The organism is Micromonospora sp. NPDC048907 (genome assembly GCF_055586885.1).
Window position 1 is genome coordinate 54,060 of sequence record NZ_JBVJHI010000001.1, and the last position, 53,681, is coordinate 107,740.

58 protein-coding genes, 2 tRNA genes, 1 pseudogene and 1 riboswitch (2 of these 62 cut by a window edge) are annotated in these 53,681 nt (G+C 72.7%); of the genes and pseudogenes, 31 read left to right on the forward strand and 30 right to left on the reverse strand.

Going from position 1 to position 53,681, the window contains the following annotated elements; all coding sequences use genetic code 11:
* A protein-coding gene (locus ACZ6PY_RS00280) for a hypothetical protein (RefSeq protein WP_466067906.1) crosses the window boundary here: on the reverse strand, positions 1-1,465 show its 5' portion. 50 nt of this gene lie to the left of the window's left edge; only the first 1,465 of its 1,515 coding nucleotides appear in the window; the start codon lies at positions 1,463-1,465; its stop codon lies off the left edge, out of view.
* Between the two features lie 94 nt (positions 1,466-1,559).
* On the opposite strand from ACZ6PY_RS00280, the gene ACZ6PY_RS00285 reads away from it, so the two are divergent.
* Both ACZ6PY_RS00285 and ACZ6PY_RS00290 read left to right on the forward strand, forming a co-directional pair.
* The gene (locus tag ACZ6PY_RS00285; RefSeq protein ID WP_466067908.1) at positions 1,560-2,270 is read left to right on the forward strand and encodes a PASTA domain-containing protein; all 711 of its coding nucleotides are present in this window, start codon (positions 1,560-1,562) and stop codon (positions 2,268-2,270) included.
* Positions 2,271-2,371: 101 nt separating this feature from the next.
* Entirely contained in the window at positions 2,372-3,394 is a 1,023-nt protein-coding gene (locus ACZ6PY_RS00290; protein ID WP_466067910.1) for a PASTA domain-containing protein, read from the forward strand.
* 17 nt (positions 3,395-3,411) lie between these two features.
* On the opposite strand, the gene ACZ6PY_RS00295 is transcribed toward ACZ6PY_RS00290, so the two are convergent.
* Together ACZ6PY_RS00295 and ACZ6PY_RS00300 are read right to left on the reverse strand one after the other, a co-directional pair.
* Positions 3,412-3,855, reverse strand: a complete 444-nt coding sequence (locus ACZ6PY_RS00295; RefSeq protein ID WP_466067911.1) for a hypothetical protein — start codon at positions 3,853-3,855, stop codon at positions 3,412-3,414.
* Between the two features lie 99 nt (positions 3,856-3,954).
* Positions 3,955-4,242 carry a hypothetical protein gene (locus ACZ6PY_RS00300; RefSeq protein ID WP_313723764.1) on the reverse strand — a complete coding sequence of 96 codons (288 nt, stop codon included), beginning with the start codon at positions 4,240-4,242 and terminating at the stop codon, positions 3,955-3,957.
* A 631-nt stretch (positions 4,243-4,873) separates the two neighbouring features.
* Here ACZ6PY_RS00300 and ACZ6PY_RS00305 point away from each other — a divergent pair.
* The 3 genes from ACZ6PY_RS00305 to ACZ6PY_RS00315 all read left to right on the forward strand — a co-directional run bounded on the left by ACZ6PY_RS00305 (position 4,874) and on the right by ACZ6PY_RS00315 (position 6,501).
* Positions 4,874-5,755, forward strand: coding sequence for a helix-turn-helix domain-containing protein (locus ACZ6PY_RS00305; RefSeq protein ID WP_189197556.1), 882 nt, complete (start codon positions 4,874-4,876; stop codon positions 5,753-5,755).
* A complete protein-coding gene (locus ACZ6PY_RS00310; protein ID WP_313723763.1) occupies positions 5,725-5,946 on the forward strand; it encodes a DUF397 domain-containing protein in 222 nt (73 codons plus the stop codon). The genes ACZ6PY_RS00305 and ACZ6PY_RS00310 overlap by 31 nt, the downstream gene beginning before the upstream one ends.
* A gap of 156 nt (positions 5,947-6,102) precedes the next feature.
* Positions 6,103-6,501: a hypothetical protein gene (locus tag ACZ6PY_RS00315; RefSeq protein ID WP_466067914.1), complete on the forward strand. Its 399-nt coding sequence runs from the start codon at positions 6,103-6,105 to the stop codon at positions 6,499-6,501.
* Here ACZ6PY_RS00315 and ACZ6PY_RS00320 read toward each other — a convergent pair.
* From ACZ6PY_RS00320 to ACZ6PY_RS00335, 4 genes are all read right to left on the reverse strand, one after another.
* Positions 6,469-7,071: a hypothetical protein gene (locus tag ACZ6PY_RS00320; protein WP_466067915.1), complete on the reverse strand. Its 603-nt coding sequence runs from the start codon at positions 7,069-7,071 to the stop codon at positions 6,469-6,471. The genes ACZ6PY_RS00315 and ACZ6PY_RS00320 overlap by 33 nt on opposite strands.
* 285 nt (positions 7,072-7,356) lie before the next feature.
* Positions 7,357-8,163 (reverse strand): WecB/TagA/CpsF family glycosyltransferase, encoded by an 807-nt coding sequence (locus tag ACZ6PY_RS00325; RefSeq protein WP_466067917.1) that lies wholly within the window; start codon positions 8,161-8,163, stop codon positions 7,357-7,359.
* On the reverse strand, positions 8,160-9,269 hold the full coding sequence (locus ACZ6PY_RS00330) for an NAD-dependent epimerase/dehydratase family protein (RefSeq protein ID WP_466067918.1): 1,110 nt from the start codon (positions 9,267-9,269) through the stop codon (positions 8,160-8,162). The genes ACZ6PY_RS00325 and ACZ6PY_RS00330 overlap by 4 nt, the downstream gene beginning before the upstream one ends.
* Positions 9,270-9,340: 71 nt before the next feature.
* Positions 9,341-9,426 (reverse strand) — tRNA-Leu (locus ACZ6PY_RS00335).
* A gap of 209 nt (positions 9,427-9,635) precedes the next feature.
* On the opposite strand from ACZ6PY_RS00335, the gene ACZ6PY_RS00340 reads away from it, so the two are divergent.
* From ACZ6PY_RS00340 to pknB, 7 genes are all read left to right on the forward strand, one after another.
* Positions 9,636-10,424 carry an FhaA domain-containing protein gene (locus ACZ6PY_RS00340; RefSeq protein ID WP_026267912.1) on the forward strand — a complete coding sequence of 263 codons (789 nt, stop codon included), beginning with the start codon at positions 9,636-9,638 and terminating at the stop codon, positions 10,422-10,424.
* Positions 10,425-10,430: 6 nt separating this feature from the next.
* Positions 10,431-10,916, forward strand: a complete 486-nt coding sequence (locus ACZ6PY_RS00345; protein ID WP_074315675.1) for an FHA domain-containing protein FhaB/FipA — start codon at positions 10,431-10,433, stop codon at positions 10,914-10,916.
* Entirely contained in the window at positions 10,913-12,346 is a 1,434-nt protein-coding gene (locus ACZ6PY_RS00350) for a PP2C family protein-serine/threonine phosphatase (RefSeq protein ID WP_466067920.1), read from the forward strand. The genes ACZ6PY_RS00345 and ACZ6PY_RS00350 overlap by 4 nt, the downstream gene beginning before the upstream one ends.
* A gap of 85 nt (positions 12,347-12,431) precedes the next feature.
* On the forward strand, positions 12,432-13,868 hold the full coding sequence (locus ACZ6PY_RS00355) for an FtsW/RodA/SpoVE family cell cycle protein (RefSeq protein WP_466069341.1): 1,437 nt from the start codon (positions 12,432-12,434) through the stop codon (positions 13,866-13,868).
* Positions 13,865-15,367, forward strand: coding sequence for a peptidoglycan D,D-transpeptidase FtsI family protein (locus tag ACZ6PY_RS00360; RefSeq protein ID WP_466067922.1), 1,503 nt, complete (start codon positions 13,865-13,867; stop codon positions 15,365-15,367). Before ACZ6PY_RS00355 ends, ACZ6PY_RS00360 begins: the two co-directional genes overlap by 4 nt.
* 1 nt (position 15,368) lies before the next feature.
* On the forward strand, positions 15,369-16,715 hold the full coding sequence (locus ACZ6PY_RS00365; protein WP_466067924.1) for a protein kinase domain-containing protein: 1,347 nt from the start codon (positions 15,369-15,371) through the stop codon (positions 16,713-16,715).
* Positions 16,712-18,532, forward strand: coding sequence for a Stk1 family PASTA domain-containing Ser/Thr kinase (pknB, locus tag ACZ6PY_RS00370; protein WP_466067926.1), 1,821 nt, complete (start codon positions 16,712-16,714; stop codon positions 18,530-18,532). The genes ACZ6PY_RS00365 and pknB overlap by 4 nt, the downstream gene beginning before the upstream one ends.
* Positions 18,533-18,614: 82 nt before the next feature.
* Here the strand turns inward: pknB and ACZ6PY_RS00375 are convergent, their stop codons facing one another.
* From ACZ6PY_RS00375 to ACZ6PY_RS00390, 4 genes are read right to left on the reverse strand one after another with little or no spacing between them, the layout of a single operon-like run.
* Complete coding sequence (locus tag ACZ6PY_RS00375; RefSeq protein ID WP_466067928.1) at positions 18,615-19,265, reverse strand: aminodeoxychorismate/anthranilate synthase component II; 651 nt, start codon at positions 19,263-19,265, stop codon at positions 18,615-18,617.
* A gap of 4 nt (positions 19,266-19,269) precedes the next feature.
* Positions 19,270-19,548 (reverse strand): hypothetical protein, encoded by a 279-nt coding sequence (locus tag ACZ6PY_RS00380; RefSeq protein WP_466067930.1) that lies wholly within the window; start codon positions 19,546-19,548, stop codon positions 19,270-19,272.
* Between the two features lie 2 nt (positions 19,549-19,550).
* Positions 19,551-20,975: a class E sortase gene (locus ACZ6PY_RS00385; protein WP_466067932.1), complete on the reverse strand. Its 1,425-nt coding sequence runs from the start codon at positions 20,973-20,975 to the stop codon at positions 19,551-19,553.
* Positions 20,972-21,778, reverse strand: coding sequence for a DUF881 domain-containing protein (locus ACZ6PY_RS00390; RefSeq protein ID WP_466067934.1), 807 nt, complete (start codon positions 21,776-21,778; stop codon positions 20,972-20,974). Before ACZ6PY_RS00390 ends, ACZ6PY_RS00385 begins: the two co-directional genes overlap by 4 nt.
* Positions 21,779-22,009: 231 nt before the next feature.
* Here ACZ6PY_RS00390 and ACZ6PY_RS00395 point away from each other — a divergent pair, with 231 nt between their 5' ends.
* Positions 22,010-22,273, forward strand: a complete 264-nt coding sequence (locus ACZ6PY_RS00395) for a cell division protein CrgA (RefSeq protein WP_091316105.1) — start codon at positions 22,010-22,012, stop codon at positions 22,271-22,273.
* 190 nt (positions 22,274-22,463) lie between these two features.
* Positions 22,464-24,662: a (Fe-S)-binding protein gene (locus ACZ6PY_RS00400; RefSeq protein ID WP_466067936.1), complete on the forward strand. Its 2,199-nt coding sequence runs from the start codon at positions 22,464-22,466 to the stop codon at positions 24,660-24,662.
* A 68-nt stretch (positions 24,663-24,730) separates the two neighbouring features.
* Here ACZ6PY_RS00400 and ACZ6PY_RS00405 read toward each other — a convergent pair whose 3' ends face one another.
* The gene (locus ACZ6PY_RS00405; RefSeq protein ID WP_466067938.1) at positions 24,731-25,411 is read right to left on the reverse strand and encodes a GOLPH3/VPS74 family protein; all 681 of its coding nucleotides are present in this window, start codon (positions 25,409-25,411) and stop codon (positions 24,731-24,733) included.
* Between the two features lie 108 nt (positions 25,412-25,519).
* On the opposite strand from ACZ6PY_RS00405, the gene ACZ6PY_RS00410 reads away from it, so the two are divergent.
* From ACZ6PY_RS00410 to ACZ6PY_RS00420, 3 genes are all read left to right on the forward strand, one after another.
* A complete protein-coding gene (locus ACZ6PY_RS00410) occupies positions 25,520-26,827 on the forward strand; it encodes a hemolysin family protein (RefSeq protein ID WP_466067939.1) in 1,308 nt (435 codons plus the stop codon).
* Positions 26,820-27,824: a hemolysin family protein gene (locus ACZ6PY_RS00415; protein WP_313723748.1), complete on the forward strand. Its 1,005-nt coding sequence runs from the start codon at positions 26,820-26,822 to the stop codon at positions 27,822-27,824. The genes ACZ6PY_RS00410 and ACZ6PY_RS00415 overlap by 8 nt, the downstream gene beginning before the upstream one ends.
* 170 nt (positions 27,825-27,994) lie before the next feature.
* Positions 27,995-29,005, forward strand: coding sequence for a C40 family peptidase (locus ACZ6PY_RS00420; protein WP_466067942.1), 1,011 nt, complete (start codon positions 27,995-27,997; stop codon positions 29,003-29,005).
* Between the two features lie 73 nt (positions 29,006-29,078).
* Here the strand turns inward: ACZ6PY_RS00420 and ACZ6PY_RS00425 are convergent, their stop codons facing one another.
* A complete protein-coding gene (locus ACZ6PY_RS00425) occupies positions 29,079-31,076 on the reverse strand; it encodes an N-acetylmuramoyl-L-alanine amidase (protein ID WP_466067944.1) in 1,998 nt (665 codons plus the stop codon).
* Between the two features lie 241 nt (positions 31,077-31,317).
* A riboswitch (cyclic di-AMP (ydaO/yuaA leader) is annotated at positions 31,318-31,453 on the forward strand.
* A 13-nt stretch (positions 31,454-31,466) separates the two neighbouring features.
* On the opposite strand from ACZ6PY_RS00425, the gene ACZ6PY_RS00430 reads away from it, so the two are divergent.
* Positions 31,467-32,504 (forward strand): C40 family peptidase, encoded by a 1,038-nt coding sequence (locus ACZ6PY_RS00430; RefSeq protein ID WP_466067945.1) that lies wholly within the window; start codon positions 31,467-31,469, stop codon positions 32,502-32,504.
* Positions 32,505-32,564: 60 nt separating this feature from the next.
* On the opposite strand, the gene dcd is transcribed toward ACZ6PY_RS00430, so the two are convergent.
* Positions 32,565-33,143, reverse strand: coding sequence for a dCTP deaminase (dcd, locus tag ACZ6PY_RS00435; protein WP_073826900.1), 579 nt, complete (start codon positions 33,141-33,143; stop codon positions 32,565-32,567).
* Between the two features lie 78 nt (positions 33,144-33,221).
* Here dcd and ACZ6PY_RS00440 point away from each other — a divergent pair, with 78 nt between their 5' ends.
* Positions 33,222-33,767, forward strand: coding sequence for a pyridoxamine 5'-phosphate oxidase family protein (locus tag ACZ6PY_RS00440; protein ID WP_466067947.1), 546 nt, complete (start codon positions 33,222-33,224; stop codon positions 33,765-33,767).
* Positions 33,768-33,855: 88 nt separating this feature from the next.
* On the opposite strand, the gene ACZ6PY_RS00445 is transcribed toward ACZ6PY_RS00440, so the two are convergent.
* Positions 33,856-34,839, reverse strand: a complete 984-nt coding sequence (locus ACZ6PY_RS00445; protein WP_466067949.1) for a zinc metalloprotease — start codon at positions 34,837-34,839, stop codon at positions 33,856-33,858.
* 224 nt (positions 34,840-35,063) lie between these two features.
* Here ACZ6PY_RS00445 and ACZ6PY_RS00450 point away from each other — a divergent pair.
* Positions 35,064-35,137: transfer RNA gene (locus ACZ6PY_RS00450), tRNA-Gly, on the forward strand.
* Positions 35,138-35,226: 89 nt separating this feature from the next.
* On the opposite strand, the gene ACZ6PY_RS00455 is transcribed toward ACZ6PY_RS00450, so the two are convergent.
* From ACZ6PY_RS00455 to ACZ6PY_RS00470, 4 genes and pseudogenes are all read right to left on the reverse strand, one after another.
* A complete protein-coding gene (locus ACZ6PY_RS00455) occupies positions 35,227-35,412 on the reverse strand; it encodes a hypothetical protein (RefSeq protein ID WP_466069423.1) in 186 nt (61 codons plus the stop codon).
* Between the two features lie 9 nt (positions 35,413-35,421).
* Positions 35,422-35,535, reverse strand: a pseudogene (locus tag ACZ6PY_RS00460) (site-specific integrase); the annotation flags it as partial.
* On the reverse strand, positions 35,480-36,133 hold the full coding sequence (locus ACZ6PY_RS00465) for a site-specific integrase (protein WP_466067951.1): 654 nt from the start codon (positions 36,131-36,133) through the stop codon (positions 35,480-35,482). The pseudogene ACZ6PY_RS00460 and the gene ACZ6PY_RS00465, both read right to left, overlap by 56 nt.
* A 150-nt stretch (positions 36,134-36,283) precedes the next feature.
* Positions 36,284-36,466: a hypothetical protein gene (locus ACZ6PY_RS00470; protein WP_466067953.1), complete on the reverse strand. Its 183-nt coding sequence runs from the start codon at positions 36,464-36,466 to the stop codon at positions 36,284-36,286.
* A gap of 361 nt (positions 36,467-36,827) precedes the next feature.
* Here ACZ6PY_RS00470 and ACZ6PY_RS00475 point away from each other — a divergent pair, with 361 nt between their 5' ends.
* Entirely contained in the window at positions 36,828-37,322 is a 495-nt protein-coding gene (locus ACZ6PY_RS00475) for an NUDIX hydrolase (protein ID WP_466067954.1), read from the forward strand.
* 506 nt (positions 37,323-37,828) lie between these two features.
* Here the strand turns inward: ACZ6PY_RS00475 and ACZ6PY_RS00480 are convergent.
* The gene (locus ACZ6PY_RS00480) at positions 37,829-38,032 is read right to left on the reverse strand and encodes a hypothetical protein (RefSeq protein ID WP_466067956.1); all 204 of its coding nucleotides are present in this window, start codon (positions 38,030-38,032) and stop codon (positions 37,829-37,831) included.
* Between ACZ6PY_RS00480 and ACZ6PY_RS00485 the strand changes: the two genes are divergently transcribed.
* The gene (locus ACZ6PY_RS00485) at positions 38,019-38,429 is read left to right on the forward strand and encodes a VOC family protein (RefSeq protein ID WP_466067958.1); all 411 of its coding nucleotides are present in this window, start codon (positions 38,019-38,021) and stop codon (positions 38,427-38,429) included. The genes ACZ6PY_RS00480 and ACZ6PY_RS00485 overlap by 14 nt on opposite strands.
* 119 nt (positions 38,430-38,548) lie before the next feature.
* Here ACZ6PY_RS00485 and ACZ6PY_RS00490 read toward each other — a convergent pair whose 3' ends face one another.
* Complete coding sequence (locus tag ACZ6PY_RS00490) at positions 38,549-39,781, reverse strand: glycosyltransferase (protein ID WP_466067960.1); 1,233 nt, start codon at positions 39,779-39,781, stop codon at positions 38,549-38,551.
* 107 nt (positions 39,782-39,888) lie between these two features.
* Between ACZ6PY_RS00490 and ACZ6PY_RS00495 the strand changes: the two genes are divergently transcribed.
* Positions 39,889-40,494, forward strand: coding sequence for a hypothetical protein (locus ACZ6PY_RS00495; RefSeq protein WP_466067962.1), 606 nt, complete (start codon positions 39,889-39,891; stop codon positions 40,492-40,494).
* A gap of 11 nt (positions 40,495-40,505) precedes the next feature.
* Here the strand turns inward: ACZ6PY_RS00495 and ACZ6PY_RS00500 are convergent, their stop codons facing one another.
* The 4 genes from ACZ6PY_RS00500 to ACZ6PY_RS00515 all read right to left on the reverse strand — a co-directional run bounded on the left by ACZ6PY_RS00500 (position 40,506) and on the right by ACZ6PY_RS00515 (position 42,796).
* Positions 40,506-40,991, reverse strand: coding sequence for a GNAT family N-acetyltransferase (locus ACZ6PY_RS00500; RefSeq protein WP_466067964.1), 486 nt, complete (start codon positions 40,989-40,991; stop codon positions 40,506-40,508).
* A complete protein-coding gene (locus ACZ6PY_RS00505; protein ID WP_466067965.1) occupies positions 40,991-41,989 on the reverse strand; it encodes an aldo/keto reductase in 999 nt (332 codons plus the stop codon). The genes ACZ6PY_RS00500 and ACZ6PY_RS00505 overlap by 1 nt, the downstream gene beginning before the upstream one ends.
* A gap of 67 nt (positions 41,990-42,056) precedes the next feature.
* Positions 42,057-42,443, reverse strand: coding sequence for a VOC family protein (locus ACZ6PY_RS00510; RefSeq protein WP_466067967.1), 387 nt, complete (start codon positions 42,441-42,443; stop codon positions 42,057-42,059).
* Positions 42,440-42,796, reverse strand: coding sequence for a DUF1801 domain-containing protein (locus ACZ6PY_RS00515; RefSeq protein ID WP_466067969.1), 357 nt, complete (start codon positions 42,794-42,796; stop codon positions 42,440-42,442). The genes ACZ6PY_RS00510 and ACZ6PY_RS00515 overlap by 4 nt, the downstream gene beginning before the upstream one ends.
* Before the next feature lie 113 nt (positions 42,797-42,909).
* Between ACZ6PY_RS00515 and ACZ6PY_RS00520 the strand changes: the two genes are divergently transcribed.
* Positions 42,910-43,803, forward strand: a complete 894-nt coding sequence (locus tag ACZ6PY_RS00520; RefSeq protein ID WP_466067971.1) for a LysR family transcriptional regulator — start codon at positions 42,910-42,912, stop codon at positions 43,801-43,803.
* A gap of 31 nt (positions 43,804-43,834) precedes the next feature.
* On the forward strand, positions 43,835-44,386 hold the full coding sequence (locus ACZ6PY_RS00525; protein ID WP_466067973.1) for an NUDIX hydrolase: 552 nt from the start codon (positions 43,835-43,837) through the stop codon (positions 44,384-44,386).
* Here the strand turns inward: ACZ6PY_RS00525 and ACZ6PY_RS00530 are convergent.
* Entirely contained in the window at positions 44,383-44,508 is a 126-nt protein-coding gene (locus ACZ6PY_RS00530; RefSeq protein WP_466067974.1) for a hypothetical protein, read from the reverse strand. The genes ACZ6PY_RS00525 and ACZ6PY_RS00530 overlap by 4 nt on opposite strands.
* A gap of 226 nt (positions 44,509-44,734) precedes the next feature.
* On the opposite strand from ACZ6PY_RS00530, the gene ACZ6PY_RS00535 reads away from it, so the two are divergent.
* Both ACZ6PY_RS00535 and ACZ6PY_RS00540 read left to right on the forward strand, forming a co-directional pair.
* On the forward strand, positions 44,735-45,787 hold the full coding sequence (locus ACZ6PY_RS00535) for a MerR family transcriptional regulator (RefSeq protein ID WP_466067976.1): 1,053 nt from the start codon (positions 44,735-44,737) through the stop codon (positions 45,785-45,787).
* 49 nt (positions 45,788-45,836) lie between these two features.
* Positions 45,837-46,715 (forward strand): LLM class flavin-dependent oxidoreductase, encoded by an 879-nt coding sequence (locus tag ACZ6PY_RS00540; RefSeq protein WP_466067977.1) that lies wholly within the window; start codon positions 45,837-45,839, stop codon positions 46,713-46,715.
* A 4-nt stretch (positions 46,716-46,719) separates the two neighbouring features.
* Here ACZ6PY_RS00540 and ACZ6PY_RS00545 read toward each other — a convergent pair whose 3' ends face one another.
* The 3 genes from ACZ6PY_RS00545 to ACZ6PY_RS00555 form a co-directional block, all read right to left on the reverse strand.
* Positions 46,720-47,154: an ASCH domain-containing protein gene (locus ACZ6PY_RS00545; RefSeq protein WP_466067979.1), complete on the reverse strand. Its 435-nt coding sequence runs from the start codon at positions 47,152-47,154 to the stop codon at positions 46,720-46,722.
* An 89-nt stretch (positions 47,155-47,243) separates the two neighbouring features.
* Positions 47,244-48,263: a questin oxidase family protein gene (locus ACZ6PY_RS00550; protein ID WP_466067980.1), complete on the reverse strand. Its 1,020-nt coding sequence runs from the start codon at positions 48,261-48,263 to the stop codon at positions 47,244-47,246.
* 40 nt (positions 48,264-48,303) lie between these two features.
* Positions 48,304-48,843: a phosphoribosyltransferase gene (locus tag ACZ6PY_RS00555; RefSeq protein ID WP_466067982.1), complete on the reverse strand. Its 540-nt coding sequence runs from the start codon at positions 48,841-48,843 to the stop codon at positions 48,304-48,306.
* 205 nt (positions 48,844-49,048) lie between these two features.
* Between ACZ6PY_RS00555 and ACZ6PY_RS00560 the strand changes: the two genes are divergently transcribed.
* The 4 genes from ACZ6PY_RS00560 (at position 49,049) to ACZ6PY_RS00575 (ending at position 53,517) form a co-directional block, all read left to right on the forward strand.
* Positions 49,049-49,678, forward strand: a complete 630-nt coding sequence (locus ACZ6PY_RS00560; protein ID WP_466067984.1) for a septal ring lytic transglycosylase RlpA family protein — start codon at positions 49,049-49,051, stop codon at positions 49,676-49,678.
* A gap of 100 nt (positions 49,679-49,778) precedes the next feature.
* Entirely contained in the window at positions 49,779-50,906 is a 1,128-nt protein-coding gene (locus tag ACZ6PY_RS00565) for a PP2C family protein-serine/threonine phosphatase (RefSeq protein WP_262284906.1), read from the forward strand.
* A gap of 138 nt (positions 50,907-51,044) precedes the next feature.
* A complete protein-coding gene (locus ACZ6PY_RS00570) occupies positions 51,045-52,901 on the forward strand; it encodes an acyl-CoA dehydrogenase (RefSeq protein WP_466067985.1) in 1,857 nt (618 codons plus the stop codon).
* Positions 52,902-53,247: 346 nt separating this feature from the next.
* Entirely contained in the window at positions 53,248-53,517 is a 270-nt protein-coding gene (locus ACZ6PY_RS00575) for a DUF6458 family protein (RefSeq protein ID WP_013283345.1), read from the forward strand.
* Between the two features lie 27 nt (positions 53,518-53,544).
* Here ACZ6PY_RS00575 and ACZ6PY_RS00580 read toward each other — a convergent pair whose 3' ends face one another.
* A protein-coding gene (locus ACZ6PY_RS00580) for a SixA phosphatase family protein (RefSeq protein ID WP_466067987.1) crosses the window boundary here: on the reverse strand, positions 53,545-53,681 show its final stretch. 400 nt of this gene lie beyond the right edge of the window; 137 of the gene's 537 nt are visible here — the last part of the coding sequence; its start codon lies off the right edge, out of view — the gene reads right to left on this strand; its stop codon occupies positions 53,545-53,547.

Here is a 53,681-nt window from a genome sequence, read left to right on the forward strand (position 1 = left end):
CGCTCTCCGGCGCGGCCGCCGGCTCGCTCCCGCCCGGCGTCTCCGGGTCCGCCGCCACCGGATCGGCGCCGCTCCGGGCCGGCCCGGTGCGGACCGCCGAGCCGGACTCCGGTCGCCGCTGGGGCGGCACGGCCCGGCCACGCCGGCCATCCGCCACCGTCCGCGCGGTGTCGTCCGGTGTACCGGCGGATGCCGTCGCGTCCCGCCGGTCCGCCCACGCCGGCTCGCCGCCCGTGCGCGCGGACGGGACCGGCTCACCGAGCCCGCCCCCGGAGGTGACCGGCCGGCCCGGCTCGCCGGCAGGCGTGGCGGGCCCGCTGGTCGGGTCTGTCCCGCCGGCCGGGCTGTCGGCACCCGCCGAGGCCGGCCCGGGACCGGCCGGGCTGTCGACACCCGCCGAGGCCGGCCCGGGAACGGCCGGGCGGCGCCCGAGGAACCGGCGTGCCGGCTTGTCCCCGATCGGCTTGTCGTCGCTCGACCTGCCCTCGGCGGATTCGCCGGCCGGCGGGTCGTCGTCGGGGGCCGTCAGCTCGTCCGCCTCCCCGGCGCGCTGGCGGGGCACGGTCACGGCGGCCGCCTCGGGGGCGCGGCGCCCGGCCCGCTGGGCCAGCGCGGCCATCAGGACCGAGCCGCCGATCCCGGCGATCACTGCGTACGGGGCGATCAGGTGTGCCGACACCTGCTCGGCGGCGATCCCGGCGAGCCTCGGCACGGCGAGCAGGTAGGCCAGCGCGACCAGCAGCGGACCGGCCGCCCCGGAGGCCGCCGCCCCGACCCGCCGCTCCGGCATGCGGACCGCCCGCCGGGCGGCCAGCACCCCGATCAGCAGGGCGGAACCGAGCGAGAGCAGTGCCCCCGGCCAGTAGAAGTAGTCGCGGATCCAGAACCGGCCGCTGTCCGCGCTGATCTGCCAGATGCCGAGCTGGGCGGTGGTCAGGCCACGGCCGGAGAGCACCCCGTCGACCACCGACACCACGGCGAGCAGCCAGAGCCAGCCGGTGGTGGCGATGAGATTGGTGGCGGCGGCCCGGGTGTGCAGCGCCCACGTCGCGAGCAGCACGCCGAGCACCAGCCCGGCCGCCGCGTACCCGGCGGCCACGGCCTGTGGCGAGGACGTGTCCGGCACCCGGGCGGCCCGGGCCGGCACGGCCACCAGCAGGACGGTGATCATCGCGCCCACCCCGGCGGCGAGCGCCAGGCCGAGCCGCGGCAGGATGCCCGCCGGCTCGTCGTCGTCGGCGCCGCGCAGCCGCTGGGCGCAGACCGCGCCGGCGATCACGGAGGTCGCGGAGATCCAGGTGGCCCAGGCGAGGCTGGCCACCCAGGCCGCCTCGACGCGGGCGGCGCCGGACGGCGCCCAGTTGATGATGCCGAGCCCGTAGCCGAAGCCGAGCTGTGCGGCGCCCGTACCGGCGGCGACGCCGAGCGCGGCGGCGGTCGATCCTCCCCAGCCCCGTCTGGCCATGCCGGGGAGCGTAGCGTCCCAAGGTCGGCGCGGCGAGTGGTGGCGGAGGCCGGATCGGCCGCGAGGGGATTGGTGGCGCCGGATACGGTCGCCGGTGACTGAGGCGAGGGACGTGATGACGGACGAGGGGTACCCGGACGGGCAGCCGGGTGTACGCGCCGAACCCAGGCGGGACCGGACCCGGCTGATCCTCGGCGGCGGCCTGGCGATGGTCCTGCTGGCGGTCATCGGGGCGAGCGGCGGCTGGATCCTGGCCGGTGAGCCGGACGGGCCGAGCGCGCCGCCCGCGGCGGGCCCCACCGCACCCACGGTCGACGCCACCACTCCGACCGCCGCGCCGCCGAGCACCGCCGACGACCGGCCGACCGGTACGCGCACCACCACCCCCGCCGGCCTGACCGTGCCGCAGCTGGTGGGCACCGACTTCGAGCAGGCCCGCCGGGAGCTGCGGGAGCGCAAGCTCGGCTGGCGGCTGGTGTTCGGCAGCGGCTCCGGCCGTACCGTCCAGCGCACCTCGCCCGACCCCGGCACGCCGGTGAAGCGCGGCGTCACCGTCACCCTCTGGGTCGCCGGTCCGGCGCCGACCGTCGCCGTTCCCGACCTGCTCGCGCAGGGCTGTGCCGACGCGGCGGACGACCTGGTGGCGGCCGGTCTCTACCCCCGCTACCGCACTGGCCGCCAGGGTCCGGTCACCGCGCAGGACCCGGTACCCGGAAGCGCGGCCCGATGGAACGACCCGGTGACGCTCACCTGTGGCGAGGAGCCCTCCACCGCGCCGACCGCCAGTCCGCTCCCCTCGCCGTGACGGGCGGCCCGGCGCGCTGATCCCTGCCGATGGTGGGGCGGACGGCTACCGTGGACGGCGGAGGGCCAGGCCGCCCTGTCCCGGTGGGGAAAGGACGTGCGATGAGCGACGACCGCCAGGAGCCGCCCGCCGAGGACCCGGACGCGACGAGGGCCCTGCCTCCCGACCGGGGCGGCGCCGACCCGGACGTCACCCGCGCCACGCCACCCGACCGCCCCGCCACGCCCGAGGACGCCGACGCGACCCGGGCGATGCCCCGTGAACCGTCCCGGGCCGAGGACGCCGACGCGACCCGCGCCATGCCGCGAAACCCGCCCGAGGACGCCGACGCGACCCGCGCCATGCCGCGAAACCCGCCCGAGGACGCCGACGCGACCCGGGCCATGCCGCGTGACCCGGCCGGCGCCGACGATGCCGACGCGACCCGCCGGATGCCGACGAACCCGGCCGGCGGCGGGGGCGCCGACGCGACCCGCCCGATGCCCCGCGGGGACGGCGGTGCCGGAGCGCGGCGGCCGATCGACGCCACCGCCCGCGAGGAGCCGGTCAGTCCCGCCTGGTCCGGGCGCGCCGGAGTGCCGCCACCCCGGCCGGCCGGTTATCCGGAGCCCGGCAGCGAGTGGTACCCGGAGGAGCAGTCGGGTCGTCGCTGGTGGATGCCGATCCTGTTGGGCATCCTCGCGCTGGTGCTGATCGCGTTGATCGGTCTGGGTGTCTGGCTGGCGCTCCGCGCGGCGGATCGCGACGCCGAGCCGGGCCTGGCGCCCTCGACCGCGCCGAGCACCGCCCCACAGACCAGCGCGACGCCGAGCACGGCCGCGCCGAGCAGCTCGCCGCCGAGCAGCCCGCCGACCACCACGGCCGCCGCCGAGGTGCCGATGCCGCCGCTGGTGGGGCTGCCGGAGTCCGCCGCCCGGGCAGCCCTCGACCGGCTGGGCGTGGACTACCGGGTGCGCTACCGGACGTCGGACCGGCCGGCCGGGACGGTGATCGACACCAGCCCGGGGGCCGGTGAGCCGGTCGCCGAGGGGGACCGGGTCAGCATCGTGGTGGCCCGGGCCGCGGAGCCGACGACGGAGCCGACCACCTCGACGCCCTCGCCGACGGCCACCGCCACCGGCTGAGCGTCACCGGCTGAGCGTCACCACTGGCGGCGTCGGGTGCCGACCAGGCCCAGCCCGGCCAGCGAGATGCCGAGGCCGAGCAGGCCGGAGTAGAACAGCGACCGGCTGAGTTCGGTGGCGGCCGACCGGCCCTCCGCGAGCGCGGCCTCCCCGGCCCCGGCCCCGCCCCCGGCATCGTCGGGGGTCGGCGGGGGAAGGAGGTCGCCGCCCCGCGCGTCGGCCACCGGTGGATCGACCCAGGCCGGCCCGTCCTCCTCCGTGGCCGGCCGGTTGCCCTCACCGGCCACGGTGATCTCCGGAGCCGGGACCGGCTCCGTCAACTCCTGGGTCGCGGAGAAGGCGGGGTGGCGGACCACGAGCGCGAGTGCGGTCGCGAGGCCGAGGAACGCGAGGAGCCCGAAGGCGTAGCCGATACGGGACCGGTGGTGCCGCCGCGCGGCGGGCAGATTGACCATGACCATCCCAGGTTCAGGGTCCGGAGCGCGCGGGGTGGAGCGTTCGCCGGGGTGGGCGTACCGATTCTATGGCGGCGGTACGCCCCCCGACCGGGATTCGTGAGGTCAGCCGACCCGGACCGGAGTCCGGACCACCGGACGGCGGGCCGTCCGGACGGTGTGCGGGCGCGGGGCCGGCGCGGCCTGGAGGTGCCGCAGCCCCTCCTGCTGTACGAAGATCGACCGCCGGTTGACCGCGTCCCCCGCCGCGTTCAACTCGTAGCCGTCGAGCCAGAGCCAACCGTCGTAGGTCGGCCAGTCGAGCACCCGGATCACCCGGAACATGATCGGTCGGAGGAACTGGACACTCGCCGCGCGCGTCACGTGCAGTACGTCACCGGAGCGGGGAAGCACATGGGCTCCTGGGAAGGATCGGCCGGCGGGCGGGCCGGCGTGGGCTGATCGGGGGGACAGGTCGGTCCGGTGACGGGGGATCTACCTCGTGGACCGGCTGATCAGTGGGTCGGTGCTGGTCGGGCCGTACCCGCGGTGGCGGACCGCCACCCGACCATCACCCGGCTGCTCCCGGTTACCGCTCCCGCCGCCACAGCCAAGCTGGCGTGCAGCGACGGGGTCTTCATTCCGGGGCAGGTCGCAGGGCGCGGGACGGCTCCCCTCCCGCCGTCCCGCGGCCCGTGGTGCGACCACGCCCGGAGATCATGCGAAGACGGTGAGTAACCCGTGCCATACCGACAGAGTGCATCAGCGACGTGCTTCATGCAAGTTGCACGTCGACTTTTGCCGATACGCGAGCAGGACACGTGAACGGGACGCTTGAAGCCTCAGGTCCCGGGGCGGCACACTGGACGCCGGTTTCGCCCGTCGCGGCCGGTCGACGACCGGCACCACCCCCCTGCCGCGAACGCTCGCCCGCCGTACGCCGGTCGCGCCCACGGCGGGTGTGAAACCGGGCGCGACCGACCGGAGGTAGCCGGGTGCGCGCGAGGAGTGGGAATCCCTTTCCATCGTCCCGTGGGGTGACGTCGTGAGCGAACGGCGCAGCCCGACCATCCGGCGTCGACGCCTGGGGGCGGAGCTCCGCCGGCAGCGGGAAGCTGCCGGCATCACCATCGAGACGGTCGCCGAGCAGTTGGAGTGCTCGGCCTCCAAGATCTCCCGTATCGAGACCGGTCACACCACCGCGACGCCCCGGGACGTGCGGGACATGCTCCGCATCTACGGGGTGGTCGGCGCCGAGAGCGACGAGCTGGTGCAGATCGCCCGCGAGGCCCGGCAGAAGGGTTGGTGGCATCCGTACAGCACGGTGCTGGTCGGGGCGTACGTGGGACTGGAGGCGGCGGCCAGCTCGATCCGGGCGTACGAACAACAGGTCGTGCCGGGCCTGTTGGAGACCGAGGAGTACGCGGGGGCGATGATCCGGGCCGCTCGGCCCGACTTCACCGCCGAACAGGTCGAACAGCGGGTGCGTGTCCGACTGGGCCGTCAGTCGTTGTTGACCCAGGACGATCCGGTCGATCTGTGGGTGGTGCTCGATGAGGCGGTGCTGAGCCGGCCGGTTGGCGGCGACGCGGTGATGCGTGGCCAGCTCAAACGGCTGGTGGAGGTGGCCGAACTGCCGAACGTGACGTTGCAGGTCCTGCCCTTCGAGGTGGGCGCGCACGCCGGCATGGACGGGACCTTCACGATCCTCAGCTTCCCCGAACCGAGTGATCCCGATGTCGTGTACGCGGAGAACGCCACGGGTGGGCTCTTCCTCGAGAAGAGCGACGAGCTACAGAAGTACAGCTTCATCTTCGATCACATTCGAGCAGCGGCCATTCGCCCGGAGGAATCCATCGCACACATCGCAAAACTGGCAGAGGAGCCGTTGTGGAAATGGCGACCAAGGAGTTCCCCGTGGACCTGACGCAGGCGACGTGGTTCAAGAGCTCGAAGAGCGGGCCGAACTGTGACAACTGCGTGGAGGTCGCGTATGTGACCGGGGCGGTCGGCGTCCGGGACTCGAAGGACAGGACGGGCCCGGCCCTGGTCTTCGCCCCGGGTGACTGGCACGCCTTCGTCGCCGGCGCCAGGGGCGGTGCGTTCGCCGGGCACTGATCCGGTGGCCCGCCCCCAGAAGCGTGGTCCCGCCCGGCAGCGTCGCCGGGCGGGACCATTTCGTCTGCGACCGGCCGGTCGCGAGCACCCGTCGCCAGTTCCGTTCCGCCTCGTTGAACCGCACAGATCGGCAACCGAGCGAGGCAGGCGAGACGGATGACGACGATCGGTTCAGAGAATCTGACAAGCGGCCCGGGCAAGCCCGAGCGGTTCGGCGGCAAGTACCGCGGGGCGCGCCGGGACAGCGTCCTCACCGAGGTGGGTTCCGGCGACGCCGAGATCGGCCGGGACGCCACCGCGCCGGAACAGCCCGGCCCGCCGCTCTCGCTGCCGTCGCTCGACCCGAACCCGCTCACCGAGCCGTCCTTCCCGCCGACCGGCTGGCCGATGGAGCAGCAGGAGTCCCTCGTGGACCATCCGCTGCTGCGCGGTCTGCTGATGGAGCTGCCGCCGAAGGGCAGCGTGCCCCCGCCGGGCTGGCTGGACCGCTGGTTCGAGGCGACCCGGGCGATCCTGGAGCTGCTATACGTGCAGGGGGCGACCCGCCCGCGCTGACGCCGTGGCCGCCGGCGGCAGCGCCCGCTCGGCGAGGCGGTTGTGCCGCAGGGCGTGGCGTACCCCGATCGCGATCACACCGAGCACCGCGACGGTGATCGCGGGCCCGGTGACGGCCGGTCCCGCGAACAGGTCGACGCCCGCGGCCGGCAGCACCGCGCCGAGTGCGGCCAGCGCGGTCACCTGGAGCGGCAGTCCGATCAGGGGATGCGCCGCGGCGGCCCGCAGCCCGTGCGGGGCCGGCGTGTCCGGCGCGGCGGCGAACGCGCCCGCGCCGGCCCGCAGCCACCGGACCCGGCGTACCGTGCAGACGGCCACGACCAGCGCCGGGGCCGCGGCGAGGGTGAGCCCGGCGGCGGCCCGGTCGAGCGCCGTCGTGCCGGCACTCTGCAGGCCCACCGCGAGGACCGTCGCGGTCAGCGCCAGGCCGGTGAGGACCAGGGCGGACAACCATCCGGTACGCCGCCGCAGCGCGCGGGCGCGGTCCAGCCGGGGCAGCCCGTCCGCCACCACGCCGGCGGCCAGCCAGACGGCGGCGACGGGGAGCAGCACGGTGAGAGGCTCGTCCATGGTGTCCAGCCTGGCCCGGATCGACGCCCACCGAATCCGGGGCGGCACCCCGGTTCCTCCCGTACGCCTCCCGTAGGGGTCATCCCGTCGGCGTTATGGCGGATCCGGCATGTTCCCAGCGTCCGCACCGCTGACCTAGCCTGTTGATGATCGGTCAGCGTCGATCGGCCCGCTGCAGAGGCCGCGCGTCGTCGACGACACGGCGGTGAACGGTCGCCTGAGCCAACCTCTCCCACCGGCGTCCGGCGGTCCCCCTCGGGGTGGCCGCCGGGCGTCGTTGCGGGCTCAGACGTCGAAGGTGGCCGGGCGTTCCGTGGCCGGGGGCGGCGGGGTGGCCTTCCAGACGCCGGTCTTCTGCGCGGCCAGCCGGGCCAGGTAGGCCGGGTTGAGGATGACGTAGCGGCGCCAGAGCCGCTTGGGCTCCAGGCCGAGCCGCCAGAACCACTCCAGCCCGGCCCGCTGCATCCACGGCGGCGGGTTGCGCAGCAGCCCCGCGTGGTAGTCGAACGCCGCGCCGACGGCCATCAGCGGCATGTCCAGCAGCGGCCGCATGGCGTAGGTGAAGACCTCCTGCCGGGGGCAGCCCAGCCCGACCAGCACGAGCCGGGCGCCGCTGGCCTTGATCCGGTCGGCGATCTCGGCGTCCTCGCCCGGCTGGAGCGCCCGGAACTTGGACGGCTCGACGCCGGCGATCTTCAGCGCCGGGAACTTCTGCTCCAAGGCCGGGACCAGGCGGGACAGGGTCGCCTCGGTGGAGCCGTAGAGGTAGACCGGCAGCCCCTCGTCGGCGAAGCGGGCGAGCACCCGCAGGGTGAGCTCCGGCCCGTAGACCCGGTCGGTGAGGCCGGCGCCGTGCAGCAGGTTGAGCGCCCAGCGCACCGGCTGCCCGTCGGGGGTGACCACGTCGAAGGAGTTGAGCCGGGCGTTGTGCGCCCGGTCGAGCACCCCGGTCATCACGCCGTGCACGGCCAGCGCGGTGAGGGCCAGCGGGCGGCGGTCGTGCGCGGCCGCCACCACGGCCTCGGTCGCCCGGGCGTAGTCGGTCGCGTCGACGAGTACGCCGAGCACGTTCCGCTTGGTGCCGGTGGTCATGCCTTCGGCACCCACTTGTCGACGTTCGCCTCGTAGATCTCGCGCAGGATCATCGGCACGTCGTAGGTGATCTTCCAGTTCGGGTAGTGCTCCTCGAACCGGGCCATGCTGCTGACGTACCACTGGTGGTCGCCGGTGCGGGCCTGGTCGACGTAGTTGATCTTCGCTACCCGGCCGGTGATCTCCTCGGCGATCCGGAACGCCTCGATGTGCGAGGTGTTCGAGTGCCGGCCGCCGCCGAGGTTGTAGACCTGCGCCGAGCGCGGCTCGCGGAAGAACGCCTCGAACGCGGTGAGCACGTCCCGCGAGTGGATGGCGTCCCGGACCATCTTCCCCTTGTAGCCGAAGAGGTTGTACGTCCGGCCCTCCATGACGCAGCGCATCAGGTAGGCCAGGAAGCCGTGCAGCTCGGCGGCCGAGTGCGCCGGGCCGGTCAGCGTGCCGCCCCGGAAGCAGGCGGTCTTCATGTCGAAGTAGCGGCCGTACTCCTGGACCATCACGTCCGAGGCGACCTTCGAGGCGCCGAAGATCGAGTGCAGCGACTCGTCGATCGACATGTCCTCGGTGATGCCGTCGTACCAGTGGTGGTCCTCGGGCAGCTCGTAGCGCGTCTCCAGCTCGATGAGCGGCAGCGTGTTCGGGCGGTCGCCGTAGACCTTGTTGGTGGAACAGTGGATGAACGGCGCGTCGATGGCGTGCCGCCGGGTGTTCTCCAGCACGTTGAGCGTGCCGCCGGCGTTCACGTCGAAGTCGGTGTACGGCTCCTTGGCGGCCCAGTCGTGGCTCGGCTGGGCGGCGCTGTGGATCACCACGGCGATGTCCGAGCCGTACTTCTTGAAGACCTGCTCCAGGCCGTCCCGGTCCCGGATGTCCACGGCGTGGTGGGTGTAGGCGCGGCCCAGCTCGCCGGCGAGCCGGTCGAGGCTCCAGGCCGTCGAGCCGTCCTCACCGAAGAAGTAGCGCCGCATGTCGTTGTCGATGCCGACCACGTCGAGACCGAGCCCGGCGAAGTGCCGGGCCGCCTCGGAGCCGATCAGACCGCCCGAACCGGTCACCAACGCGACACTCACACGCCACTCCTGGTCCATCTGGGGCAGGGAAACCATCGGAGCATAGCGTGACGTCCGGCACGCCCCGATACGGCGCGAGGGCCCCGCTGAGTGCGGAGCCCTCGTGATGGTGGGGAAGGGGGGAGTTGAACCCCCACGCCCTTTCGGGCACACGGACCTGAACCGTGCGCGTCTGCCATTCCGCCACTTCCCCGTGGCCTGACCTGCAACACCGTAACTCATCCCGCTCCCGCCGTCTGCGGCGGGTGCCCGGACATATTACGCTGTTCCCGGTCATCGCCACGAGCGATCACCGTTCGTGGCGGACGAAACTTTAGCACGATCGCGGGGCTGGTCACGAACGGGCCGCCGGCAGCCGGCCGAGCGGCGTGTGAGCTGCGGAGGCGGTGTCCGGATACCATCATTGCCTCGGGACCCGAGGAGGAGCCGGTGAGCGTGCTGCAACGCTTCGAGAAGCGTCTGGAAGGCCTGGTCGAGGGGGCCTTCGCCAAGGTCTTCAAAGGGGTGGTCCACCCCGTGGAGATCCTCAACGCCATGCAGCGGGAGGCCGAGGCGCACAAGGCGATCCTGGCCGGTGGGCGCACGTTGGTGCCCAACCGCTACGTGATCGATCTCTCGCCGTACGACCACAGTCGGCTGGCGCCGTACGCCGCCGCGCTGGCCCAGGAACTGGCCCAGTCGCAGGCGGAGTTCATCGGCGAGCAGGCGTGGACGGTCTACGGCGACGTGATCGTCGAGGTCGAGCGTGGTGAGGGGCTGGACACCGGCATGTTCCGGGTCACCGCGGAGGTCTACACCGGCGGCGACGTCGCCCCGGTCTCCGCGCCCGGTGGCTACGACGCCGGTCCGGCCTACCCCGCCTACGACCAGGGCGGCGGCTACGGCCCGCCCCCGGGGCACGGCGGTGGCCGCAACGTCCGCCTGGTCTCCGGCGACGGCCGCACCTACCCGCTCCAGATGGGCTCGACCGTGATCGGTCGCGGCGACCAGGCCAACCTGCGCCTGCCCGACGTCGGGATCTCCCGGCGCCACGCCCGGCTGGACTTCGACGGCGGCCAGGTCGTGCTGACCGACCTCGGCTCCACCAACGGCACGATGGTCAACGGCCAGCGCGTCTCCGCGGTCGCCCTCAACCCGGGCGACATGATCCAGCTCGGCACGACGACCCTGACCTTCCGCGTGGACGGCTGACCCGCGTTGCCGGAACTCGTCATCACCGTCGCCCGGTTCGGGTTCCTCATCCTGCTGTGGATCTTCGTGTTCACGGTGGTCGGGGTGATCCGCCGGGACCTCTTCGCGGGGGCCCGGTCGGGTCGCCTGGTGGCCGCGCCGCGCGCGGTCGGGGCGTCGACCGGGCAGGCGGCGAAGCCGGCGAAGGTGAAGCGGGGCAGGGCCGCGCACCAGCTGGTGGTCACCGCCGGTCAACTGGCCGGCACCCGGATCACCCTCGGCGAGGCCCAGATCACGATCGGCCGGGCCGAGGACTCGACTCTGGTGATCACCGACGACTACGCTTCGGCACGGCACGCCCGGCTCGTGCCGCGCGACGGGCAGTGGTTCGTCGAGGACCTCGGATCGACTAACGGCACCTACCTGGACCGCGCTAAGGTCACCGGACCAACCCCCGTCCCCCTCGGCGTGCCGATCCGGATCGGCCGCACTTCCCTCGAATTACGGCCATGACTCTGACCCTGCGCTACGCGGCCCACAGCGACCGCGGTCTGATCCGAGACGGTAATCAGGATTCCGTCTACGCCGGGCCGCGGCTACTCGCCGTTGCCGACGGCATGGGCGGCATGGCCGCCGGTGACGTCGCCAGCAACATCGTCATCGGTGCCATGGCGCCCCTGGACGAGGACGTCCCCGGGGACGCCCTCGTCGACGCGCTGCGTTCCGCCGTCGGCACCGCCAACCAGCAGCTCCGCGACACCGTGGACGCCAACCCGCAGCTAGAGGGGATGGGCACCACGCTGACCGCGACCCTCTTCTCGGGCAGCAAGCTCGGCATGGTCCACATCGGTGACTCGCGGGCCTATCTCCTGCGCAACGGCGAGTTCGCCCAGATCACCAAGGACGACACGTACGTCCAGATGCTCGTCGACGAGGGCCGCATCAGCGCGGAGGAGGCGAGCAGCCACCCCCAGCGCTCGCTGCTCACCCGTGCGCTGGACGGCCGGGACATCGACCCGGAATACAGCGTCCGGCAGGTGCTCCCCGGTGACCGCTACCTGATCTGCTCGGACGGCCTGTCCGGCGTGGTCAGCGCGGACACCATCGCCGACACGATGCGGGAGTACACCGACCCGCAGAAGTGCGTGGAGCGCCTGGTGCAGCTCGCGCTGCGCGGCGGCGGCCCGGACAACATCACCGTGATCATCGCGGACGCCACCGACCAGGACATCGTCGAGGCGTCCCCGATCGTCGGCGGCGCCGCCGCCCGGGACCGCGGCATGGCCACCTCGGCCGACGTCTCCACCCCGGCGGCCCGCGCCTCGGCGCTGTCGGCTCCCCGCGCGCCCGCGCCCGAGGAACCGGCGGACAACCGCGACGACGAGCCCGAGCGGCGGCGCGGGCACCCGCTGCGCACCGCGGCGATGGTGCTGGCGTTGCTGGTCATCGTGGGGGGCGGCCTCTTCGGCGGGTGGAGCTACACCCAGCGGCAGTACTACGTCGGCGCCACCGACGACGGGCAGCTCGCCGTGTTCCGCGGCGTTCCGGGCCAGGTCGCCGGGCTCGACCTCTCCAACGTGCACGCCACCAGCGAGGCCAAGCTCGACGACCTCACCCTGGCCGCCCAGGAGCAGGTCAAGCAGGGCATCCAGGCGCGGAGCGAGCCGGACGCCGAGCGCCGGCTGGCCGAGCTGACCAGCGACGACCCGGCCAACCCGAACCTGAAGCCGCTCTGCCCGCCCAGCCCGACGGCCGGGCCCGCCAGCCCGACCCCGGCCGCGGCCGGCAGCCCGTCACCACCGGCGGTCAACGGCAGCGCCGTCCCCACGGCCACGGCCACGGTCGCCGCGACCCCGACGACGACGCCGACCACCACGCCCGACGCCGTCCCCTCCGACACGGTTCCGCCGGTCGACCCGGCCGGCTGCCGGTCGCCCGAGTGAGCGCCGGCTCGACCCCGAGGACACACCCGTGACCGCAGCCGCCGCACCGGCCGCCTCGCCCGCCTCGACGGGCGAGCAGCCCGGCGTGCGCCTGGCCCGGTCCCGGCGCAACGCCGAGCTGTCCCTGCTCCTGCTCGCCATGGTCCTGGTGGCGGCATACTCGGCGACGGTCGAGGCGAACGTGCTGGACACGGTCACCCCGGACTTCTGGATCCCGGCCGCCGCGCTGGGGCTGGTCTTTCTGGGCCTGCACCTGGTGATCCGCTGGCTGGCGCCGTTCGCCGACCCGGCGCTGCTGCCGGCCGTCGCCCTGCTCAACGGCATCGGCGTCGGCTTCCTGCGGCGCTACGACCTGGCCCAGTCCCCTCCCGAGCAGCGGGAGACCCTGGCCATCTTCGCCGGCACCGGCGGGCAACAGCTCGCCTGGACGCTCGGCGCGGTGGTGCTCGCCGCGGGGCTGCTGGCGATCATGCGGGACCACCGCTCGCTGTCGCGCTACGCGTACACCCTGGGGTTGGCCGGCATCGTGCTGGTGATGATCCCGGCGGTGCTGCCGGGGCGGTTCTCCGAGCGGAACGGGGCGAAGCTCTGGATCATCGTGCCCGGGCTGGGGCAGATCCAGCCGGGTGAGTTCGCGAAGCTGGCCCTGCTCGCCTTCTTCGCCTACTACCTGGTCCGCAAGCGCGAGGTGCTCTCGCTGGCCAGCCGCCGGGTGCTCGGCATCGACTTCCCCCGCGGTCGGGACCTCGGCCCGGTCCTCGTGGTCTGGTTGGTCAGCCTCCTCGTGCTGGTCTTCGAGAAGGACCTGGGCACGTCGCTGCTCTACTTCGGCATGTTCGTGGTGACGCTCTACATCGCCACCGAACGGGTGAGCTGGCTGCTCATCGGCCTCATCCTGTTCTTCGGCGGCGCCTACCTGGCGTACGTGCTGGGCAGCACGGTGGGCGGCCCGTTCGCCAACTTCTACGACCGGGCCCAGATCTGGCTGGATCCCTTCGCCGAGCCGTACGACCGGGGCTACCAGCTGGTCCAGGGCCTGCTCACGCTCGGCACCGGCGGCCTGTTCGGGGCGGGCCCGGGCGGTGGCCAGCCCACCCTGCTGCCCGAGGTGCAGACCGACTTCATCTTCGCCGGCATCGGTGAGGAGATCGGCCTGTTCGGTCTCTCCGCGCTGCTGGTGGTCTACCTGCTGATCGTCGAGCGGGGGCTGCGCGCCGCGCTGGCGGTCCGGGACTCGTTCGGCAAGCTGCTCGCCGGCGGTCTGGCCTTCACCCTGGGCCTGCAGGTCTTCGTCATCGTCGGCGGGATCAGCAAGCTCATCCCGCTGACCGGCCAGACCACCCCGTTCCTCTCCGCCGGCGGCTCGTCGCTGATGGCGAACTGGCTGCTGATCGCGGTGCTGCTCCGGGTCTCCGACGGCGCTCGCCGGCCGGTGACCGGAGGTGGCGGCCCGGCGGCCCGGCCGTCGGGTGGCCCGCCGGAGCAGCTGCACGGTGCCCCCACGGAGGTGATCCGGCCGTGAACGCACCCCTGCGCCGCGTCGGCGTGGTCGTCATGATCCTGTTCGGGCTGCTCTTCGCCAACCTGAACTGGATCCAGGGCTACAAGGCCGACGAATACCGCAACAGCGACTACAACGGCCGCGTCCAGGTCGCCGAGTACGACCGTAAGCGCGGCAACATCGAGGTCGGCGGTAGCGCGGTCGCGCTCAGCAAGGAGACCGACGGCAAGCTGAAGTTCCAGCGCACCTACCCCGGTGGCGCGATGTACGCGCACGTCCTCGGCTACAAGCCGGTCAACCTGGCCGACACCGGCATCGAGCGGCTGGAGAACGACTTCCTCGCCGGCACCAGCGACCAGCTGATCGCCAACCGGATCAAGGACATGTTCACCGGTGACCAGACCGGTGGCGGCAACGTGCTGCTGACCCTCTCCAAGCGGGCCCAGGAGACGGCGTACAAGCAGCTCAACGACAACCAGGTCGAGGCCAGACGGGGCGCGGCCATCGCCATCGACCCGCGGACCGGCGCCGTGCAGGCCCTGGTCTCCATGCCGAGCTTCGACCCGAACCCGCTGGCCAGCCACGACACGGGCGCTGCCACGAAGGCGCACAACGCGCTCGAACAGGACAAGGACCGCCCGCTGGCGAACCGCGCCCTGTCCGAGACGCTGCCACCCGGCTCCACCTTCAAGATCGTGGTGGCCGCGGCGGCGCTGGAGAACGGCGTCACCCAGCAGACCGAGATCCCGGCCGGGTCGAGCTACACGCCGCCCACCTCGGGCCAGCCGATCCGCAACGCCGCCCCGTCGATCTGCCCGGAGGCCCAGGTCACGCTGCGGGACGCGGTGACCGAGTCCTGCAACACCGGCTTCGCCCAGCTCGGCGTCCGGCTCGGCGCGGACAAGATCAAGGAGAAGGCCCGCGCGTTCGGCTTCGAGCAGGACGACCTCACCGTCGGCGAGACGGGTGACGACGGCGGCCTGCCGGTAGCGGCCAGCCGCACGGGCGACATGGCCGCGCCCGGTGGCGGCACCGACCCGGCCGCGCTGGCCCAGTCCTCCATCGGCCAGCGCGACGTGCGGATGACCCCGTTGCAGGGCGCGCTGATCGCCGCCACGGTCGCCAACGGCGGCAGCCAGATGCGGCCGTACCTGGTCAAGCAGCTGCTCGGACCGGACCGCACCACCGTCTACGACGCCGCCAAGCCGCGCGAGCTGCGCCGGCCCGTCAGCGGCCCGGTCGCGGCCGACCTGCAGGACATGATGGTCAACGTGGTCAAGGAGGGCACCGGCCGGAAGGCCGCCATCGAGGGCTACACCGTCGGCGGCAAGACCGGCACCGCCCAGTCCGGCCCGAACACCCCCGACCACGGCTGGTTCATCGGCTTCGCGCTGGACAAGAACGGCACCCCGGTCTCGGCCGTGTGCGTGGAGCTGGAGCAGGCGGGCAGCGGCGGCAGCGCCGAGGCGGCCCGGATAGGCGGCCGGATCATGGCGGCGGCCATCGCGGAAGGCCGCTGACATGCTCAGCCCGGGTGTGCAGCTCGGCAACCGCTACCGCCTGGACGAGCGGATCGCCAGCGGTGGCATGGGCGACGTCTGGCGCGGCACCGACCAGGTGCTGGGCCGTACCGTGGCCGTCAAGAGCCTGCTCCCCGCCCTGCTCGACGAGCCGGGCTTCGCCGAGCGGTTCCGCGGCGAGGCGCGCACCATGGCCACCATCAACCACCCCGGCGTGGTCGACGTCTACGACTTCGGCAGCGACCAGCAGATCGCCTTCCTGGTGATGGAGTACGTGGAGGGCGACGCACTCTCCTCGACGCTGAGCCGGGTCGGCCGGCTCACCCCGGCCCGCACCATGGCCCTGCTGGCCCAGGCCGCCGACGCGCTGCACGCCGCGCACGAGAAGGGCATCGTGCACCGCGACGTGAAGCCCGGCAACCTGCTGGTCCGGCCCAACGGCACGCTGGTGCTCACCGACTTCGGCATCGCCCGCTCCGACCTGGTCGGCCAGCTCACCGCCGCCGGCTCGGTGCTCGGCACCGCCTCCTACATCTCGCCCGAGCAGGCCACCGGCGCCGTCGCCACCCCCGCCTCCGACGTCTACGCGCTCGGCGTGGTCGCCTACCAGTGCCTGGCCGGCCGGCGGCCGTTCGAGGGGGACAACCCGCTCGAGATCGCCATGAAGCACGTGCGCGAGACCCCCCGCCCGCTCCCCGCCGACATCCCGCCGCAGGTCCGCGCCATCGTCGAGCGGGCCCTCGCGAAGGACCCGGCGGCCCGCTGGCCCAGCGCCGCCGCGCTGGCGAGCGTCGCCCGGCAGGCCAAGCTCGCCCTGTCGCAGCAGGCGCGGGGCGGCCACCCGATCTCCGGCGTACCCGCCTCGCCGGCCGCGCCGGCCGCGCGGGCGCAGGTCCCGACCGCCACCCGACCGCAGCCCCGCCCGCCCGCGGTGGCCGCCCGCCCGCCGATGGCGTCCCGCCCGACCACGGTGGCGCCGCTTCCGCAGCCGCGCCCGCCGGTGGCGCCGCGCGGCGCGGCGCCCGTCCCGCCGCCCCGGCAGCACAACCCCCTCGGGTACGCCCGACCGCCGGTCGCGCCCGCCCCGCGCCGGTCCCACGCCGGCCGGTGGGTGCTGGCCATCGTGCTGGCCGTGCTGATCGTTGTCTGTTCCGGGCTCATTTCCTACCGAATCCGGGACAACGCCGCGGCCGGTGACCCCGGCGCGCTTGCTCCGGTGAACGTGACCTCCGGCGCGGTGCGGGCCCACGGGGGCGACTATCCGGTTCCCACGTCGTACCGTCGTGAGGTACGGCTCCGGCCGGCTGGCGGCGAGACGACGACGAGCGAAGGACGAGAGACGCGATGACAGCGCAGGCCCGCCTGCTCGGTGGCAGGTACCAGGTCGGCGAGCTGCTCGGCTACGGCGGCATGGCGGAGGTGCACCGCGGTCGCGATCTCCGGCTCGGTCGGGATGTCGCGATCAAGATGCTCCGGGCCGACCTGGCCCGGGACGCGACCTTCCAGATGCGGTTCCGCCGGGAGGCGCAGAACGCCGCCTCCCTGAACCACCCGGCCATCGTCGCCGTGTACGACACCGGCGAGGAGACCGCCCCGACCGGCGAGACGCTGCCGTTCATCGTCATGGAGTTCGTCAACGGGCGGACCCTCAAGGAGGTGCTCGGCGCCGAGGGCCGGCTCCAGCCGCGCCGGGCGCTGGAGATCTGCGCCGACATGTGTGCGGCGCTGGAGTTCAGCCACCGGCACGGGATCATCCACCGGGACATCAAGCCCGGCAACGTGATGCTCACCCAGACCGGCCAGGTCAAGGTGATGGACTTCGGCATCGCCCGGGCGCTGGCCAGCGGCGCCACCACGATGACGCAGACCAGCGCGGTCATCGGCACGGCCCAGTACCTCTCCCCGGAGCAGGCGCGCGGCGAGGCGGTCGACGCCCGCTCCGACGTCTACGCGGCCGGCTGCGTGCTCTTCGAGCTGCTCTGCGGGCACCCGCCGTTCGTCGGCGACAGCCCGGTCAGCGTCGCCTACCAGCACGTACGGGAGCAGCCGCCCACGCCGAGCACCATCAACCCGGACGTCAACCCCGCCGTGGACGCCATCGTCCTCAAGGCGCTCTCCAAGAACCCGCTCAACCGCTACCAGAGCGCCGGCGAGATGCGGGCGGACCTGCTCCGCGCCGCGGCCGGCCGCCCGGTGCTGGCCACCCCGGTCATGCCGGCCGAGGAGACCATGCCGATGGCGCCGGCCGGAGCCGGCTACCAGCAGACCCAGGTGATGGGCCCGCAGACCCGCCAGCAGCCGCCGGCCCGGGTCGGCGACGCGCGCAAGCGGAAGAGTTCGGCCTGGGTGATCGCCACCTTCGCGGCGCTCGGCGTGCTCGCGGTCATCGCGCTGGCCACCGCGCTCTGGCTCAACCAGACCGGCGCCGAGAAGGTCTCCGTGCCGCAGCTGCAGGGCAAGAGCCAGGCGGAGGCGCAGGCCGCGCTCACCCAGGCCGGGCTGCGGTTCACGCCCGGCGACCCGGTGCAGAATGCCACCTGCGAGAAGGGCACCGTGGTCGGCCAGAATCCGGCCTTCAACCAGCGGGTGGAGAAGAACACCGCGGTCACGGTCCAGATCTGCAGCGGCCCGAAGCAGGTCACCATCCCGCCCGGCCTGGTCAACTCGCAGCTGACCAACGTTCGGTCGCAGCTGGAGAAACTGGGCCTCAAGCTCGACGTGGACGAGGTCAACGACAGCGCCCAGAAGGGCATCGTCCTCGATGTCGACCCGGAGGAAGGCAGCACGGTCCCCGAGAACTCGACGGTCAAGGTGCGGGTGTCGAAGGGCAACGTCAACGAGGTGCCGGACCTCCGCGGTTACACCGAGGAACAGGCGAGGCAACGCCTGAAGGAAGCCGGCTACCAGGTCCGGGTCCGGGAGGGTAACGAGGTCGAGCCCGCTCAGGCCGGCAAGGTGAGTGCCCAGAATCCTCGCGCCGGCACCAAGCTGGCCAAGGGTGAGACGGTGACCATCGAGGTGGACGTGGCCGCGCCGGAGCCGACCGACAGCGCCAGCCCGGGCACCCCGTCGCCGGGCACGACGCCGACCACCCCCGGCACCGGCGGCGGCGGTGGCTTCCCGTTCCCGAACACGACGCCGCCGACGAGGTTTAGCCAGCCCTGACCCGACAGCTCCAGACAGGCGACGTGGCGGTGTCCGGTCAACCCGGACCCGCCACGTCGCCGATCTGGCGTAGGACGAAGCCTCAGGCGGCGGCGAACGCCGCCCGGCGGCGGGCGTCGACCTCGGCGGCCAGCTCCGGGGCCCGCTCCAGGGCCTCCGGGTAGCCGCAGACGGCCAGCCAGTTCGCCAGCATGAGGTGGCCGCCCTCGGTGAGCACCGACTCGGGGTGGAACTGGACGCCCTCGATCGGCAGGGTGCGGTGCCGCATGGCCATCACCACGCCGGAGCTGGTCCGGCCGGTGACCTCCAGCTCGTCGGGCAGCGTCTCGGGCAGCACGGCGAGCGAGTGGTAGCGGGTGGCGGTGAACGGGTCGGGCAGGCCGGCGAGCACGCCCACACCGTGGTGCCGTACCTCCGAGGTCTTGCCGTGCAGCAGCTCCGGTGCCCGGGTCACGGTCGCGCCGAACGCCTCACCGATGGCCTGGTGACCGAGGCAGACCCCGAAGAGGGGGAGTTTGCCGGCGTACTCTTTGATCACGTCCAGGCAGATGCCGGCCCGGTCGGGGCTGCCCGGCCCGGGCGACAGCAGCACGCCGTCCGCGCCCGCCCGGCCCACCCCGGCGACGTCGATCTCGTCGTTGCGCCGCACCTCGCACTCCACGCCGAGCTGGCCCAGGTACTGCACGAGGTTGAAGACGAACGAGTCGTAGTTGTCGATCACGAGGACGCGCATCGGGTCACCTGCTCGGGGTGGAGGGCGGGGCGTTGTTCGACTCGGTGCTGTAGGGGATCTCCTCCTCGGACGGCCGCTCACTCGGCTCGGTGAGCCCGCCGCCGTCGTCCCCCGACACGCCGGAGTCCTGGGTGACCTGCACGTCGTCGAAGGGCAGGAGGGGTTCGGCCCACGGGAAGACCACGAACCAGAGCAGGGCGACGGTCGCGGCGGCCAGCAGCAGCGAGCCGATCAGCTTTCCGGGGATTCCGAGGGGCAGCTTGCGCCAGATCCAGCCGTACACGCTCAGCCCTCCAGCTCTGCCGGGCGACCCGCCGCCTTGGCCTGGACGTGGTCCAGGCGGGCGTGGATGATCAGCCGCTGGTAGTTGTCGAACTTGGGGTTGCAGGTCGTCAGGGTGAGCAGCTTCTCGGTGGGCGGCTCGGTCGGCTTGCCCGGCACCGGCGCGACGACCTCGACCTGGTACGGCTTCACGATCCGCTGTTGGTAGACGCGGTAGACGAGCCAGTCGGTCTTGGTCTCGACCAGGATGGCGTCGCCCGACTTCAACTCGTCCAGCCGCCAGAAGGTGGACCGGATGCGGTGGCCGGCGACGGAGAAGTTGCCCACCTCGCCGGGCATGGCGCTCTTCGGGTAGTGGCCGGGCGCGTACCGGATGTCGTCGGGGGTGACGCCTTCGACCACCACCCAGTGCTTGTCGAGCTTCGGGATGTAGAGGCCGGCCACCGGCTTGCCCTCCGCGGGCGGCTTCGGTTTGACGCTGGGGCCGGCGGACGCGGTCGGGCCGACCGTCGGATCCGCTCCCCACTCCTGCGCGAGCTGGCTGTTCAGGTCGTTCTGGTGGGCGTCGACGATGACCGACTTGCCCCAGATCTCGTAGCCGGCGAAGAGCAGCACCACGAGGCCGAAGGTGATCAGCACCTCGCCGGTTCCCCGGACGATCGTCCGCAGCCGGGAGCCGACCGTGGGCCGGGTCAGCTCGGAGTAGACGCTCCTGTATCCCTCGCCGGTCTGTTCCGGCCGGAGCTGCACCACCCGTTCGCCGCGGCGGGGCTGCGGCGGTTCGGCCGGGGTGCCGCCCGGGTCGCCGTCGCCGGTGTCCGGGACCGGCGGCACGGCGCCCATCAGCGCGGTGTGGTCCAGTGCCGCGGGACGGGCCGGCGGGCCGCCGACGGCCGGGATCAGCGCGGTCGCACCCGGGTCCGCCGGGCCGGTCGCCGCGGGACGCGCCCCCTCGGCGCGGCGGGGTTCGGCCGGGTTCCCGGCCCGCTGGCGTTCGCGCCGGTCACCGAGCGGTGGGATGAACGCGGTCGGCGCGTCACCCGGGCTGGGGGGGCGTACCTCGGCGGTCGGCGGGTCGAGTCGCCGACCGGGAGCCGGCCGGTGCTGGTCCTGTGCCGGGGGCCGCCGGTCGTGGGAGGCGGCGGGGCCCGGTGGCGCGGTGGGTGGCGCCGGCGCCGGCCGCGCGGCGGGGGCCGGCGGGCGGTTGCGGTCGCCGGGCCAGGCCGGCGGCGGGGCCGCGTGCGGGCGCGGGCGCGCCGGCGGCTGCTCGGTGGCCGAGGGGGGCGCCGCCTGGTTCGGCCAGGGCAGGTCGAGCGGGGGGCGGGGCGGCGCGGGTGCCGGCCGGTCGACCTTCGGGAGAAAGGCGGTCGGGTCCTCGCTCGGGTCGCGGTGGCGCCCGTCGCGTTCCCGGGGATCGTCCCGGGTCACCGCGGCACCTTGGCCGACTGCAGTGCGGTCGAGTCCTCGAACGCCGGCACGGTGACCGTGGAGACGGTCTCGGTGTAGCCGAGCTGGTAGTGGTCGACGGCTTCCCTGAACAACCGGACTCCCTTGGACGCGGCGAGTTCCCGCTGGAAGGCGGCAGGGTCGCCGATTGCCACGATCTTGAAAGGAGGGGAGTACACCCGGCCGTGCAGCAGCAGAGTGTTACCGACGCAGCGTACCGCGCTGGTGCTGAGCACGCGGACGTTCATGATTGACATGGCCTCCGCGCCGCCCGCCCAGAGCGCGTTCACGACGGCCTGGACGTCGCTCTGGTGGACCACGAGGTCGTCGTTGCTCGCACCCTTGGGCAGGGGCTGGTCGGCACGTCGGGGCGCGTCGTTGAGTTCGATGGTGATGCCGTTGCCGGTGAGCGCGGTGAACCCGGCGGCCTGGCGGGTGGCGGCGGCCCGGTCCTGCTGCGCCTTGATCGGCCCGTCGGCGCCGGCCAGGGCGGCGGTCTGGTCCTCGACCTCGGCGCGCAGCCGGGCGGCCTTCGCCTCGCTGGCCGCGACCTGCTCGCGCCGGTCCTCGATCAACTGGGTGAGCTGGGGACGCCGGTCCTCCCGCAGCGGGGTGCCACCGGCGGTTGTGGCAGTCGTGGTGAAGAGGAGGCCGGCCGCGGCGGCGATCAGGGGGACGCCGATCGACCAGCCCGGGCGGCGCTGGCGTGGCCGGCGCGGCAGCAGGCCGACCACCGCGCGCCGGAGGACCTTCTGCCAGGAGGCGGCGCCGGACGTGTACTCCACCGGGCGTTCCCTTTCCCGTCGTCTCGTTCCGGCCCGCGACGGCGCGGACCGGTCTGCTCGACCCGAAAAGTCCCGCTCTTTTCGGTCACTCCGTGCACCGGCCTGACCCCATTCGTGGCCTGGAGGGTCCGGCCGGACTACGCTAGCTGTCGAACATTATTGGCCATGGACCGTCGCCCCCGCGCCCGGTTGTCAGGCCGGACGAGGTCGTACCCCCCTCTGGAGAGCGTCGTGCCCAAGTCTCAGGTCCGCAAGAAGAAGGTGTACACCCCGCCGACGGACGTGCGTCCGACGGCGACGGCGGCGACGCGCAAGCCTAGCCCGGTCTGGCTGCCGATCACCGCGGTCGCGCTGATCGTGGTGGGCATCGGGTGGCTGGTCGTCTACTACCTCTCCGAGCAGGCGTATCCGGTCGCGTCGTGGGGGTACTGGAACCTCGCCGTGGGCTTCGGCGCGATGGTCTCCTCGCTGATCCTGCTCTCCCGCTGGCGCTGACCCCGCCGGTTCCGCCGCCTCTGCCGCACCGGGCGTAGGTCACGCCGGGACGCCCCTGACCGGCGCCCGGCGCCCGCTGCCCCTAAGGTGTCGGCAGGGCGGCGTGGCCGGTGCGAGATGACTCACGTTACTGCTGGGTAACCTTGCGCGTAGGCTGCACTGACAAGCAGCAGACCGGGAGGCCAACTCGATGGGCAGCGTCCAGATCGTCACCACGATCCTCGCGGCCGCCATCACCGCCGTGGCGGTGTGGCTTGCGGTGCGCGCGGTCATGAAGATGACGGCCGTCATCCGGCTCGGGCAGCCCGCGCCGGAGCGGTTCACCGACAAGGGCGCCCGCACGAAGAAGATGCTGGTGGAGACCGCCGGCCACACCCGCATGCTCAAGTGGAGCGTGGTGGGCGCGGCGCACTGGTTCGTGATGGTCGGCTTCATCGTGCTGTCGCTGCTGGTGCTCGAGGCGTACTTCGAGGTGGTCACCCCGGGCGGCGGGTTGCCGATCATCGGGCACTGGACGGTCTTCGGCCTGGCCACCGAGTGGATCGGGATCCTGGGCCTGGCCGGCATCCTCGTGCTGATGGGCATCCGGCTGCGCAACCGGCCCACCCGGCCGGGCGGCCGCTCCCGGTTCACCGGTTCGACGATGTGGCAGGGCTACTTCGTCGAGTGGGTCGTGCTGCTGGTCCTGATCTTCGGCTTCGTGATCCGCGGCTTCAAGGTCGCCACCGACCACTTCGAGTACCCGGTCTGGGCCACCCCGCTGAGCCACGCGGTCGGCGCCGCGCTCCCGGCCTGGACGGCCGGCGTCAGCGTCGCCGCCCTCATCAAGATCGTCATCTCGATGACCTGGCTCATCGTGATCTCGCTGAACGTCACCATGGGTGTCGCCTGGCACCGGTTCCTGGCGTTCCCGAACATCTTCTTCAAGCGCGAACCCGCGAAGCCGGCCGGCTCCGGCCTGGGCCCGCTGCGGCCCATGACGAGCGAGGGCAAGCCGCTCGACTTCGAGGAGGCCGACCCGGAGAAGGACCAGTTCGGCGTCGCCCAGGTCGAGCAGTTCACCTGGAAGGGCCTGCTGGACTTCAGCACCTGCACCGAGTGCGGCCGCTGCCAGTCGCAGTGCCCGGCCTGGAACACCGGCAAGCCGCTGTCGCCGAAGCTGCTCGTGCTGAGCCTCCGCGACCACGCGTACGCCAAGGCGCCGTACCTGCTGGCCGGCGGCGGCAAGGACCTGACCGGCGAGGAGAAGGCCACCCAGGAGCAGTTGGCCGGCGTCGACGTGCTGGCCATGGCCGAGGCCGACCGCCCGCTGATCGGCACCGCCGAGGAGGGCGGCGTCATCGACCCGGACGTGCTCTGGTCCTGCACCACCTGCGGTGCCTGCGTCGAGCAGTGCCCGGTGGACATCGAGCACGTCGACCACATCGTCGACATGCGCCGCTACCAGGTGCTGATTGAGTCGAGCTTCCCGTCCGAGGCCGGCGTCATGCTCCGCAACCTGGAGAACAAGGGCAACCCGTGGGGCGCCCCGCAGAACACCCGGGAGGACTGGACCAAGGGCCTCGGCTTCGAGGTGCCGCGGGTCGGCGAGGTCGACGACTTCGAGTACCTGTTCTGGGTGGGCTGCGCCGGCGCGTTCGAGGACCGGGCCAAGAAGACCACCCGGGCGGTGGCCACGCTGCTCAACGAGGCCGGCGTCTCCTTCGCCATCCTCGGTGAGGGCGAGACCTGCTCCGGCGACCCGGCGCGGCGGATCGGCAACGAGTTCGTCTTCCAGATGCTCGCCCAGCAGAACGTCGAGACGTTGAACGAGGCGTTCGAGGGCCGGGAGAAGAGCAAGCGGAAGATCGTCGCCACCTGCCCGCACTGCTTCAACACCCTGGGCAACGAGTACGGCCAGCTCGGCGGCGAGTTCGAGGTGGTGCACCACACGCAACTGCTGGCCCACCTGGTGGCCGCCGGCAAGCTCACCCCGGTGCAGCCGGTCGACGGCGGCGTGACCTACCACGACCCCTGCTACCTGGGCCGGCACAACCGGGTCTTCGCCGCCCCCCGCGAGGTGCTCGGCGACGCCATCGAGGGCGAGCTGACCGAGATGCCGCGCAACAGCGAGCGCTCCTTCTGCTGCGGCGCCGGGGGCGCCCGGATGTGGATGGAGGAGAAGATCGGCAAGCGGATCAACGTGGACCGGGTCGAGGAGGCCATGTCCACCGGCGCGAAGACCATCGCGGTCGGCTGCCCGTTCTGCTCGACGATGCTCAACGACGGGGTCAACGGCAAGGGCGCCGGCGAGCAGGTCGAGGTGGTCGACGTGGCCAGTGTGCTGCTCCGCTCGGTCAAGCCGGACGCCCCGGCGGGCGAGAAGGAGACCGAGGCGGTCGCCGGCTGAGGCGTACCCCCGGACGAGCTGAACCACGACGGCGGCGGCACCCACCCGGGTGCCGCCGCCGTCGTCGGTCAGGAGACCGTCGTGGTCACGATGGCGGCCGTGGCGGCGGTGGTCGTCGCCACCAGCACCGCGGCCTGCGTCTCCTCGATCGCCTTCTTGGTGGCCGCGGAGGCCCAGTCGCCCGCGGCGATCTCGGCCAGGCGTGCCTTGACCCGATCCTTCGGCAACTCGTGGAAGAGCTTCCGGTCCAGGCCGACGGCCCGGGTGAGGGTGAGCAGCGCGGCCGTCCGCGCGTCCACCGGACCGTCGGCGGCAAGCGCGGCCCGCATCCGCTCGCGGGCCGCCGTCTCCACGGCCGGCTCCGCGCCGGTGGGCGAGGGATAGCGGGTACGCGGGAACAGCCACAGCACCCGGTCCGACTCCCGCCGCAGCACCCCGGCGGCGACCAGGCCGTCGAGCACCCGGTCCGGCAGGTCCTTGGCCAGCCTGCTGATCCAGTCCTTCGGCTTGCGCGGCCGGTCCCCGGCGACGGCGGCGAGTGCCCGGTCCAGCAGGGGCAGGCCGGTCGGGGTGGGATCGGCCACCGCCAGCCGGCCGCCGTCGGTCACCTCCACCCGCCCGGCCAGGGCCAGCTCCAGCAGGACGGCCCCGGCGAGGCCGTAGTCCAGGTGCGGCCGCCCGAGCCGGTTGGCGCCGGCGTCGTCGTAGGCGAGCAGAACCAGTTCGTCGGTGAGCAGCAGGCGGTCCATGCGATCCACGCTACGTCCGGTCCGCCAGCCCGCCAGCCGGCCGGCTCGTGCCCGCTGCCGGCCCGTGGAACAATCGCGCTCATCGACGGCCTGCTGGTTACCACGCTGTTGCCCCTGGTCGGCTTCGTGCTGCTGACCGCCGGCAACGCGTTCTTCGTCGCGGCCGAGTTCGCCCTGGTCACCGTCGACCGGGCGGAGATCGACCGGCGGGCCGGGGAGGGCGACGGCCGGGCCACCACGGTACGCCGGGCTCTGCGCGAGCTGTCCTTCCAGCTCTCCGGCGCCCAGCTCGGCATCACCATCACCGCGCTGCTCACCGGCTACCTGGCCGAGCCGGCACTGGCCCGCCTCTTCGCGCCGCTGCTGCGCCCGGTCGGCGGGGCGGAACGGTTCACCGGGCTGCTCGCCCTGGCGCTGGCCACCCTCATCTCGATGCTCTTCGGCGAGCTGGTGCCCAAGAACCTCGCGCTGGCCCGGCCGATGCCCACGGCGCTCGGCACCGCCGGGCCGATGCGGACCTTCTCCCGCACCTTCGGCTGGCTGATCCGGCTGCTCAACGACTCGGCCAACCGGCTGGTCCGGCGCCTCGGCGTGGAGCCGCAGGAGGAGCTGGCCAGCGCCCGGTCCCCGGAGGAGCTGGGGCTGCTCGCGGCCATCTCGGCCCGGGCCGGTGCGCTGCCGCCGGACACCGCCATGCTGCTGCGCCGCACCATCCGGTTCGGCGACAAGCGGGCCGCCGAGGCGATGACCCCGCGGGTCGACGTGATCGCGCTGCGGGCCACCGCGACGGTCGCCGAGCTGCTCGACCTGTCCCGGCAGACCGGCCGGACCCGGTTCCCGGTCTACGAGGAGACGCTGGACCTGGTCACCGGCGTGGCCGGGGTGCCGGACGCGCTCGGCGTGCCGCTCGCCAGCCGGGCCGCCACCACGGTCGCCGCGGTCGCCCGCGAACCGGTGTACGTCCCGGAGAGCCTCGACCTCGACGGGGTGCTGGCCGCGCTCAAGGACGCCGGCGCCGACCTGGCCATCGTGGTCGACGAGTACGGCGGCACGGACGGCGTGGTGACCGTGGAGGACCTGGTCGAGGAACTGGTCGGGGAGATCGCCGACGAGTTCGACCCGGCCGCGGTGGACGATCCCGCGCCGGTCGAGCTGACCGTGCCGGGTGGCGAGCGCACCGTGCTGGTGGACGGCGTGCTGCGCGAGGACGAGCTGATCGAGCAGACCGGTTTCCGGCTGCCCGAGGGGCCGTACGAGACCCTGGCCGGCTTCCTGATGGCCCGGCTCGGGCACATCCCCGTGCCGGGCGAGACGGTCGAGGAGACCGGGTACGAGTTCACCGTGGTGGAGGTCGACCGGCACCGGATCGAGCAGGTCCGGGTGGTCCGCCCCGAGGAGCCCGACGACGGTGAGTGAGCTGCTGGTGGCCCTGGCGCTGCTGCTCGGCAACGCCTTCTTCGTGGGCAGCGAGTTCGCCCTGATCGCCTCCCGCCGTACGGTCCTCGAACCGCTGGCGGCGACCTCGAAGCGGGCCCGGTGGGCGCTCTCGGCCATGAACCAGATCCCGCTGATGATCGCCGGGGCGCAGCTCGGCATCACGGTCTGCTCGCTGGGCCTCGGCGCGATCGCCGAGCCGGCGCTGGCCCACCTGCTGGAGGCGCCGTTCGAGGCGCTCGGCCTGCCCGCCTCGGCCGTGCACCCGGTGGCCTTCGTGATCGCCCTCGGCGTGGTGGTCTTCCTGCACACCGTGGTCGGCGAGATGGTGCCGAAGAACATCACGCTGGCCGGTCCGGAGCCGTCGGCGCTCTGGCTCGGCCCGGCCATGCTCGCCTTCTGCCTGGCCACCAAGCCGCTGCTGCTGGCCATGAAGTGGTCGGCCCGGCAGGTGCTGCGGCTGTGGCGGGTGGAGGCGACCGACGCGGTGAAGACGGTGTTCACCGCGGAGGAGCTGGCCGGCCTGGTTTCGCAGGCGCGTACCGAGGGGTTGCTGGACGCCGAGGAGCACGCCCGGATCACCGGCGCGCTGGCCCTGCACAGCCGGACGGCCGCCGACGCCCTGCAACCCTGGTCGACGGTGACCACGGTGGCCGAGGACGTCTCACCGGCGTCGTTGGAGGTGCTGGCCACCCGCACCGGCCGCTCCCGCTTCCCGGTGGTGCAGCGGTCCACCCGCCGGGTGCTCGGTTTCGTGCACGTGAAGGACGTGCTGGGCTACTCGGGCGCCACCCGCCGGGCGCCGGTGCCGGCGGACATCTACCGGCCGCTGGCCGTGGTGCCGCCCGACCGTACGCTGGCCGACCTGTTGCTCTCGATGCGCCGCGAGCGCCGGCACATGGTGCTGGTGAGCGACGGCCGTCGACCGCTCGGTGTGGTGACACTCGACGACGTATTGACGGCAATCGTTGGCAAGTGAATGAATACCCTTGGTGTGCAAGCGGTTGCGCAGACGTGATTGAGCTAAAGGTCGCCTTGATTCCACCCCCGTGCCTTCCCTAATGTGGGGCACCGACCGCTGTGGGTCGTCTGCCTCGATCTTCCCTCTCGCGAGGCGCCCGGCGGTCGGTTGCAAAGGAGTCCGTGCCGGTGGCAACCATGCCCCCTGAACGTCACGCCCCGAGCCAGTCGCCCGGCCGCCCCGCCGGGTTCCACCGGGTGGTACGCCGTCTCCTCACCGTGGTCGCCGCCGTCGCGGTCGGCGCCGGGATGCTGGCGGCCCCGGCGCACGCGGCGCCGTCGGTGGACGAGATCGACGCGCAGATCGACAAGCAGTGGGAGAAGCTCGAACCCACGATCGAGCAGTACAACAAGGTCCGCTCGCAGCTCAAGGTCAACAAGAAGAAGTCCGCGGACCTGCAGAAGAAGATGGTGCCGCTGGAGCTGGAGTCGGCGCTCGCCATGAACAAGGTCGGCGACATCGCCGCCCGCTACTACATCCAGGGCCCCTCCCAGGAGATGGGCGCCCTGCTGGTCAACAGCAGGCCGGGCACCCTCGCCGAGCAGCTCGTCATCCTGGACCGGCTCGCCGACGACCAGCGCAAGCAGATCGCCGGTGTGCTCGCCGTCCGGGACAAGTACAACGCGCAGAAGCAGAAGCTGGACGCGCTGATCGCCACCGAGCTCAAGCAGGAGAAGGAGCTGGCGACCAAGAAGAAGCAGATCGACTCCGAGATCAAGCGGTTGACGGCCATGCTGCCGGTGACCTCGATCCGGCCGGCCGGCTGCCCGAAGATCGACGGCGTGGTCAGCAGCGCCGCGCGCACCGCGATCCGGACGGCGTGCGCGCAGGTCGGCGACCCGTACGTGTGGGGAGCCACCGGCCCGAACTCGTTCGACTGCTCCGGCCTCACCCAGTACGCCTACAAGGCGGCGGGCATCTCGCTCACCCACTTCACGGGTGCCCAGTGGAACGAGGGCCGCAAGGTGTCCCGCTCCGAGGCCAGACCGGGTGACCTCGTCTTCTTCGGCAGCGACCTGCACCACGTCGGGCTCTATCTCGGCAACGGGGTGATGGTGCACGCGCCACGGACCGGCAAGCCGGTCCAGGTGTCGAGCATCAGCACACAGCCGCTCGCCGGCTTCGTCCGGGTCACCTGACCCGTTCCCGAGCGACGAGAAGGCCCCCGGTCCAACCTGGACCGGGGGCCTTCGCCGTCGAGCGCCGCCGCTGCTACCTCGGCGCGCCGATCGGGGACGGCAGGATCAGCACGTCGTCGAGGTTCGCGTACATGATCCGGTGGCCGAACTGGATCTGCACGTACCTGGTGTCGCCGCGGACCACCGTCCGGTCGTCCGGCGCCGAACCGTCGAACGACACCGCCCGGTAGTACTCGCTCTGCAGGACACCGCCGAGCGCGTACCGCTGGCCGGCCGAGAACGTGTACTGGAGCGGGGAGACGCCCTGGAACGGGATGGTGGCCGGGTAGGCCTCCTTCTCCGGGTAGGCGCGGCCGTACACCGGGATGGTGGTCTTCCCGGGCTTGGGCGTCACCACGAAGCCCGTCGACCACTTGGCGGCGGGCGCCGAGCGCGGGTTGAGGAACCAGGCCTTCTGGCCGAGGTACCAGATCGCCGTCCAGTCACCCTGCACGTCGGCCACGGCGTACGTCTGGCCGGCCGAGGCGCGGGCGCCGTGGTCGGAGATGTACATGGTGTCCGGCGTGCCGTCCGGGCGCAGCCCGAGGTCGTTGACCAGCGGGGCGGTCGCGCTCGGCGCGGTGTGCAGGACCACCGCGGACGAGCCGCGCAGCGGGCACGGCGCGGCCGGCGGGGCGGGGTTCGGGACGCCCGGCGGCTGCTGGTTGCAGCCGACGAAGGCGGGCTGGTTGGTGGCGAAGTCCGGGTCGATGGTGACCAGGCCGGTGTGCGCGTTGCCGAGGGACCGGAAGGGCGCCTTCATGAGGTCGAAGTAGTGCGACCAGTCCCAGTAGGGGCCCGGGTCCCAGTGCATGCCGCGCACGGTCGAGGCGGTGGTGCCGGGGACGTTGTCGTGGCCGATGATGTGCTGCCGGTCCAGCGGGATCTGGAACTTCAGCGCCAGGTGCCGGACCAGCTTGGCCGAGGCCCGGTACATCGCCTCGGTGTACCAGGTGCCGTGCCCGGCGAAGCCCTCGTGCTCCAGGCCGATGGACTTGGCGTTGACGTACCAGTTGCCGGCGTGCCAGCCGACGTCCTTGGCCTTGATGTGCTGGGCCACGTAGCCGTCCACCGAGCGCAGCGTGTAGTGCCAGCCCAGGTAGGTCGGGTCCTTCACCAGGTCCACGCTCGGGCCGAAGTAGCCCTCGGTGTCGTGGATGACGATGTATTCGATCTTCTGCTGGGCCGGCCGGTTGCCGAGGTCGTGGTTGCCGTAGTCGCCGGAGCCCGGGCCGTACTGCTCGTAGGGGGCCGGGATCCACTCGCAGGCGAGCCGGACCGGGCACTCCAGGCCGTCCGGCCGCTCGGCCCGGCGCAGGCCGAGCCGGTGCAGCCCGGACTGGTCGGGCTTCACCGCGGTGGCGGCCAGGGTCACCCGCTGGCCGTCGTCGGTGGTCCGGGTCGCGCCCAGGCCGAGCTGGTCGTAGACCTCGTCGGCGAAGGCCGCCGCCGCGTCCTCGGTGTCCGCGCCGGAGTAGCGGGCCACCGCGCCGTACCAGGCCGCCGGGTCGGTGCCGGCGCCGACCGGCGAGCCCAACTGCTTCTGGTACGAGGCGAGCAGCGCCGCCCCGCCCCGGATGTTGGCGGCCGCGTCCGTGCGCAGCGTCTCCTCGGCGAGGCCGGTGAGCGCCGCGGCGGCGTCGAGCGTCTGCAGGGACGCCTGCGGCAGCACGTCCTCCGCCGGTGCGGCCGAGGGGGCCGGGTTGAGGGTGAGCGGCCGCGAGTCGTCGCCCCGCGGGTCCTCGTCCTCGCTGACGTGGCCGCTGGCCGGCGTCGCGAGGACGTGCTGGGCGTCGGTGAGGTGCATCGGGCCGTAGCCGCCGCTGGTGCTCGGCTGGCCGGGGTGGGTGTCCCAGCGCGACTCCAGGTACGAGACGCCGAGCAGGACGCTCTGCGGCACGCCGTACTCCGCCGCGGCGGCGGCATACTGATCCTGGCGGTCGGTGGCGGGTTGGGCGGTGAGCGGTTGGGCGGCCACCGGGCCGGTCGCCACGAGTGCGGTGGCAGCGGCGACGGCTGCTGCCAGCAGCATCCGTCTGCCCGACGGCGGGGGTGAGAGGTGCATCGAACCTCCAGACAGGGATGGGGGTCACTGCGTCCCCACCCTCACCCCGCGCGCGGTCCGGGTCAATACCTTTCCGATGGGTAATCTCCGCTGAAAGAATCTTTCGGGTACGGAGTGTCACGGCGTCTCGGGTTGCGGAACGATAACGGTGCTCTCTACTCTGGTCAATCGTCGGCCGCGAGCTTCACCGTCCAACCCGGGTGGTGACGGTCCGACACCGCCGAGTCGCCTCCGGGCGAGCCGGGGACCCAGGTAACTGGGGTGAATCCGCAGCCACTGCGGTAGGGCGCCTCCCTTCCCGCCCGAACCCGTCAGCTAACCCGGTAGGCGGCCAGGAAGAAGGAGTACGGAAGCCCGGTGGCACACCATGCCCCGCGGCCACCGTCGGTCCGGTCGGTCGACCGGTCGACGGCTGCGCCGCGTTCCCGCTGGTCCCGTTGCACCACCGCCCTCGCCGCCCTGGTCGGCACCGCCGTCGTCCTGACCGGCGGCGCCACGGCGGCACACGCCGAACCGTCGGTCACCGAGATCGAGCGCCAGATCGACCAGGACTGGAACAAGCTCGAACCGGTCATCGAACAGGTCAACGCCACGCGCGAGCAGCTCGCCGCCAAGCGGAAGCAGGCCGCCGCGCTGGGCAGGCAGATCGCCCCGCTCCAGGCCCGGGTGGACGCCGCCCTCGGTCAGGTGGGCGGGCTCGCCGCCGACGCCTACAAGGGCGACAACAACCTCTCCACCGTCAACGCACTGCTCGGCAGCCGGTCGCCGAGCGAGCTGGTCGACGGCCTCGCGCTGCTCGACCGGTTCGCGAACCGCCAGCAGGAGCAGGTGCGGACCGTCGCCGAGCTGCGCGACCAGCTGGCCGCCAAGAAGCAGCCGCTGGACGAGATGATCACTGAGCTGGCGCGCACCGAGGCCCAGCTCGCGGCCAAGAAGAAGCAGATCGACGCCGAGATCGTCAAGCTGCAGAAGCTGCGCCTCAAGGTCTACGGCAACGGCGGCGGCGGTCCGCTGCGCCCGGCGCCCTGCCCCGCCGGTTACCCCGGTGGCCCGGCCGGCGTCGCGGTCAAGTTCGCCTGCGCCCAGATCGGCAAGATCTACGTCTGGGGCGCCGCCGGCCCGGACCACTACGACTGCTCGGGCCTCACCATGGCGGCCTGGGCCAAGGCCGGCGTCTCGCTGCCGCACAACGCCCGGCAGCAGCACGACGTGACCAGGCGGGTGAGCCGGAGCGAACTGCGCGCCGGTGACCTCGTCTTCTACTACAGCGACCTGCACCACGTCGGGATGTACGTGGGCGACGGCTGGGTGGTGCACGCCTCCCAGTCCGGCAAGCCGATCACGATGAAGCGCGTCGACGACGGCCAGATCAACAGCTACGGCCGCCCGGGCTGACCGGTCCGCAGGGGCTCCCGCGCCGCGGGGGCCCCTGCGCCGTTCCGGCGTGCCGGTCGGTCAGCGGGTCGGCCAGGTGCGCCAGCTCTGCCAGGAGCGGCTCGGGGTCGGGCCGCGCTGGCCCTGGTAGCGCGAGCCGTACACCGCCGAGCCGTACGGGTGCTCGGCCGGCGAGGACAGCCGGAAGATGCAGAGCTGGCCGATCTTCATGCCCGGCCAGAGCGTGATCGGCAGGTTCGCCACGTTGGACAGCTCCAGCGTGACGTGACCGGAGAAGCCCGGGTCGATGAAGCCGGCGGTCGAGTGGGTGAGCAGGCCGAGCCGGCCCAGCGAGCTCTTGCCCTCCAGCCGCCCGGCGAGCTGGTCGCCCAGCGAGATCACTTCCAGCGTGGAGGCGAGCACGAACTCCCCCGGGTGCAGCACGAACGGCTGGCCCTCGGGCACCTCCACCATCGAGGTGAGGTCGTCCTGCTGCACGGACGGGTCGATGTGCGTGTAGAGGTGGTTGTTGAAGACCCGGAACAAGCGGTCCAGACGTACGTCGATGCTGGACGGCTGCACCAGCGTGGGCTCGAAGGGCTCCAGCGCGAGCGTGCCCGCCTTGATCTCGGAGACCAGGTCGCGGTCGGAGAGCAGCATCGGAACACCATAGCGACCGGTACGGGTGACCTGCATGTCGGACTACATCTTCGTACACCTGTTCGATAGAATGTCCGCATGGCTTCCTGGTCCGAATTCGCCGCCGACGAGCCCCGACTCGCCGACGAGATCCGCCTCCTGTTGCAGCAGTACGGGCCGGGTTTCGGCTACCTCGCCACGGTCCGCGCCGACGGCGGCCCGCGCGTGCACCCGGTCTCCCCGGTCATCACCGACGACGGGCTCTGGTGCTTCGTCATCGACTCGCCCAAGCGTCGCGACCTCGAACGCGACGGCCGCTACGCGCTGCACTCCTTCCCGCCGGAGGAGAGCGACGACGAGGCCTACGTGGCCGGCCGGGCCATCCCGGTGACCGACCCGGCGACCGTCGCCCGGGTGGCCCGGATCGGCCGGGCCGCGCCGCAGGGCGACTGGCGCCTGTTCGAGTTCACCGTCGACGTGGCGATGCTGACCCGGCGCGACCAGGTGGCCAGCCCCGGCACCGGCCGGCCCGAGGTGCGCGTCTGGCTCGATCCGGGGGCCAGCGCCCCGGCCCGGCGTGACCCGCTCGCCCCGGAGGGCCGGCGCGGCCGGCACGGCTTCGACACCCGCCGCACGGCGGCCTGACTCCGCACCCGTCGGGATCCGGCCCCAACAAAGCCGGCGCCGGCCCCGTCCGAGGACGGGACCGGCGCCGGCGTGTGGTGCGCGGCGGTCAGGCCGCGCGGTACGCGTTCCAGGCGGTCAGCATGCGGCTCGCCTGACCAGCGGTGAACTGGTACATGCACGAGTCGTAGGTGTAGTCCATGAAGTTGGTGATCGGGTCCTTGCCGGCGGTGGTGCAGGTGTCGCGGCCGGTCGGGCACTCGTAGGCCGGCGAGGCCTCGGCCGGGGTGTCGGAGACGCTGTCACCCGAGCCGGAGCACCCACCCTGGAAGGTGTGGTAGAGGTTCAGCCAGTGGCCGATCTCGTGGGTGCCGGTGTCGCCCTGGTTGTAGTTGGTCGCGGTGCCGCCCGGCAGCGACTCGCTCAGCACGACCACGCCGTCCATGCTGTTGAGCTTGCGCTGCGGGAAGGTGGCCCAGCCGAGCAGGTCGTCGCTCAGCTCGCCCAGGTAGATGTTGAGCGTGTTCTTGCCGCCCTCGCGCAGCGAGGTCTTCATCGAGCGCTCGGCGGAGGAGCCCTCGACGATCGGGTACCAGGCGGCGTTGGTGACGTGGTGCACCTTGGTCAGCTGGAAGCTGAAGGCGGTGGCGGCGCCACCGGTGCCACCGCTGTACGCCGTGTTCAACACGGCGATCTGCTGGGTCACCATCGAGTCCGGAATGTTGCCGCCGGCCCGGGTGCTGTCCCGCTGGATGACGTGGACGACGACGGGGATGGTCACCGCGGCCAGCGGGGCGGCTCCGGCACCGGCGCGGAAGTTCGCCCGCTCACGCAGCGCCGCCGTGAGGTCGGCGTCGCGCTCGCGGACCTGCTTGGCGGTCAGCGCGTTCGGGTCCAGCTTGGCGTGTCCGCCCTTCTTGACCCGGGCGTCGGAGTGGACGTCGGCCGGCTCGGCGCAGGAGCCGGACGGGGCGGCCGAGAAGGCCGAAGCTGCGGGGACGACGCCTACGGCGGCGGTGCTGAGCAGCAGCGCGAGGGTCGTCGACGCGACGCCGGCGGTACGCCGGGTCAGCAGGTTGGGACGAAGTCCCATGGGCCCACCTCTTTCTGCGGGCGCGACAGGGGGTATGTCACGCCCGGTCGGAGAACGTGGAGGAGACGTTACATCCGATCGATGGATTTGAGAACGACCATATGTTGCCGCGAGGAAACTTCCTGCTGCTAGTCGGCGGGGCGTCGCACTCGGTCGATGCGGGGGCGGCAGCGGGGGTGCCTGGGTGCACGGAGGTGGTGACCTCCTGTACAGTGGTCCCGCCTGCGGGTGTAGTTCAATGGCAGAACATCAGCTTCCCAAGCTGACAGTGCGGGTTCGATTCCCGTCACCCGCTCCACACGAAAGGCCCTGGCCAGGACGACAGTCCCAGCCAGGGCCTTCGATGTTGCTGCGGCCAACAGCGCCCGGCGGGCCATCCACGGGCCACTAGCCACGCTTTTTGCCCTTGCCCTTGCCCTTGCCCTTGCCCTTGGCGGAGGAGCCGGCCGCCGGCTTCTTGGCTTTCTTGCGCTCGGCCTTCACCGCGTCGCTCACCGCCTGGGCGATGGCCCGATCCGCCTCCGAGGTGGCGTGCTGGTAGATCATGGCGGCTTGCGCCGAGTCGTGACCCATCCGGGCCATCAGGTCGCGGGTGCTCGCACCGGTCCTGGCCGCGATCGTGTTACCCGTATGCCGCAGATCATGGAAGTGCAGACCCGGAACGCCGAGCTTGCCGACCGCCGTCGACCAGCCGATGACCTTGTTCAGGTTGCCGCGTCGTAAAGACCAGCGCTTCCGGGTTGTCGTCGACGAACGCCGCCAAGTGCTCACGCAGGGCCGGCAGGATGGCCGCCGGCACCGACACGGCACGCCGACCAGCACGTGACTTCGGCGGACCCAGAACCATCCCGACGCCGCGCACCTCTGTGAACGTCTGCCGGACACGGATCACCCCGGCGTCGGCGTCAACGTCCTGCCGTTGCAACGCGGATACCTCGCCCCACCGCAGGCAGGCGAACGTGGTCACCAGGACCAGGGCGCGGTACTGCTCGTCCATCAGCTCTGCGAGCTTGAGCACCTGGGCGAGCGTGAGAACGGGTCGCTCGGCCGCCTTCTCCTGATCCGCGCCCGGAATCCGGCACGGGTTCTTCCGCAGCAGCTCGTCCTCGTTGACCGCCGTCATCAGCACGGCCCGCAGCAGCCGGTACGCCTTGGCGGCCCTCGTCTCCGAGACGCCGTTGCCGAGCAGTCTCGCCCGCCACTCGCGGATCATCGGCGTATCCAACCGGCACAGCTCCACCCCGCCCAGGTACGGCGTGATGTGCTTGCCGAGCAGCCACCGGTACAGCCCCACCGTCCGAGGCCGCAGCCCAGGGCGTTGCGCGATCCACCGCTCCGCATAGTCAGCAAGGCGGCCCGCAAGCGGGCCGCGCCGGCCCGGCCCCGGCCTGCTGGCGACCTCCGGCCGGCATCGGCCGGGCCGGCCGGCCACGCTGACCGGGTATTAGAGGCGTTTCCAGCCCCGTGGCTTCGCCAGAACGATGATCAGGGTGCCGAGCGGACCCCACAGGCTGGGCACGAAGTACGGCCGGTGGTCCAGGCCCTTGCGGTTGACCATCCACTGGTTCAGCCGGAAGAAGGCGAAGACTGCCGCCAACCAAGCGAGCGGTTCGATCAGTCTGCCCACCGGTCTCCATCCACGTCGTTAGCCGGGACCATACGTCAAGGCCCTAGCCTGGCTGAGTTGGGACGATCGCCGACCGGGCTGGGCACCGCCCGAGGTGGGGCGATCGCTGCCGCGCAGCAGAGCTGCTTGCCCCCGAGTTACATGGGCCCCCGCCCGCGGTTCGATGACGACGAGGACCAGGGCGTGACCCATCCCCCAGGTGCCCAATCCTCTACGCCACCCGCCCGGCGTCAAGGGCGCTGCGCGTCGGCACGCCGATGGCCTACGGCGACCCTTGGCCCCGACCGGGCGCCGCAGTTGTCGGCACCTATCCGGGGGATGGGGACAGCGTGGTGACGTAGACCTAGCTAGGGTCGCCGCCATGCCTGTCCCCGAGTTCGTCCTGGCATTGCGATCGAAGATCGGTCACGACCCGTTGCCCCTACACGGTGCGACGGCCATCGTCTTTGACGCCCAGGGCCGTCTCCTGCTGGTCCGCCGATCCGACAACAGCCAATGGGCCTTGGTCACCGGATGCCTGGAGCCGGGCGAGCAGCCTGCGGCGGGAGCCGCGCGGGAGGTGCGCGAGGAAACCGGCGTGTCAGCGACGGTCGAACGACTCGTCAGCGTGGAGGCGCTAGATCTCTCCGTGGCCGCCAACGGCGACCAGGTGTACTGGCTGAACGTCGTCTTCCGTTGCAGGGCCATCAACGGCGCGGCGAGGGTCAACGACGACGAGTCGGTCCAGGTGGCATGGTTTGACCTTGACGCCCTACCGCAGCTTCCGGAGCACCACACGCGCTATTTGACGCAGGCGCTCGCTGAGGACCAAGGGCCGTGGTTCGCCAGACCCGTCGTGCCACTCACGTGCCAGTAGCCGGTACCCCGGATGGTCACCACCGGGCATGAACGGTCGGACGTTGCGTGCCTTGACCTGGCCCACCAGGGCCTTCTAAATCGGGATCTTCGTCCTTCCACACTGGGGCTCGCAGGGACAACGGCGTTGGCATGCGGTGCCTATCCTCTCGGCCATGGGAGCTCTCAAGCCGTGGCACCTGATCGTCCTGACGCTTTGCTGCCTCTTGCCGACTGCTGCGGCGATCGTTGGCGGGGTCTGGGCGGTCCGCCGATCTCGTAACCGTCGCTGAACTCGCTCCGCCAACCGCGGCCGAACTGCCGGGCCATCCACGGGCCACAAGCGGGTGCCACCAGGGGCCAAATCAGGCCGTCCAGGACCGGACCGACCAGCGGGTAACCAGCACGACGACCCGATCTTGTGCGATTCCCAAGCTGACAGTGCGGGTTCGATTCCCGTCACCCGCTCCAGCGTGAGGCCCCAGCTCAGGACACGTTTCCTTGCTGGGGCCTCGATCGTTCCTACCGCTACTTGTGGCGGCTGTGCCCGATCCCCTGCTCTGCGTTGATCTGTGAGCTGGGCGCGCCGGCGATGTGCTCGTCGCGCTCGCGGGCGGTGTGCTGGTAGATCATCTCCGCCCGGTTCGAGGCATGGCCCATCCGGCTCTCGGGCCTGTTTCGAGCTCCGGCTTCTTTGATCTTGTGGCAGGATCGCCGGATGCTGCGACTCACCGATCTGATCATCGACTGCCCGGACCCGATGGAGCTGGCAGCCTTCTACTCGGAGGTGACGGGTCGCCCGGTCAAGGAGGGCAGCCACGACAACTGGGCTGGTATCCGGTTTGGCGAGATCGAGCTGGCCTTCATCCGGGTGGAGGACTACCGCGCCCCGCAGTGGCCCGACAGCCAGCACCCCAAGCAGTTCCATCTCGACTTCGAAGTTGACGACATCGAGGCCGAACAGGGCCGCGTCCTGGCCCTCGGCGCGACCTTGCAGCAGGACTCCATCGGCCCCGAGGGTTACGGCTGGCGCGTCTACACCGACCCCGTCGGCCACCCGTTCTGCCTCTGCCACAACAAGGGTGTCACCTGGACCGACCAGGGCCCCATCTGGGGCGTGGCTGGCTGACCTGGCCCGATGGGACCGGAGCCGGCGGGACACCACGGCGCGCGGCCGATGCCAACCCGCCGACCACGAACGCTACGGCTACCTGTCGCGGGTCCCGCAACCGTCGCTGACGGAAAGGCTCAGGCCCGCTGTCCTCGCTCGCCTTCGAGCCGCGTGACGAGCGACAGCACGGGGGCCGCGCCGTCCTCGGCGCCGATGCGGCCAGCGAGTTCGGTGGCACGCTGGCGATAGCTCGGTCGGTCGAGGCAGGACCGGAGCGCGTCGGTCAGGGTGTCAGCGGTCAGCTCCGGCAGTGGCAGCGGCTCCGGTGCGACCCCGAGGCGGTGCAGCCGGTCCGCCCAGAAGGGCTGGTCGACCAGTACGGGCACCGGCACCGCCGGCACTCCCGCGCGCAATCCGGCCCCGGTGGTGCCTGCTCCGGCGTGGTGGACGACGGCCGCCGTCCGGGGAAACAACCAGTCGTGGGGGAGGTCACCGACAAGCAGGATGTCGTCGCCTGCGGGTCCGAGGTCGGCCCAGCCGGCCTGGACGACGGCTCGTACACCGGCACGTCTGACGGCCGTCGCGACGGCGTCGTCGAGTCGCTCCTGGTCCGGGGTCATGCTGCCGAACCCGACGAACACCGGAGGGGGACCGGCCGCCAGGAAGTCGACAAGCAGGTCCGGCGGCTGCCACTCCGGCGGTCGGGCGGGCCACCAGTATCCGGTCACGTGCACGGCCGCCGGCCAGTCGGCGGGCCGGGGGACCACCGCCGGGCTGTAGCCGTGGCAGATCGGCCAGTCATCCGGCGCGCTCGGGGCCTCCTCGCCGACGGCGGGGAGATCGAGCCGGGTGCGCAGCCGCCGCAGCACGTCGGCGTAGAGGGCGCCGGTCCGGGCGAGCATCTCGCGACCGGCGGCGACGTTGTCGGCGGGCGAGGGGTGCCCGGTGACGGGCCAGCCGGGCGGTGGGAACTCCCGGGTGGGGACCCCGGGCGCCAGATAGACGCCGAGGCTCGGGATGCCGAAGCCTTCCGCGACGAGCCGGCCCAGCGGTGCCGGGCCGAACGCGGTCAGCAGTATGTCGGCGCCGGCGGCCGCCGCGGCCGTCACGCCGTCGCCCAGGTCGTCGAGGAACGCGGCGAAGACCGATCGCGCGGCTTCGGGGGACGGTGCGGCCGTGCGTGCGCGTACGAGCTCGACGGGATCGCCGGGAAGCGTCCGGTGCTCCAGCCCGGAACCGCGCACGAGATCGGCGAACCGGTCGTGTGCGGCCAGCGCCACCTGGTGGCCCGCCTGCTGCAGCCGCTGGCCCAGGCCGGTGAACGGCGCGACGTCACCTCGCGAGCCCGCTGTCACGATCAGAATCCGCATCACGTCTCTCCCGTCGTGCGGCTGCGGCTCCCGGCCGCGATCCTGGCGCCGGAGACGACCGGATGGCGGAGTGCCGCCGCTGGCCTGTCGACGCGATGATGAGCCGCATGGGGTTTGGTTTCAAGACCACGTGGCTCGCCGTGCGGGAGCGGAGCCCGGAGGAGGTCGCCGACGTGCTGCGGTTGGCCGACCGCGAGCGTCTCTCCTGGGACGAGGGCGTCGACCGCGCGTACGTCTCCGGCGTGTTCGTGGCCGGTCCCGTGGACGGGTGGACCCTGGCGCACGGCCGGCGCGATCTCGCCACGTTCGACTACAGCGTCACCGATCCGCGGTTTCCGGAATGGTTCGCGGCCCTGAGCGCGCGCCTGGGTGAGGTCCAGTTCTTCGTCAACGAGCGGGGATGGTCCTCCCACGGGTGGGTGCGGGCGGTCGACGGGGTCGTGGTGCGGGCGTTCGCCACCTTCGACGGCCACGTCCCGCTGTTCATCGGTGACGTCACGCCGGCCGAGCGCGAGGTCGGCAAGGGCCTCCGGGGCTGGGACGACAACTGGCGGAACTGGCAGGAGGAGGACTGGGACGCCTGGTACGAGTCGGCGCCCTACGAACACGACGTGCTCAAGCTGGCAGCCCTGTGGAGCCTCAACCCCATGCTCGTCGACAGCGCACAGGTCGGCGACGGGGGGATCTACGGGATGCCGGTACGCGCGGTCTGACCTGTGCGGCCTCAGGTGAGGTCGAGGACGTGCCGGAGGGAGGGCTTGCCGTGGAGCAGGACCTCCTCGACCGGCACGAACCCGGTTCGCCGGAGCACCGCCAGGGAGGCCGGGTTCGCCAGCGCCGCCGAGGCGACCAGTTGGCGCAGCCCGTACCCGTCGCGGGCCAGCGCGCAGACCCGGCGGACGCCCTCCTGGGCCAGGCCGCGCCCGCTGGCCCGCTCGGCCACCCGGTAGCCCAGCTCGGCGCTGCCGTCGGCGACGTCGACCAGGTTGAACCGGCCCAGCACCGCACCGTCCTCGCCGTCGACGAGGACGTGGAAGTGGGACCGCCCGGTGTCCTGCTCGGTCAGCAGGCCCGCGAGCCGGTCGGAGAACTCGGCGAAGTAGTCGTCGCCGCGGTCCGCCACGAACCGGGCGAAGTACGCCCGGTTCACCTGCTCGAAGCGGAGCAGGGCCGGAGCGTGGCGGACGGCGAGCCGTTCGAGGGCGGGCATCAGGCGACGCTAGCAACCCGCAGGTCGGCCAGCAGTTCCTCCACGGCGGCGAACTCGTCCGGCCGCAGCGGGCCCTGGGCGAGTGCGGCGGCGTTCTGCTCGACCTGGGCGACGGTGCGGAAGCCGGGGATCGGGACGGTGGCCCCGCTGCGGGCCCAGAGCCAGGCCAGCGCGCCCTGCGTCGGCGTACGGCCGCCGGTGGCGAACACCTCCCGCAGGGCCTCCACCCGGGCCAGCCACTCGGGCGCCCCGGCGCCGTCGCGGAAGTACGTCATCCAGTCGTAGCTCTGCGACCGCACGTCGTCCCGGGGCACCGTGCGGCCGTCGGCGTACTTGCCGCTGAGCAGGCCCATGGCCAGCGGCCCCCGGTTGATGCTGGCCAGCCCGGCCCGCTCGCACAGCTCGATCATCGCGGGCCGGTCGGCCAGCACCGACATGTCGTGCTGCACCGCTGTGCAGTGCGGGCCCGCGTCGGCGAAGGCCGCGGCACGTTCCGGGTCGTCGGTGCTCCAGCCGTACGCCCGGATCTTGCCGGCGGTGACCAGGTCCTCCAGCGGGCCGATCAGGTCCAGGGCCTCCGCGACCGGCAGGTCGCCGAGGTGGAGCTGGTAGAGGTCGACGTGGTCGGTGCCCAGCCGCCGCAGCGATCCGTCCAGGCAACTGCGCAGGTACGCGACGCTGCTGTCCGTTCCGCCGGCCTCCCGGGTCCGCTCGTCGAAGGTGAACCCCCACTTCGTGGCGATCACCACCCGGTCCCGGTCGGCGCCGAGCGCTCTGCCGAGCACCACCTCGCTGTGCCCGGCGCCGTAGCTGCTCGCCGTGTCGAAGAAGGTGACGCCGAGTTCGAGGGCCCGGCGGACGGCCCGGGTCGACTCGTCGTCGTCGACCCGGCCCCAGCCGTACTGGTTGGCGCCACCGGCGTACGGGCCGCCGATCGCCCAGCAGCCCATGCCCAGCGCGCTGACCTCGATGCCGCTCCGTCCCAACGTGCGCTTCATGATCCGCTCCCCGGTCCGCGTCGTGCTTCTGCCGGTTGTCACTCTGCGGCTTCGAGCGAACTGGAAGTCAAGACCCCGGGTACCAGCGCAGCTCGACGGTGTTGCCGTCCGGGTCGCGGACGTAGATCGAGGTGGCCGTGCCCCGCGCGCCGAAGCGCGGCACCGGCCCGGTCAGCACCGTGAACACCCCGGAGTCGACCACTCCGGCCCAGTCGAGCGGCTCCACCACCAGGCAGAAGTGGTCCACGTTCGACCCGTCCGGTTCGCCGCGGACCAGGTCGATGATGGTGTCGGCGTTGACGCGTACCGACGGGAAGGGCACCTCGCCGGCCCGCCAGCGGTCGACGCGCACCGGCGCCAGGCCGAGGGTGCCGCAGTAGAACTCCAGGGACCGTTCGACGTCGGCGACGGCGAGGACGAGGTGGTCAAAGCCGGTCACCCGCACGGCGCTCACCGGGTCTCCAGCGCGTCGGCGGCGCGCAGCCAGCCGGTGAACAGCTCCGGGTCGATCTCGTCCACGGCGCGCAGCTTGACCGAGGCCATCCGGCGCGCGCCCGGGACGAGCCGGCCGGAGTCGTCCGCGACGTCCTGCCCCCGCCACAGCCCGAACGTGACGTACGCCGGGTATGCCTTGACCAGGCAGACCGGGGTCTGCCCGGGCCGGTCGCCCAGCCCCCAGACGGGGTGGCCGTGCCACATCGCGCCGGTGGCCTCGGGCAGCGCGGCCTCGATGACGGAACGCAGCTTCTCGGCGGTCTCGCGCAGTGGTGCGTCGAGGCCGGTCAGGTAGGTGGTGACGGGGTCCATGTGGTCCTCCTCGGTTCGGTGGGAACACCGTCAACCCTCGTCCGCGGCGCCGTCGGGACCAAGACGCGATCGGGCTACGATCGTTGACCAGGATTCAACGATGGGGGTCGGCGGTGCTGGAGCGGTACGAGGTCGAGACGTTCCTGACCCTCACCGAGGAGCTGCACTTCGGGCGGACCGCCGAGCGGCTCCGCGTGACCACCGGGCGGATCAGCCACGTGGTGCGGAAGCTGGAACGCCGGATCGGCGCGCCGCTCTTCGAGCGCACCAGCCGGGTGGTCCGGCTCACCCCGATCGGCGCCCGCCTCGCCGACGACCTGCGCCCGCTCGTCGCCGCCATGGAGGACGCGGTCCAGCGCGCCGTCGACGCCGGGCGCGGGCTCACCGGCGAGCTGCGGGTGGCGTACGTCGGTGAGTCGACCGCCCCGGTGCTGCTCCGGGCGGTCACCCTGTTCACCGAGCGCCACCCGGACTGTGTGGTGCACGTCCACGAGGCCCCGCTCGCCACGACCCGGTCGAGCCTGCGGGACGGCACGATCGACGTGCTGATCGCCTCGTACCCCTTCGACGGCATGGCGAACGGCCCGGCGCTGCTGCACGAGGCCCGGGTGCTCGCGGTGGCCGCGAACCATCCGCTGGCCGGCGCGGAGTCGGTGTCGCTGGAGGTGCTGGGCGACCATCCGGTGGTGCAGTACCCGGCGGTGACCTCGGCCGCGTTCAAGCGGGACCGCACCCCGGACCGGACCCCGTCGGGGCGGCCGGTGCCGCGGGGCCCGGTCGGCGGCAGCTTCTCCGAGATGCTCGCCCTGGTCGCGATGGGCCGCGGGGTGCTGCCGGTGGGCGAGCAGACCCGGCACTACCACGCCCGCCCGGACCTGGCGTACGTGCCGATCCGGGACGCGCCGCCGATCCGGCGCGGCCCGGTGTGGCGGGCCGGCAACACCACCGCCCGGGTACGCGAGTTCGTCCGCGCCGCGGTCGACGCCAACCCCGCCCCGGCGGGCTGAGGCTGTCGGACCCGGCTGACAGCATGGCGGCATGCGGGACGAGATCCGGGCGCTGGTCGAGGCGCTCACGCCGGGCGACGAGCAGGAGGCGCGGCACCGCGCCACGACGCTGGCCTGGCTGGCCACCACGGAGGACATCTTCCGCCGAGTGCGGCCGCGCACCCCGTCACCGCACCTGGTGGCCTATTTCCTGCTCCGCGACGAGACCGACGGCGCGGTGCTGCTTGTCGACCACCGCAAGGCCGGGATGTGGCTGCCGAGCGGCGGTCACGTCGAGCCGGGCGAGCACCCCGCGCAGACCGTGCGCCGGGAGATGCTTGAGGAATTGGGCGTGCCGGCCGTCTTCGCGCCGGCCCTCGGCGAGCGCCCGGCCTTCCTCACGGTGACCGAGACCGTGGGCCCGCCGGAGGAGCGGCACACCGACGTGAGCCTCTGGTACGTGCTGGCCGGCAGTCGCGACCAGAAGCTGATTCCCGACCCGGCGGAGTTCCGCGGCGTCCGCTGGTGGACGCCGCGCGAGGTGGCCGGGGCCGCGCCCGGCACGGTCGAGCCGCACCTGCGCCGGATGCTGGCGAAGCTCTAGCCGAGGCGCACGGTCAGCGGGCGCCGGTCCCGGCGCGGCGTCAGCGCGGTGAGCAGCAGGACCAGCGCGCTGGCCAGGCCGAGCAGGAAGAACAGCGAGAGGGGGTCGGCTGACCCAGCCACTCCCAGAGCGGGTGCCGGTTCGGGTGCGGCCCGTCGAGGTGGTGTCGGGCCAGCGACGGGCCGGCGAGCAGCGCGGGCGCCCACCAGAGGAACAGGGTGATCCCCAGCAGGAGGGGTGCTCGCCGGCAACGCCTTGACCCTGCCCCTGCGGCAAGGCCCAGCGTGGTGCGTGCCGGTCGCCGCGACCGGCACGAGGAGACGCGACCGGAGCGGGGAGGATGGGCCTGTGGAGCTGCTGACCATCGGGGCGTTCGCCCGCGCGGCGCGCCTGACGCCGAAGGCGCTACGGCTCTACGACGAGCTGGGGCTGCTGCCACCGGCCGCCGTCGACCCGCACTCGGGCTACCGGTACTACGCGCCGGCCCAGCTCGACCGGGCCCGGCTGATCGCCGCGCTGCGCCGGGCCGGCATGCCGCTGGCCGAGATCCGGGCCGTCTGCGGTCTGCCACCGGACGCCGCCGCCGAGGCCGTCGACGCCTGGTGGCGGCGGGTCAGCGCCGACACGGCTGCCCGCGGCCGCACCGTCGCGCTCCTCGTCGACCAGCTCACCGAGGGGAGCACCACCATGTCCGACACCACCTTCCGGTACGCCGCCCGCTGCGAGACCGGTGCCGTCCGGGAATCCAACGAGGACACCGCGTACGCCAGCGGGACCCTGCTCGCCGTGGCGGACGGGATGCGGGGTCCGGGCGGGGCGTCCGCCAGCACGGCGGCGGTGGACGCCCTGCGGCCGCTGGAGTCGGCCGACGCGCCGGCCACCGAACTGCTCGCCGCGCTGGCCGACGCGGTGGGGGCCGCCGACCGCGCGGTACGCGCCCACGCGACCGACGCCCACCAGCCGGTCACCACGCTCACCGCCGTCCTGCGGCGCGGCACCCGGCTGGCCCTGGTGCACGTCGGGGACACCCGGGCGTACCTGCTGCGTGGCGGCGAGCTGTCCCGGCTCACCCAGGACCACACGTACGTCCAGTCGCTGGTCGACCAGGGGAAGCTCAGCCCGGCCGAGGCCGGGGCGCATCCGCAGCGGGCCCTGCTGGCCCGGGCGCTCGGGGCCGGCGAGGTCGAGGCGGACCTTGCGCTGCGGACCGCCCTGGCCGGCGACCGCTATCTGCTCTGCTCCGACGGGCTCGCCGCGGTGGTCGACCCGGAGGCGTTGCACGCCGTGCTCGCCGGGGCCGACGACCCGGAGACCGCCGTCGGGCGCCTGGTCGACCTCGCGTACGCCGCGGGCGCCCCGGACAACATCGCCTGCGTGGTCGCCGACCTGGTGGAGGTGTAGTCGCCCGACCCGGGTCGGCCTGTCCGACCCGGGTCGTACCCTGGCGATCATGCGAATCGGCATCGTGATCCTGCCCGACCAGCGCTGGTCGGATTCCCGGCGGCGCTGGCGGCAGGCGGACGAGTGGGGCTTCGACCACGCTTGGACCTACGACCACCTGGGGTGGCGCGACCTGGTCGACGGCCCATGGTTCGACTCCATGACCACGCTCACCGCCGCCGCGACGGTGACCTCGCGGATCCGGCTCGGCACCCTGGTCGCCTCGCCGAACTTCCGGCACCCGGCGGCGTTCGCCCGGCAGGTGACCGCGCTGGACGACGTCTCCGGGGGGCGGGTGCTGCTCGGCCTCGGGGCGGGCGGCATCGGCTTCGACTCGGCGGTCCTCGGCGGGGAGACCCTGCCGCCCCGGCAGCGGGTCGACCGGTTCGCCGAGTTCACCGAGCTGCTCGACCTGATCCTGCGGGAGGACGGCACGACCTGGCGCGGCGAGTGGTTCACCGCGGTCGACGCGCGGAACAATCCCGGCTGCGTCCAGCAGCCCCGGGTGCCGTTCGTGGTCGCCGCGAACGGGCCCCGCTCGATGCGGCTGGTCGCCCGCTTCGGGCAGGGCTGGGTGACCACCGGTCTCGGCGGTGACGACCTGGAGAGCTGGTGGTCGACCGTGGCGGAGCTGTCCGCCCGGCTGGACGGCACGCTGGAGCAGGCCGGACGCGACCCGGCCACCCTGGACCGCTACCTGTCGCTGGACTCGGCGCCGGTCTTCTCGCTGCGCGACGCGGACTTCTTCGCCGAGCAGGTCGCCCGGGCCGCCCGGCTGGGCTTCACCGACGTGGTGACCCACTGGCCCCGGGCCAGCAGCTGGTACGCCGGCGACGAGGCGGTGCTGGTCGAGGCGGCGGAGCTGTTGCCGGAGCTGCGCCGGCTCTGACCGGTCAGGTGCCGAGGTCGCCGGTGCTGATGCCGCCGTCGGCGGCGGAGACCAGCCGGAACCGGATGCAGACCACCTGCGAGTCGTCGTCGACGGGGAAGCCCACCCGGGCCCAGTAGCGGCGGTGGCCCTCCCGCCATTCCTCGATGGACCGGTCGCCCTCACCCTCGGAGCGGGCGAAATCCCAGGACACGTCGGCGAAACGGACCACCTCGACGTCGGTGACCTCGACCACGCCGATCAGCTTGTCGTCGTCGTCCACCAGGACGAGGCGCTCGCCGACGTGTTCCAGCTCCTCGTTCTCGGTGGCGTACTCGTCGGTCAGCAGTCCGGCCGTGGCGGTCTTCACGCCGGAGAGCACGAGGGTGTTGAGGGTGGTGCGCAGCTCGCCGGGCGTGCCGAGGGCGAGGGTGCGGAGTCCACCGATGCGGGGCCACATCCTGCCGAGGCTAACCGCCGGCCGCCGGCCCGTCGCGGGATTTCACTCGCCCCAACGGCCGGGCCGAAACTGCGACGCGTCGAGGACTTCTAGATGAGCTGGCCGGCGTAGCCGGCGGCGGCGAGCACCCGGGCGTCGCCGGTTGCCGCGTGCGCCTCCAGCACCGCGTCGGCGAGCTTCACCACGTGCGCGTCGCCGTGCCTCGCCGCCCGGGCGAACACCTTCGCGGGCTCGCCGTCGGTGACCGCGGGTGCGGGGGCCGGCGTGGTTGGGGCGTACACCGAGGTCACAGCGGCCGTGGCCGACCAGGCCGCGGCGACGCTCGGCGCCCAGAGCGCCGGGTCCAGGGCCGGCAGGGTGCGCAGCACCGCGGTCGGCGCGGTCACCGCGTGCACCAGCATCACCGGGTTGCCGTGCCCGAATCGCAGGTAGTCCAGCGCGGTCCGGTGCACCAGGTCGGTGAGGGTCCGCTCGGCCGCCGCCGGGTCGGCGGGCGGGCGCAGCGCCGCGACGGCGCCGGGCCATTCGGGTACGTCGGTCAGCCGGCCCAGCCGGTCCCGGACCCCGCCGGTCTGGGCCGGTAGCCGGGGCACCGCCGCGAGCGCGGTCGGGACGTCGGATCGCCCGATGAGCGGACCGGCCCCGGGCACGGGCTGCCAGCGGGCGGCCCAGTAGCCGAGCGCCTGGCCCAGCTCGGCCAGCCGCTGCGGGTTCTCCCCGTCGGTACGCAGCACCCGCACCGCGTGCCCGACCCGGATCACCCCGTGGGTGGCCCCGGCCGCGATGCCCGGCAGCAGCCGCGGCCACCAGTCGCCGAGCACCTGGCGCCAGGGGCGCTCCCGCAGCTCCCGGTCGAAGTGGGCGAGCCAGTCGCCGGCCCGTTCCGGGTCGCCCAGCGCGGCCCGCCAGTCGTCGATCGGGCGCAACCCCCTGGGCAGCTCGTCCAGGCGGCGCAGGTAGTCGTCGAGCCAGCGGTGCACGCGGGTGCCGTGGCCGTGGCGGACCAGCGCCTCGACCGCCATGGGTCCGTGGTTGGAGAGCCAGCCCTCGAACTCCGGGCCGGTCCGGTGCAGCCGTTGGTACGCCTCGTCCAGGATGCCGTCGTCCATGCGTCGATCGTCGGAGTTGAAGCGCCCTTGAGGTCAACCCTCAGGGCAGCTGGTCCCCGGTGAGCAGGGCGCGGACCCGGAGCCGCTCGGCGACCGGCGCCGGACAGGTCGCGACGAGCGCGGCCGTGCCGACGAACTCGGCCCCGCTGTCCCGCACCAGGTGGTGCAGCGCGTCGAGCTGCGCCCCGGTGGCCACCCAGTCGTCGGCCAGCAGCACCCGGTCGCCGGGGCCGAGGTACCGGGCGTCCACGCCGACCCGGAGCTGCCGGCCCCGGTAGTCGGCGGGTGTCCCGGCCCAGCGCATCGGCCCGACCCGGCGCCGCTCCCCGCCGTCCTTGTAGGCCGGCAGGAACCCGGCGCCGGCGGCCACCGCGACCAGCGGACCGAGCAGCAGCCCGGTCACCTCCGGGGCGATCACGACCGTGGGCCGGGTGGCCGGGAAGAGGCCGGCCAGGGCGGGCCCGACCCCGGCCAGCACCTCGGGATCGCGCCACCAGGCGGAGAGGTCGCTGACCAGGTGGCTGCTCCCCGGGCCGGGGTCGACCCACCGGAACAGCTCGACCAGCCGTCGACTCAGCACGCCTCCATCCTGGTGCACCGGCGCGAGGCGACGGCGCACCGGCCCCGGCCAGCACTTCTTCCTCCGTTCGGTGGAGTGGTGCTGGCTTGATCGGCTACACGTACCAGGGTAAATACGGGCATAGCACCATGATCACGTTGACTTCCGAAGTGCTTCTCTCGTTACGGTCCGAGCCGGTTTGTTCAGCGAACGAAAGGACCGGGCGGTGGCTGCTAGGCACCTTCGTACCCGCAAGTTCTCCTCACCGGCCGGCATCGCCGCCACCGCGGCCGTCGGCGTCGTGCTCGCCATCGGCGGCACGGTCGGCGCCGTCCAGCTCACCTCGGCCGAGCCGGCCGCGACCCCGGCCGCGGTCGAGGCCCTGCCCAGCACGCTCGCCCCCAGCTCGGCGTCGCCCGCCGCCTCGCCGAGCGCGTCGCCGAGCCTGAGCCCCTCGCCGAAGGCCACCCCGAGCCCGACGGCGACCCGGACCCAGGCGGCCTCCCGGAGCAAGACCCGGACCGCGAGCCCGAAGCCGACCGCGAAGAAGACCACCGCGGCCGCGAAGGTCGTGGACAGCGGCTCCTGCGGCGCGTCCTTCTACGACGAGGGGCAGATGACCGCGAACGGCGAGACGTTCAACCCGGACGCGCTGACCGCCGCGCACAAGACGCTGCCGTTCAACACGAAGGTCCGGGTGACCAACCCCGCCAACGGCAAGTCGGTCGTGGTCCGGATCAACGACCGTGGGCCCTACATCGACGGCCGGTGCATCGACCTGTCCCGGGCCGCCTTCGCCGCGATCGCCTCGACCGACCTCGGCGAGCTGACCGTCAGGTACGAGGTCCTCGGCTGACCGGGTGACCGGCGGCGATCGGGTCGGCGACAGGATCCGGCCGGCCAGAACATCCTCGGACGACGGGCCAGGTTCATTCACCCGTTCACGTCCATCAGGCATGCTGTCCGGTGTACGCACGCAACCCTTCCAGTCGGGCCGCGGCCCGCTGAGCCCCGGATCCCGCGCCGGCCTCGGCGCGGCCCTCGCGCTGCTCGCGATCGTGTCCGCCGTCGAGCTGGCCGACGGGCGTCCGGCGCACTACATCGCCCTGATGGTGGCCGCACCGTTCCTCGCCGCCGCGCTCGCGTCCTGGCGGGTGGTGCTCGGGGTGGGCCTGCTCGCCACCGGGATCGGGGCCGCGTTCGCCCTCGCCGAGCAGACCATGTCGCTGGTCACCGCGGTCAATGTGGCCGGCATCGCCCTGGCCACCGCGATCGCCGGCGCCGTGGCGGCGGTCCGCGAGCGCCAGTCCGAGCGGATCGCGGAGCTGTCCCGGCTCGCCTCGGTCGCCCAGCAGGCGGTGCTCCGGTCGCTCGGCCCGCAGGTCGGCACCCTGGCGGTGGCCGCCCGCTACATCTCCTCCACGGCGACCGCCGAGATCGGCGGCGACCTGTACGAGGCGATGGACACCCCGTACGGCGTCCGCATGATCATCGGCGACGTGCGCGGCAAGGGACTGGACGCGGTCCGGCTGGCCAGCATCGTGCTGGGCTCCTACCGGCACGTGGCGTACGAGCGGGCGGACCTGCGCGCGGTGGTGACCGACCTGGACCGGGCGGTGGCCCGCAACGTGGGTGACGAGGACTTCGTCACCGCCGCGCTGGTCGAGGAGCGGGGCGGCACCCTCACCATCGTCAACTGTGGACACCCGCCACCGCTGCTGCTGCGCCGGGGCGCGGTGATCCCGCTCGAACCGCCGGCGCCCGCGCCGCCGCTCGGCTTCATGCCGGTGGTGCGGCCCCGGGTGGAGCGGCTGGAGCCGGGTGACCGGCTGCTGCTCTTCACCGACGGGCTGGGCGAGGCGCGCCGGGACGGGGAGTTCTTCCCGACCGCCGACCGGGCCTGGCGGCTGCTCGGCCACGGCACCGTGGCCGACGGCCTGGCCTCGCTGGAGACCGCCCTGGTCGAGTGGGTGCACGGCCGGCTCGACGACGACATCGCGCTGGTCCTGATGGAATACACCGGGCCGCGCAGCGCCGCCGCCACGCCCGTGCCGAGCTGGGAGGTCGGCGCGGCCGAGAGTTGAGCCGACGGTCACCGTCGGGTGAACCGGAGGTGTGTAATCGCTGTCACTTGCGAGATCGGCTTGTCGTTGGCTACCGGCGAGTAATACAGTCTGGAGTTACTGATCGGTAACACCTGTCCGGAAGCGGGGCCAGCGAGCATGACCCACTACAAGAGCAATCTTCGGGACCTCGAGTTCAACCTGTTCGAGGTCTTCGGGGCGGACCGGACGTTCGGCCAGGCGCCGTACACGGACCTGGACGTCGACACCGCCCGCAGCTTCCTCTCCGAGGTCGACCGCCTGGCCCGCGAGGATCTGGCCGCCAGCTACACGGACAGCGACCGCAACCCGCCGGTCTTCGACCCCGCGACGCACACCGCGCCGCTGCCGGAGTCGTTCAAGAAGTCCTACCAGACGTTCATGGACTCGGAGTTCTGGCGGCTGGACCTCCCGGAGGTCCTCGGCGGCACCAACGCCCCGCGCGCCCTCTGGTGGTCGCTCGCCGAGCTGGTGCTCGGCGCCAACGCCCCGATCTGGATGTACGCCTCCGGCCCGTCCTTCGCGCACGTGCTGCACGTCGAGGGCACCGAGCAGCAGAAGAAGTGGGCCCGGCTCTTCATCGAGAAGCAGTGGGGCTCGACCATGGTGCTGACCGAGCCGGACGCCGGCTCGGACGTCGGCGCCGGCCGGACCCGCGCCGTCCCGCAGCCGGACGGCTCGTGGCACATCGAGGGCGTCAAGCGCTTCATCACCTCCGGTGAGCACGACCTGACCGACAACATCGTCCACTACGTGCTGGCCCGCCCGGTCGGCGTCGAGGGCGTCGGCGGCCCGGGCACCAAGGGCCTGTCCCTCTTCGTCGTGCCGAAGTTCCACTTCGACGAGGAGACCGGCGAGCTGGGCGAACGCAACGGCGTCTTCGCCACCAACGTCGAGCACAAGATGGGCCTGAAGGTCTCCAACACCTGCGAGGTGACCTTCGGCGAGCACGGCGTGCCGGCCAAGGGCTGGCTGCTCGGCGAGAAGCACGACGGCATCCGGCAGATGTTCATGATCATTGAGTACGCCCGGATGATGGTCGGCACCAAGGCGATCGCCACCCTCTCCACCGGCTACCTGAACGCCCTCGAGTACGCCAAGAACCGGGTGCAGGGCGCCGACCTGGTCCAGCAGACCGACAAGACCGCCCCGCGGGTGACCATCACGCACCACCCGGACGTGCGCCGCTCCCTGCTCATGCAGAAGTCGTACGCCGAGGGCCTGCGCGCGCTGGTCTGCTACACGGCCACCTGGCAGGACCGGGTCGCGGTCGCCGAGGCGGCCGGCGACGAGAAGGCCACCAAGCTGGCCAAGCGGGTCAACGACCTGCTCCTCCCGCTGGTCAAGGGCGTCGGCTCGGAACGGGCGTACGAGCTGCTCGGCCACGAGGCGCTGCAGACCTTCGGCGGCTCCGGCTTCCTCCAGGACTACCCGCTGGAGCAGTACGTCCGGGACGCCAAGATCGACACCCTCTACGAGGGCACCACGGCGATCCAGAGCCTCGACCTGATCTTCCGGAAGATCGTCCGGGACAACGGCAAGGCGCTCATGGCCGTCGCCGGCGAGATCCAGGAGTTCATCGCCTCCGAGGCCGGCAACGGCCAGCTCAAGGAGGAGCGGCAGGCGCTCGGCAAGGCGCTCGGCGAGATCCAGAACATCCTCGGCGTGATGATGGGCTGGCTGACCGAGGCCCAGGGCGGCGACGCCCGCGCCCTCTACAAGGTCGGCCTGAGCAGCCGCCGGTTCCTGCTCGCGGTCGGCGACCTGGTGGTCGGCTGGCTGCTGCAGAAGCAGGCGGACGTGGCGTTGAAGGCGCTCGGCGGTGAGGTCTCCGCCACCGACAAGGCGTTCTACACCGGCAAGGTGGCGGCCGCCCGGTTCTTCGCCCGCGAGGTGCTGCCCCGCATCGGCGCCGACCGGCGGATCATCGAGGGCGCCGACCTGGAGATCATGGACCTCCCGGAGGAGGCGTTCTGATCCCCGACGGGGTGATTCGACCCTGACGACCGGCCGGGGGGGGGGGGGGGGGGGGCGGGGCGCCGCCCCCCCCCGGGTTTGTGCGCCCGCCCGCGGGGGGGGGGCCCCGGGGGGGGGCGCCAGCGGCCCCCGCAGGCGCCCCCCCGCCCCCCCCGGGGGGGGGCCTTTTGCCCCCCGGCGGGTTTAGCCCCCCCCCCCCCCCCGGCGGGGGGGGGGCGCGCCCCCCCCCCCCCCCCCCCCGCCGTGTTTTCCTGCCCCGGCCGATAGGCCGGGCCCCTGGCGGGTAACCGTCGCGGACCACGACAGGGCACGCCCAAGGGCCACCGCACAGGGGAGTGCAGCGCACATGGGCATTGGCAGCGCCATCTTTCTCATCGCGCTCGGCGCGATCATGACCTTCGCGATCCGGGCCAACGTCTGGTGGATCGACCTGCGCGCGGTCGGCTGGGTGTTCATCCTGGCCGGGCTGGGCGTCCTGCTCACCACGCTCTGGTTCTGGCAGGACCGCCGCAAGCGGGCACGCACGCTGATCGTGGAGGAGAACCGGCTCTCCCATCCGACCGCGATGATGCCGCCGCCGCCGGATCCGCCGCCGCCCACGGCCCCGCCGTCCTGAACCGGCTGAGCCCGCCGCCCGGCGGGCTCAGCCGCGTGCGGTGTGCCGGGCCGTGATGGGCGCCCCGCCCGGCCCCAGCTCGACCCATCGCGCGGTCGGGCGGTGCACGACCAGGTCGGTGGTGCGCAGCCCGTCCGGATCCGCCCGCTCCGGGTCGAGCAGCG

Coding starts and splice junctions, on each gene's coding strand:
- ACZ6PY_RS00365 (WP_466067924.1), top strand. CDS start 15,369: ATGCTCAGCCCGGGTGTGCAGCTCGGCAACCGCTACCGCCTGGACGAG.
- ACZ6PY_RS00445 (WP_466067949.1), bottom strand. CDS start 34,839: ATGGGACTTCGTCCCAACCTGCTGACCCGGCGTACCGCCGGCGTCGCG.
- ACZ6PY_RS00320 (WP_466067915.1), bottom strand. CDS start 7,071: ATGGACGAGCCTCTCACCGTGCTGCTCCCCGTCGCCGCCGTCTGGCTG.
- ACZ6PY_RS00490 (WP_466067960.1), bottom strand. CDS start 39,781: ATGCGGATTCTGATCGTGACAGCGGGCTCGCGAGGTGACGTCGCGCCG.
- ACZ6PY_RS00515 (WP_466067969.1), bottom strand. CDS start 42,796: ATGGACCCCGTCACCACCTACCTGACCGGCCTCGACGCACCACTGCGC.
- ACZ6PY_RS00545 (WP_466067979.1), bottom strand. CDS start 47,154: ATGTGGCCCCGCATCGGTGGACTCCGCACCCTCGCCCTCGGCACGCCC.
- ACZ6PY_RS00440 (WP_466067947.1), top strand. CDS start 33,222: ATGGCTTCCTGGTCCGAATTCGCCGCCGACGAGCCCCGACTCGCCGAC.
- ACZ6PY_RS00455 (WP_466069423.1), bottom strand. CDS start 35,412: ATGGGTCACGACTCGGCGCAAGCCGCCATGATCTACCAGCACGCCACC.
- ACZ6PY_RS00500 (WP_466067964.1), bottom strand. CDS start 40,991: ATGCCCGCCCTCGAACGGCTCGCCGTCCGCCACGCTCCGGCCCTGCTC.
- ACZ6PY_RS00565 (WP_262284906.1), top strand. CDS start 49,779: ATGCTGTCCGGTGTACGCACGCAACCCTTCCAGTCGGGCCGCGGCCCG.
- ACZ6PY_RS00310 (WP_313723763.1), top strand. CDS start 5,725: ATGGCGACCAAGGAGTTCCCCGTGGACCTGACGCAGGCGACGTGGTTC.
- ACZ6PY_RS00575 (WP_013283345.1), top strand. CDS start 53,248: ATGGGCATTGGCAGCGCCATCTTTCTCATCGCGCTCGGCGCGATCATG.
- ACZ6PY_RS00475 (WP_466067954.1), top strand. CDS start 36,828: ATGCCTGTCCCCGAGTTCGTCCTGGCATTGCGATCGAAGATCGGTCAC.
- ACZ6PY_RS00405 (WP_466067938.1), bottom strand. CDS start 25,411: ATGGACCGCCTGCTGCTCACCGACGAACTGGTTCTGCTCGCCTACGAC.
- ACZ6PY_RS00315 (WP_466067914.1), top strand. CDS start 6,103: ATGACGACGATCGGTTCAGAGAATCTGACAAGCGGCCCGGGCAAGCCC.
- ACZ6PY_RS00485 (WP_466067958.1), top strand. CDS start 38,019: ATGCTGCGACTCACCGATCTGATCATCGACTGCCCGGACCCGATGGAG.
- ACZ6PY_RS00375 (WP_466067928.1), bottom strand. CDS start 19,265: ATGCGCGTCCTCGTGATCGACAACTACGACTCGTTCGTCTTCAACCTC.
- dcd (WP_073826900.1), bottom strand. CDS start 33,143: ATGCTGCTCTCCGACCGCGACCTGGTCTCCGAGATCAAGGCGGGCACG.
- ACZ6PY_RS00400 (WP_466067936.1), top strand. CDS start 22,464: ATGGGCAGCGTCCAGATCGTCACCACGATCCTCGCGGCCGCCATCACC.
- ACZ6PY_RS00540 (WP_466067977.1), top strand. CDS start 45,837: ATGCGAATCGGCATCGTGATCCTGCCCGACCAGCGCTGGTCGGATTCC.
- ACZ6PY_RS00295 (WP_466067911.1), bottom strand. CDS start 3,855: ATGGTCATGGTCAATCTGCCCGCCGCGCGGCGGCACCACCGGTCCCGT.
- ACZ6PY_RS00550 (WP_466067980.1), bottom strand. CDS start 48,263: ATGGACGACGGCATCCTGGACGAGGCGTACCAACGGCTGCACCGGACC.
- ACZ6PY_RS00525 (WP_466067973.1), top strand. CDS start 43,835: ATGCGGGACGAGATCCGGGCGCTGGTCGAGGCGCTCACGCCGGGCGAC.
- ACZ6PY_RS00495 (WP_466067962.1), top strand. CDS start 39,889: ATGGGGTTTGGTTTCAAGACCACGTGGCTCGCCGTGCGGGAGCGGAGC.
- pknB (WP_466067926.1), top strand. CDS start 16,712: ATGACAGCGCAGGCCCGCCTGCTCGGTGGCAGGTACCAGGTCGGCGAG.
- ACZ6PY_RS00325 (WP_466067917.1), bottom strand. CDS start 8,163: ATGACCACCGGCACCAAGCGGAACGTGCTCGGCGTACTCGTCGACGCG.
- ACZ6PY_RS00505 (WP_466067965.1), bottom strand. CDS start 41,989: ATGAAGCGCACGTTGGGACGGAGCGGCATCGAGGTCAGCGCGCTGGGC.
- ACZ6PY_RS00425 (WP_466067944.1), bottom strand. CDS start 31,076: ATGCTGCTGGCAGCAGCCGTCGCCGCTGCCACCGCACTCGTGGCGACC.
- ACZ6PY_RS00290 (WP_466067910.1), top strand. CDS start 2,372: ATGAGCGACGACCGCCAGGAGCCGCCCGCCGAGGACCCGGACGCGACG.
- ACZ6PY_RS00570 (WP_466067985.1), top strand. CDS start 51,045: ATGACCCACTACAAGAGCAATCTTCGGGACCTCGAGTTCAACCTGTTC.
- ACZ6PY_RS00330 (WP_466067918.1), bottom strand. CDS start 9,269: ATGGTTTCCCTGCCCCAGATGGACCAGGAGTGGCGTGTGAGTGTCGCG.
- ACZ6PY_RS00350 (WP_466067920.1), top strand. CDS start 10,913: ATGACTCTGACCCTGCGCTACGCGGCCCACAGCGACCGCGGTCTGATC.